The sequence below is a fragment of the Rhodococcus jostii RHA1 genome, assembly GCF_000014565.1.
Taxonomy (GTDB): Bacteria; Actinomycetota; Actinomycetes; order Mycobacteriales; family Mycobacteriaceae; genus Rhodococcus_F; species Rhodococcus_F jostii_A.
Window position 1 is genome coordinate 7,735,215 of sequence record NC_008268.1, and the last position, 56,944, is coordinate 7,792,158.

Here is a 56,944-nt window from a genome sequence, read left to right on the forward strand (position 1 = left end):
GCCCCCTCACCACCGCCACCGGCACCCGCGTCCCGGGCTTGCGGTTCGCCGACCAGCGCAGCCACGCCCTGCTCTCCGCGCTGCTGGTCTTCCGGCTGCACCCGAACGGCTTCACCAACAAGGACTTGCGCACCCTCACCGGCGAGCTGCGCGGACTCGACCCGGACACGGTGTCTACTGGGCAGATGACCTACGACCTGCGCCGGCTGAAAACCCGCAACCTCATCGTCCGGATCGAGGGCACCCACCGGTATCAGGTCACCAACCACGGACTCGACACCGCGAAGTTCCTCACCTGTGTCCACGATCGGGTCCTGCGCACCGGCCTGGCCGAACTCGCCACGCCGACAACCACTCCCGGTCGCCTGCGATCGGCTGCTACCACGTATCGCAACGCTGTCGATACCCTCACCGGCACAGCGCAACTCGCAGCCTGAAACACCAAGCCGTCGAACGTGACCCGAACACCACAAACTTGACCCCAAAATCCGGCTACGCCATCTTTAGCTACCTAGCTGGAGAAGTTGACGACCTCCGCGCCCCAGATCATCGACGTGTCTCGCGTGGCGCCGTCGTTGACGAGGAAGTACGGGTTGCTGACCCGAGCCCCTCGGCCGTGTTCAGCCGTGCGGCGAGCGCCTGAACCTCCGGGAACCCCGCGATGCGGAACTCGGGTGCGACCGCGGTGCGTAGGGCCTCCGGTTCCTACGAAACCGACGGTTCCGGCCGTGGGGACACGGGTGCGTGGTGCGAGGTCACGTGCGCGATGACATCGCCGAGGGTGCGGCTAGGGGAGAACCACTGCGGTTCGACGACGAGACCGGGGAATGCGCGGCTCACCCCGCCGAACAGGTCGGTGATCATGATCGAGTTGAATCCGAGGTCGCCGACGAGCGTATGTATCGCCTTCAGCGCCGCTGCCGGGAATCCGCTGACCCGGGCGACTTCCGCGCGCACCCTCGTCGCGACGTCGCCGACCGGTGTAGCGGGGACCCGGCCCGGCGTCCGGCGTCGCCGCCGGCACGGGGAGGGCTACTCCGGGAACGCCGTTGGCGGCAGCAGCGAGGACGGCGGCCTGTTCCCGGAAGAGCGCGATCGGTTGTTCCCTGGTGGTGTCTCCGGGTCGGGCGTCGGGCGTCGCGTGGGCGGGTGCGGGGTCGGCGCGGCCGCGGGTGCCTCGTCGGGTGTCCAGAAGCGAGCGGTGGTCGCGAACTCGTATCCGCTGAGCCGTCGGCGGACTCGGGCACCCGGCTCGTGGATGTCGCCCGGGGGCGACTACGTGATGAGGGCGCGTCCCGTTCCGCACACCGCGATCGCCCAGAGCACGCTGGTGAACGTGCCGATGATGAACTGTTCCGACGCGTGCGGTTCGCGCAGTTCTGGGTAGCGGGCCAGTCCCTTGACCGCCAGGACGACGGCGATGCCCTCCGGCCAGGCCGCGAGGATCGCCACCGCGACGGCGGCACGCTCGAGGAGTCCGATGATCCGTCCGCCGCGCAGCGGCCCGGCGTCCGGCCGCGGGTCGGAACCGGCGTCGGGCTGGCGGCGCGCGATCCGGAACGCGGCCAGCACGAGGGGCGCCCCGCCGGTGGCGGCGGCCGCGACACACAGGACGAGGGTCGCGGCGAGCGCGAAGCCCGTGACCGGGGTGGTGGCGGACGCGGCGAGCGCGGCGACGGCCAGGGCGAGCGCGACCACGATCGGCGCCGCCCACTGCGACATCCAGCGGGGGCTGCGCGGCGCCGCGAGCACCAGCGGGGCGACGGCGGCGACGCCGAGGGCGATGAGTGCGAGGGTCGTCACGTGTCCGCCTTGCGTAGGAGTCGTTCGGCCAGTCGTCGTCCGGCGCTCTCGACGTGCCAGCCGGCGGTGGAGAGTCGTTGGGAGACCGCCTGCTTGCTGATGCCCAGCGCGCGGGCCGCCTCGGTCTGGGTGGAGCCGTGCCGCATTTGTTCGACGGCCTCGCGGCCCTCCTCGGTGCGGCGCGCGACGAGGATCGCGACGAGGGTGAGGGCGGTGTCGGCGTCGGCGGCGCCGTCGGGGTCGGAGCCTTCGACGGCCACCCGGCCGGGGGCGTTCTTGGCGCGGTCGACGGCGACCCGTGCGGACTCGAACGCGGGGCCGCGCCCGGCCCGGGTCTCGGCGGGGAGGGGTTCCTCGACGGGGCCGGCGCCGATGCCGATGCTCCAGTGTTCGCGTCCGACGAGGTCGAGGGCGAGGTCGACGACGGTGGCCGGGTCCGCGACCACGGCCTGGACCTCGTCGCCGGCGGTCCGCTGGAACGGGCGGACGAGGTCGCGGTGCGCGAATTCGGTGAGGAGTTGGGCGACGCGGTCGACGTCGCGGCGGCTTCCGCGCTGGTCGACCGTCAACACGAACATGGGTCAAGGTTAGAAACTGGATACCACGATGTCAAGACTCAAAGCTTGACTTACTTGGTTCAAGGCTGCGCTATTGACTCGTCCTCGGCGGGGCGGTCCACGGCCACGTCCGGCATCGCGTCGCCGGAACCGTCCAGCGGCCGCCGGGAGTCCACCACCAGCCCGGCGATTCCGGCGACGATGCACACCGCGGACAGCACGAGAAGTCCCGGCTTCGTCTCCCCGGTGAGGGCGTCGCCGAGAACGACGATGCCGACGGTTCCCGGCAGCACACCGACCACCGTGGCCAGCACGTACGGGACCAACCGGATCGAGGACACCCCGGCGCAGTAGTTCACCACGGAGAACGGGACGAACGCGATCAGGCGCAGCGAACCGACGGCGAGCCAGCCGCGCCGGGCGATCCGCTCGTCCACCCGGCGGATCGTCGGGTTGGAGATGCGCTGCCACACCACGTCCCGGCCGACGGCGCGCACCAGGTAGAGGGCGAGTACGGCACTGACCGTCGACGCCAGCACCGCGATCGCGATGCCCAGCCACGCACCGAACAGCAGACCGGCACTCAGCGTGAACACCGTGCGGGGGAACGGGAACACCGTCATCACCGCGTGCACGGCGACGAAGACGAGCGGAAAGGCCGGCCCGACGGATCGCGCCCATTCCCGCACCTGCAGCACGGACGGGTGCGGGGCCAGCAGCGCCACGACGACCAGCGCGACTGCCAGTACTGCGACGCCGATCACCCTGCGGTCCCCGAGGCGTCTCTTCACAGGGCACCAGGCTACCCGGGTGACCGGTGCGGGGCGCCGCGAGCGGCGGTCAGGACGGGCGGCGGCGCCCCGTCACGGTCGCCTCGACGCAGACCTGCCCGCCGGACGTCCCGGCCACCCGGGCCACCGCCACCGAGCGGCCCGCCCTGACCACGTCCGCGGTGAACGTCGTGTCGCGGTCGAGGGGAACCGGGCGGAAGTAGTTGATCCGCGCGGAGGCCGTGTCCATGTCCGCGCCGCCCCGGCTCAGGGCCGCGCGCGCCGCGAGGTCCACCGCGCATGCCTGGACGCCGCCGTGCATGAACCCGAGCTTGTTCGCGACCAGCGGGTTGGCCGGCACCACGACCCGGGTGCCGGGTCCGTCCTCGATCCGCCCGCCGATCCAGTCGAGCGGCGCGGCCCCCGGTTCCGGGAAGTCGGGCAGGGCCGACCCGGCCGCCGCCGGCGCCGGCAGGTCCACGAAGTTGCCCCACAGGGTGCCGGTGGCGATGAGGGTGCCCGCCGAGTCGTGGACGCGGGCGGTCGACGTGCCGCCGTCGGCGGTGAGTGCGAGGAGCCGGCTCTCCGCCCGCAGCGTCGGGCCCTGCCACCGCCGGGGTGTGAGGACGTCCACCGACAATTCGGCCGTGACCAGGCCGTCGCGTGCTCCGCGCCGGTCCCACACGGTGAATCCGAGGAGATCGTCGAGCAGCACGGCGAGGACGCCGCCGTAGGGGGTGCGGGCGGTATTCGAGGCGAGCGCACCGATGTCCATGCTCATACGATTGAGTGGTTCGCCGCGGTCGTCGACGTCCCGGGTCGGCGCGCCGAGGCCGAACAACCGCTGCGTGGCGGTGCGATCGGTGACCACCGGTTCGTGCGCAATGCGCATGACCTGAGGTTATTCATCGTGTGGTGATCCTCACGATAGGGGGCGCCGAACTGCGGCTAGCATCACAGTCACACAATGTATTGATCGATCGCTCATCAGGGAGAGGAAGCCGACACCGTGTCATTAGCTTCAGAAGCCGAGGAAGCTGCGCGGGCGTACGCCGACTGGCAGCACTCCGTGGCCGGAGTCCTCGCGAAGTCGCGTCGGATCGACGCCGCGGAACTCGGTCCGGAACCCCAGAAGCTCCTCGAGACCGTCACCTACGACGGTGTCACCGTCGCGCCGCTGTACAGCCCGCGCGACGAGCGTCCGGAGCAGCCCCTGCCCGGCACCTTCCCCTACGTGCGCGGCGCGGACGCCACCCGGGACGTGAACGCGGGCTGGCTGGTCAGCGCCCGCTTCGGCGAGGGCGCGGAGGCGGCGGACGTCAACCGCGCCGTCCTCGACTCCCTGGAGAACGGTGTCAGCGCGCTGTGGCTCGCCGTCGGCGGCGCCGACCTTCCGGTCCGGTCGCTGGAGACGGCGCTCGACGGGGTCCTCCTCGACCTGGCACCGCTCACCCTCGACGCCGGAACGGACGCACCGCTCGCGGCGCGGGCACTGTTCGCGCTGCTCGACGCGCGTGCCGCCGCGGGTGACGGGGTCACCGACCGCACCGCGGTCCGCGTCGGCCTCGGGACCGCCCCGCTCACGAGCGCGTTCTCCGGTACCGCCGACGTGGCACTCGGCGACGCGGTGGCCCTCGCGGCCGAGGCCGCGTCGCGCGCGGAGAGTGTGCGGGCAATCACCGTGGACGGCACCGCATTTCACAACGCCGGCGCGTCCGACGCCGAGGAACTCGGCGCGGCGATCGCGGCGGGCCTCGAATACCTGCGGGCGCTCACCGAGAGCGGCCTGACCATCGGGCAGGCGCTCGGGCAGCTCGGCTTCCGGTTCTCGGCCACCGACGACCAGTTCCAGACCATCGCCAAGTTCCGGGCGGCGCGGCTGGTGTGGGCGCGGATCGCCCAGGTGTGCGGCGCGTCCGACTTCGGCGGCGCCCCCCAGCACGCGGTCACCTCGGCCGCGATGATGGCGCAACGCGATCCGTGGGTGAACATGCTCCGCACGACGCTCGCCGCGTTCGGAGCCGGTGTCGGCGGCGCGGACGCCGTCACGGTGCTGCCGTTCGACGCCGCACTGCCCGCCGGGGCGCTGGGAGTGTCGAAGACCTTCGCCGCCCGCATCGCCCGCAACACCCAGCTGCTGCTGCTCGAGGAGTCGCATCTCGGCCGGGTGCTCGATCCGGCCTCCGGATCGTGGTACGTCGAGGACCTCACCCAGCAGGTGGCGGCCAAGGCGTGGGAGTTCTTCCAGCAGATCGAGGCGGCCGGCGGCTACCTCGCCGCGCTCGACGCCGGCCTGATCTCCGAACGCATCGCCGCTACCCGCGCCCAACGTGATTCGGACATCGCGCACCGCAAGACCACCGTCACCGGCGTCAACGAGTTCCCGAACCTCGCGGAGGCACCGCTGCCCGCGGGCGCCGCCGAGACCGGCAGCGTCGCCCGGTACGCCGCCGCGTTCGAGGCGCTGCGGGACCGCTCCGACGCCTACCTGGCGGCGCACGGTGCGCGACCCGCCGTGTTCCTGGCCCCGCTCGGCCCCGTCGCCGAGCACAACGTGCGGACCACGTTCGCCGCGAACCTGCTGGCGTCGGGCGGCATCGAGGCCCGCAACCCCGGCCCGCTCGCAGTCGGAGACGGCAGCATCGCCGCCGCCGCGAAGGACTCCGGCGCCGGTATCGCGGTGATCTGCGGTACCGACAAGCGGTACGCCGCCGAGGCCACCGCCGCGGTGGAGGAACTGCGCGCGGCCGGTGTCGGCACCGTGCTGCTCGCCGGCCCGGAGAAGGTCGTCGCCGACGCCGACGGCTCCGCCCGGCCCGACGGATTCGTCACCGCCCGTATCGACGCAGTCTCGGTCCTGTCCGGCCTGCTCGACACCATCGAGAGCTCGAGCGACTCCTCGGGCGACACAGGGAGCAAGAAGTGACTACTCGCGAGGTCAAGCACGCGATCGGCAGCTTCGCCGACGTGCCACTGGAGGATCCGCAGTTTCCGCAGCCGTCCGCCCCGACGCCGGAGCAGACGGAGGAGCTGATCGCGGCCGCCGCGGCCGCGAACCACTACAGCCCGGAACAGGTGGTGTGGTCCACCCCCGAGGGCATCGACGTCAAACCGGTGTTCACCAAGGCCGACCGCGACGCCGCCGAGGCCGAGGGCTACCCGGTGGGCAGTTTCCCGGGCGCCGCACCGTTCGTGCGCGGCCCGTACCCCACCATGTACGTGAACCAGCCGTGGACGATCCGGCAGTACGCGGGCTTCTCCACCGCCGCCGAATCCAACGCCTTCTACCGCCGCAACCTCGCGGCCGGACAGAAGGGTCTGTCGGTGGCGTTCGACCTGGCGACGCACCGCGGCTACGACTCCGACCATCCGCGGGTGCAGGGCGACGTGGGCATGGCCGGGGTGGCGATCGACTCGATCCTGGACATGCGTCAGCTGTTCGACCACATCCCGCTCGACCGCGTCAGTGTGTCGATGACCATGAACGGTGCGGTGCTGCCGATCCTCGCGCTGTACGTCGTGGCCGCCGAGGAGCAGGGTGTCGCCCCGGAGCAGCTGGCCGGAACCATTCAGAACGACATTCTGAAGGAGTTCATGGTCCGCAACACCTACATCTATCCGCCGAAGCCGTCGATGCGGATCATCTCCGACATCTTCGCGTACACCAGCGCGAAGATGCCGAAGTTCAACTCGATCTCCATCTCCGGGTACCACATCCAGGAGGCCGGGGCCACCGCCGACCTGGAGCTGGCGTACACCCTCGCGGACGGTGTGGAGTACATCCGCGCCGGCCTCGACGCCGGCATGGAGATCGACAAGTTCGCGCCCCGGTTGTCGTTCTTCTGGGCGATCGGCATGAACTTTTTCATGGAGGTCGCGAAGCTGCGGGCGGGTCGCCTGCTGTGGAGTGAACTGGTCGCGAAGTTCGAGCCGAAGTCCGCGAAATCGTTGTCGCTGCGCACCCACTCGCAGACGTCGGGTTGGTCGTTGACCGCGCAGGACGTATACAACAACGTGGCCCGCACGTGCGTCGAGGCGATGGCGGCGACGCAGGGGCATACCCAGTCGCTGCATACCAACGCGCTCGACGAGGCGCTGGCCCTGCCGACGGACTTCTCCGCCCGCATCGCCCGCAACACCCAGCTGCTGCTGCAGCAGGAGTCGGGGACCGTCCGTCCCATCGACCCCTGGGGCGGATCGCATTACGTCGAGTGGCTCACCCACCAGCTGGCCAACCGGGCGCGCGCGCACATCGCCGAGGTCGAAGAGGCCGGCGGCATGGCGCAGGCGATCAGCGAGGGCATCCCGAAGCTGCGCATCGAGGAGGCCGCGGCCCGCACGCAGGCCCGCATCGACTCCGGCAGGCAGCCGCTGGTCGGCGTCAACAAATACGTGCCGGACGAGGCCGACGAGATCGAGGTCCTCAAGGTCGAGAACTCGCGGGTCCGCAAGGAGCAGCTCGAGAAGCTGGACCGGCTGCGCGCCGACCGCGATTCGGACGCCGTCGAGGCGGCGCTCGCCGAGCTGAGCCGCGCCGCGGCCACCACCGAGGCCGGGGCGAGCGAAGCGACGGGTCATGTCTCGATGGAGAACAACCTGCTGGCCCTGGCGATCGACGCGGCCCGCGCGAAGGCCACCGTCGGGGAGATCTCCGAGGCGCTCGAGAAGGTGTACGGGCGCCACCAGGCCGAGATCCGGACCATCAGCGGGGTGTACCGGGACGAGGCCGGAAAGGTCGAGAATATCAGCAAGGCAACGGAACTCGTCGAGAAGTTCGCGGAGGAGGAGGGCCGGCGTCCCCGTGTCCTCATCGCCAAGATGGGGCAGGACGGCCACGACCGCGGCCAGAAGGTGATCGCCACGGCCTTCGCGGACATCGGATTCGACGTGGACGTGGGACCGCTGTTCCAGACCCCGGAAGAGGTCGCCAACCAGGCGGCCGACAACGACGTCCACGTGGTCGGTGTGTCGTCGTTGGCCGCAGGTCACCTCACGCTGGTGCCTGCGCTCCGGGAAGCCCTCGCGGCGGTGGGACGTCCCGACATCATGATCGTCGTCGGCGGCGTCATCCCGCCCGGCGACTTCGCCGAACTGTACGAGGCGGGTGCCGCCGCGATCTTCCCGCCCGGGACGGTCATCGCGGACGCCGCCAGCGGTCTGCTCGAGAAGCTGGCCGCGCAGCTCGGCCACGACCTGACGGGCACCCCGGAATAGCATGGGGCGCCCTCCAGTCGACATCGATGCCCTCGCCCAGGCCGTGCACAACAATCAGCGCGCCGGCCTGGCGAAGGCCATCACCCTGGTCGAGTCCACCCGGACCGACCACCGTGAGGCGGCGCAGCGGCTGCTGCTCGAGCTGCTGCCGGAATCTGGGAAGGCGCACCGGGTGGGTATCACCGGTGTGCCCGGCGTCGGGAAGTCCACGTTCATCGACGCGCTCGGGATGCACCTGATCGGGCAGGGGCACCGGGTCGCGGTCCTGGCCGTCGACCCGTCGTCGACGCGCACCGGCGGGTCGATCCTCGGCGACAAGACGCGGATGGCGCGGCTGACCGTCGAGAAGGACGCCTACATCCGGCCGTCACCGACGTCGGGCACGCTCGGCGGGGTCGCAAAGGCGACCCGCGAGACGATCGTGCTGCTCGAGGCCGCCGGATTCGACGTGATCCTCGTCGAGACCGTGGGCGTCGGGCAGTCCGAGGTGACGGTCGCGAACATGGTGGACTGCTTCTGCTTCCTCACCCTGGCCCGCACCGGCGACCAGTTGCAGGGCATCAAGAAGGGCGTCCTCGAACTCGCCGACCTCGTCGCCGTCAACAAGGCGGACGGCAAGCACGAGCGGGAGGCGAAGGGCGCCGCCCGGGAACTCGCGGGTGCACTGCGGCTGATCTACCCGCACGACGCCGTCTGGACGCCGCCGGTGATCACGATGAGCGGCCTCGAGGGCGTCGGTCTCGAGGACTTCTGGGACACCGTCTGCCGGCACCGTGAGGTGCTCACCGCGGCCGGGCAGTTCGAGGAGAACCGGCGCCGCCAGCAGGTGGACTGGACGTGGACGATGGTCCACGATCAGCTGCTGCGCCGGCTCGCGTCCAACACCCGGGTCAAGGCGATCCGCGGCGAGGTCGAGCAGCGGGTGCGGGACGGTTCGCTGACGGCGGCGCTGGCCGCCGCCGAGATCCTCGACGCGTTCGACGGCACCGACGCGTCAGCCGACTGATTTCGCGAAGCGCCCGACCCGGTCGACGAGATCGTCGAAGAACGCGGCCGGGTCGGTGCGCACCGCGATGTCGACGTTGGGTTCCCGGTTCCAGTGCCCCACCCAGTCGGCGACCGTGGTGCCCCGGGTGAGCCGGCCGTGCAGTTCGACGTCGACGGTGGCCGGACGGGTCCTCGTGATCGCCGGGTTCAACGCCACCGCCGCCGCGAACGGATCGTGCATGTGCGCCAGGAAACCCTGGTCGTGGGTGCGGTGGAAGTCCATGTAGAAGCGGATGGCGTCGGACAGGTGCCGGATCACCGGGTTGGACGCGGTCGAGCGCACCTGCGGCCCGTCGTCGGGGGAGATGATCTCGGCCGGTGTGCTGCCCGCCGCCTCCGCCAGCCGCCGGACGTGGTCCGGTGTCATCTCGATCGTCTCGGTGACGTCCAGTCCGCACAGGATCGGGCGCCTGCCCGCCGGCAGCCCGGAGAACGCGTCGAACACCTCCTTGGCCGCCTCCGGGTCCACCGACACGTTCCACTCGCTGGTGGGGGTGGTGTTGCCGGGGTGGTTGAACGCCCCGCCCATCACGACCAGGCGCCGCAGCAACCGGGGCAGCTCCGGTTCCTCGCGGATCGCGAGGGCCAGATTCGTCAGCGGTCCCGTCACCAGCCCGGTCAGCTCGCCGGGGTGGGCGCGAACCAGATCGACCCACAGGGTGGTGGCGTCCCGCTCCGACAGCGACCGCCCGGACGGGGGGAGGACGGCGTACCCGATGCCCTGGGGTCCGTGCGTGTCCTCGGTGGTGCGCAGCGGGCAGTCCAGCGGCACCCGGGCGCCGAGCGCCACCTCGATGTCGGGTGCGCCGCACAGGGCGAGCCAGTTCAGGTTGTTCGCCGCGACCTGCTCGACGGGCACGTTGCCCGCGGTGCTGGCGATGCCGACGATCTCGGCCTCCGGACTGGCCAGCAGGTACAGCAGGGCGAGGGAGTCGTCGATGCCGGTGTCGACGTCCACGATCAGCCGGTGTGCGGGGGCGCTCATGCGACGCGCACCGCCGGACGGTGCCGGACCGGGAAGTTGACCGACCGGGCGATGAAACACTTCTCGTGTGCGCGGGTGTGCAGCTGTTCGGCGCGCGCGACCATCGACCCGTCGGCGACGGTCACGACCGGCGCCAGCACGACCTCGGTGAACTCGCCCGCCCCGTCCGGGTGTTCGACCATCGTGCCCGTCGGGTCGTCCCGGTAGTCGACGACGACCACACCGGCCGCGGCGGCCAGCCCCAGGTACCACAGCATGTGGCACTGCGACAGCGACGCGACGAGCAGTTCCTCCGGATTCCAGCGGGTGGCGTCGCCGCGGAACGACGGGTCCGCGCTGCCCGGCAGATCGGGTTTCCCGGCCGCCGCGATCACGTGGTCGCGGTCGTAGGCGTCCGGGCCCGCCGTTCCCGCGCCGCGGTTGCCGGTCCAGGTGACCGTCAGCGTGTAGTCGTGTGTGCTCACCCGACCATTCTTCACGGCCGCGCGATGAGTTTCGCCGGCGGGCACGGTCTGCCTCCGTAGGGCACGACACGGCGACCGGAGGAGACGGACATGGCACGGGACACGGCACCGGACTGGGTCGCTGGGGAGCGGCGCGACCTGGCGTCGATGCTGGCGGGACTGACGCCGGAGCAATGGGACGCGCCGTCGCTGTGCGCGGGGTGGCGCAGCCGGGAGGTGATCGCGCACATCACCATGCCGTACCGCCTGTCGACGCCGCGGATCCTGCTGAAGATGGTGAAGGCGCGCGGCAACTTCAACCGGATGTCGGACGCGCAGGCCCGCGAGGACGCACGGACCGTGACCGCCGACGCGCTGCTGCACACGCTGGAGGAGAACGTCGCGCACCCGTGGAAGCCGCCGGGCGGCGGCTTCGAGGGGGCACTGTCCCACGACGTGATCCACGGTCTGGACGTGTCGGTGGCGCTCGGCCTGGGCAGGCGGGTCCCTGACGACCGCCTCGACCGGGTGCTCGGCGGCGTCGGCCCGAAGCACGTCAAGTACTTCGGCACCGACCTGACGGGAGTGCAGCTGACCGCGGACGATCACCCCTGGACCTTCGGTGCGGGTGCGCCGCTGCGCGGTTCCGCCCAGGACCTGCTCCTCGTGCTGTGCGGTCGCCGGTTGCCGCCGGGACATCTGAGCGGGGATCCGAGCGCACGGTTCACAGCGACGGGCTGAGCCCGGGCCAGGAGGGGGCGTCGCCGCCCCAGGGCCGGGCCGGGAACGGGTAGTCGTCGAATTCGGCCAGGGCGGGACGGGCGGTCACCAGGTCGCCGTGCGCGGTGAGGCAGCGGGGCCCGGGCATGGCGGGCGGCGGCGGATCCTCGGATCGGCCGTCCGCGGTCAGCAGCCACGCGCCGGTGCGGGCGAGTGACACGTCGACGGAGCGGCCGCGTCCGTCGACGTGCCCCGCGGCGACGGCGTCGACGATGCCGGCGGCGAGCAGATAACCGGTGGCGTGATCGAGTGCCTGCGCGGGCAGCGCACCCGGGGTGTCGCCGCCCTCGATCGTCGCGATCCCCGACGCCGCCTGGACGATGCTGTCGAAGCCGCGGCGGCGCGCCCACGGTCCGGAGCCACCCCACGCGCACACCCGTCCCCGCACCAGATGGCCGGGGGCGTCGTCGAGCAGCCCGTCCAGTGCGCCCGGACGGTACCCGGTGACGACCACATCGGCCTCGGCGAGCAGGCTGCCCCACACCAGCCTGCCGTCCGCGGACCGCACATCGAGCAGCGCGGTCCGCTTGCCCTGCCCGGTGTCGAGGTGCTGCACGACGATCTCGGGGATCGACGGCGGATCGATCCGCAGCACGTCGGCGCCGAGCAGCGCCAGCGTGCGGGTGGCGACGGGGCCGGCGATCACCCGGGTCAGGTCGAGGACCTTCACCCCCGCCAACGGCCCCGAGCCGGGCACCCGGTGGGAGCGGTGCCGTGTCCGGGGACGGGAGCTCTCGGCGTGCACGACGGTGGAGACGAGGTCGCCGGACGCGGCGGCCGCCCCCTGCGCGCTCGCCGCCCACTCCGCCGCGGTCCGCACGCGCACAGCGATGGCCTGCGCCGCGGCGGCACGGTCCTCGACGTCGGCGGCGGTCAGGCGCCCGATCCGGGCGGCCACCGCGTCGCGGCCTGCGTCGTCCGAGAGGGCGAGTGCCGCCAGCAGTCTCGTGCGGTGATGCGGGTAGTTGGCGTGGGTCCGCACCCAGCCGTCCGACGCCGCGAAGAACCCCGACAGCTCCGCGAAACCGGACACCGGGGCCCCTGACACCCGCAGCAGCCGGTCGCTCGCGAACGAGGCGGCGATCCGCTCGGGATCGAGCCGCCACGACCGGGGGTCGCGGCCGTGCGCGCTGTCGTACCGGTCGACGGCGCCGGTGAGCGCGGCCACCGAACCGGCCGCCAACGTGAGCACGGGGAGGCGGGCCGCCAGGTAGTTGCCGGGGTCGCCGTAGTCGATCACGGTGGGGATCATCCGGGCACCTGCACTGTCATATCCGCGCCGTCGATGGTGGCGGCCGGCAGTTCGGTCTGCGTGACGATCTCGGAACGGTAGCGGTCATAACCCGGGAGAGTCATGGGCTCACGGTAGCGAGCAACCGGTTGCACCGGTCGCGCACTGCGGCACGAAGCGGTGCGGCGCGGTCGGCCAGCGCCGACTGCTCCCGGACGTACTCGGCGCGGCCGTGCGGGGTCTCGATCGGGATCGGGGTGTACCCGTAGGCGGTGAGGTCGTACGGGCTGGCCCGCATGTCGAGTTCCCGTGCGGCGAGCGCCAGCTCGAAGCAGTCGACGGTCAGGTCCGAGTCGATCATCGGCGCCAGCTTGTAGCAGAACTTGTACAGATCCATGGACGCGTGCAGGCACCCGGGCTGTTCCCGCCCGAGCTGGTCTTCGCGGGTCAACGGCTCACTGTTCCGCGGTTCGGCGGCCGGGGTGAAGAACCGAAACGCGTCGTAGTGGGTGCACCGCAGGTTCAGCGACTCCACCACGGAGTCGGTGCCGCCCGGCCCGAGCCGCAGCGGGACGCTGCCGTGCCGCACCTCCTCGGAGCGGTAGACCATCGCCCACTCGTGCAGGCCGAAGCAGGACAGGTGGGTGGGACGCCCGGCGGTCGCCTCCATCAGTCGTGCGGTGAAGGCGACCGTGTCCGAGCGGCGCTGCAGGAATTCGGGGTCGACGGTGACCCCGCGGTCGGTGCGGTGATACCCGCGGAGTTCGGCGTACTCCTGCCCGTCGGCGAGGACCGTTCCCCACCCGGGGTGCCAGCGCAGCAGCTGATTCGGCCGGTAGCTGTAATAGGTGAAGAGGAAGTCGATCACCGGGTGGGTCTCGCCGCGTTCCCGGCGCTGCAGGTGCGGTCCGATCAGCGCGGACACCCTCGCCCGGTGCCGGTCGCGGCGAGGGATCCACTCCGACGCGTCCAGAACGTCCATCCGATCAGCTCGTTCGCTGTCCCGGATTGACGCCGTTGACGCGGTGGGTGCCGTCGCGGACGGTGCCCACGTATTCCTCGACGAGGTCCTCGAGGGCGACGATGCCGACGATCTGCCCGGACGCGTCCGCCGCCGCCCCCAGGTGGGAGCTGGCACGCCGCAGACTGGCCAGGGCCTCCGCGAGGGGGGTGGTGGTCGACATGCGCGGCAGCGGACGGATGTCCGACCGCGGGATGACGGTGTCGGGTCCGGCCTCCTCGTCGAGGATGTCGTCGAGCACGTCCTTGAGGTGCAGGTACCCGACCAGTGAGCCGTCGTCGGCGCGCACCGGGTACCGGGAGTACCCGGTCTCGACGACGGCCTGCTCGATGGCGCCGAGCCGGGTGCCGCCGTCCGACAGGGGGATGGTCCGGGCCTTGTCGAGGGGGATCATCACCTCGCTGACCGTGCGGTCGGTGGTCTCCAGCGCCTGGGTGAGCCGGCGGTGTTCTTCCGCGTCGATCAGTCCCTCGGATCGGGATTCGCCGATCATCTCGGACAGCTCGACCGCCGACACGGTGACGTCGAGTTCGTCCTTCGGTTCCACCCGCAGCAACCGCAGCGTCAGGTTGGCGCACAGGTTGTAGAAGGAGATCAGCGGGCGGGCCAGCTTGATGAACAGCAGGTGCACCGGGACCAGCAGCATCGCCGTCCGCTCCGGGCCCGCGAGCGCGATGTTCTTCGGCACCATTTCACCGAGCAGGATGTGCAGCACCACGATCAGCGCCAGCGAGATGGTGAACGCCACCGGGTGCAGCAGCCCGGCGGGCAGGCCGACCGCGTGGAGCGGCACCTCGAGGAGATGCGCGATCGCCGGTTCGGCGACCTTGCCGAGCAGGATCGAGCAGATGGTGATGCCGAGCTGCGCGGCCGCCAGCATCAGCGACAGGTTCTCGCCCGCCGTGATCACGGTGCGGGCGCGTTTCTTGCCCTGCGACTCGAGGGCCTCGAGCCGGTCGCGGCGGGCCGAGATCAGCGCGAACTCGGCGCCGACGAAGAAAGCGTTGCCTCCCAGCAGCACGAAGGTCAGCAGCACACCGAAGAGGTTACTCATCGTCGTCCTCCTCGCTGTCGGTGTCGCCGGTCTCGTCGGGCTTGGGGGTGAGCAGCACCCGGTCGATGCGCCGGCCGTCCATGTGGGTCACGGTGGCGACCCATCGGCCGCCGGGGTCGTGTGCGCCCTCGGGCAGTGGCAGTTCCACCTCGTCGCCCTCGTCGGGTATCCGCCCGAGCTCGGTGAGGACGAGTCCGCCGAGGGTTTCGTACTCACCCTCGGGTGCGGTATAGCCGGTGGTGTCGGAGACCTCGTCGACGCGGAGGAGCCCGGAGCAGGACCAGCCGTCCCCGACCCGCTGGACGTCGATCTCGGATTCGTCGTGCTCGTCGCGGACGTCGCCGACGATCTCCTCGATCAGGTCCTCCATGGTGACCATCCCGGCGGTGCCGCCGTATTCGTCGACGACGAACGCGACCTGCATGCCGTCGGACCGGATCCGCTCCATCAGGGCGTCACCGTCCAGGCTGGAGGGCACCACCGGGACCTTCTGGGCGAGCGAGTTGAGGCGGGCGGTGCGCCGGCGGTGGGCGGGCACCGCGAACGCGTGCTTGATGTGGACGACGCCGACGGCGTCGTCCAGGTCGCTTTCGACGACGGGGAAGCGGGAGAACCCGGTGCGGGAGGCGGTGTCGATGAGGTCGGCGACCGTGTCCGTGGTGGACAGGGTCACGATCTTCACGCGGGGGGTCATCAGTTCCTCCGCGGTGCGTTCCCCGAACCGCAGCGAGCGGTTCACCAGCAGCGCCGTGCCCTTGTCGATGGCGCCGCGCTGCGCGGACGTCCGCACGAGCGACCCCAGCTCCTGCGGGGACCGCGCCGACCGCAGTTCCTCGGCCGGTTCGATGCCGAGGCGTCGCACCAGCCAGTTCGCGGTTCCGTTGAGCCCGTTGATGGCCCACTTGAAGATGAGCGAGAACGCCGCCTGCATGCCGGCCGTCGCGCGTGCGGTGGGCAGGGGGTGGGCGATGGCGAGGTTCTTCGGCACGAGTTCGCCGAACACCATCGAGAACGAGGTCGCGAGGACGAGGGCGATCACCAACGACGTTGCCGCGGCAGCGGATTCACTGAACCCGATCGCGGACAGCACCGGGGTGATGAACCGTGCGAGGACCGGCTCGGACAGGTAGCCGGTGATCAGCGTGGTGATGGTGATGCCGAGCTGCGCCCCGGACAGCTGGAAGGACAGGGTGCGGTGGGCGTGCTGCACCTGCCGGGCCCGGCGGTCACCGTCGCGGGCGTGCGAGTCGACGGTGCTGCGTTCGAGGGCGGTGAGGGAGAACTCGGCCGCCACGAACAACGCGGTACCTGCGGTCAGGGCGAGAAAGCCGAGGAGGGCGAGAATGCTGAGCGCGATGTCCATGTGTCATCGCCGCCGAGCTGAGGAACGGGGGTCGCCGGGTTTGTCTCCCGGCTCGCTAGAGGAGCCCTCCGAACCGGCGGAATCGGAGTCCGGTTCCACGGAGCAGGAGGCGACGGCACTCCCGGAGACGGCGGGTGGGGCGCTTGCTTCGTGTGTGGGTGCCGCGGGCACCGGAGTCCTCTCGTTCGGCCTCGACGGCCCGGACGGGTCCGGCGCCGAGAATGGTGTGGTTGAGCGACCCATGATACCGGTGGATGTCCGGTTCCGTGGAACAGGACACCCACCGGCGCATCAGGACGCGGTCGTCACCAGCCGGCCGGCAGCGGGCGGCCCTCGGCGAACCCGGCGGCGGACTGCACACCGAGAACGGCCCGCTCGTGCAGTTCCGCCAGCGTCCGTGCGCCCGCGTAGGTGCAGGTACTGCGCACACCCGAACAGATGTGGTCGATCAGGTCCTCGACGCCGGGGCGTTCCGGGTCCAGACGCATCCGCGAACTCGAAATACCCTCCTCGAACAGGCCTTTCCTGGCCCGGTCGAACGCGGTGTCCGTGGCGGTGCGCGCCGCGACCGCACGCTTGGAGGCCATGCCGAAGCTTTCCTTGTACGCGTTGCCGGACTGGTCCACCCGCAGGTCGCCGGGCGACTCGTAGGTGCCCGCGAACCACGATCCGATCATCACGTTCGACGCGCCGGCGGCGAGGGCGAGGGCGACGTCGCGGGGGTGACGGACGCCTCCGTCGGCCCACACGTGCGCGCCCATCGCGCGGGCCTGCGTGGCGCATTCCTCGACGGCGGAGAACTGCGGCCTGCCCACCCCGGTCATCATCCGGGTGGTGCACATCGCGCCCGGCCCGACCCCGACCTTCACGATGTCGGCGCCCGCGTCGATCAGGTCCCGGGTGCCTGCGGCGGACACGACGTTGCCGGCGACCAGGGGGACACCGAGGTCGGCCTTCTTCAGTGCGCCGAGGACGTCGATCATCTTCTGCTGGTGGCCGTGTGCGGTGTCGACGACCAGCAGGTCCGCGCCCGCGTCCACCAGGGCGCGGGCCTTCGCGGCGACGTCGCCGTTGACGCCGACGGCCGCGGCGACCCGCAGCTTCCCGTTGCCGTCGACGGCGGGCTGGTAGATGCCGTCCCGGATGGCGCCGGTGCGGGTGAGGACCCCGGCGAGGGTGCCGTCGGGGTGGACGATCACGGCGAGGGAGTCGTGTTTGCCCTCGAGGAGTTCGAACACCTCCCGCGGCGACGCGGAGTCGGGGGCGGTGACGAAGTCGGTGAGCGCCACCGAGCGCAGTCGCGCGAACCGGTCGACGTCCGTGCAGGAGCCCTCGGTGACGACGCCGACGGGGCGGTCGTTCTCGACGACGACCACGGCGCCGTGCGCCCGCTTCGGCAGCAGCGCCAGGGCGTCGGAGACGGCGGCGTCGGGGCCGAGCGTGACCGGGGTGTCGGCGACCAGGTGCCTGCTCTTGACGAACGACACGGTCTCCGCGACGGCGGGCGCCGGAAGGTCCTGGGGGAGGACCACCAGACCGCCGCGGCGGGCGACCGTTTCCGCCATCCGGCGTCCCGAGACCGCCGTCATGTTGGCGACGACGATCGGAATGGTGGTGCCCGACCCGTCCGAGGTGGCCAGGTCGACGTCGAATCGGGAGGTGACCTCAGTGCGATTCGGCACCAGGAACACGTCGTCGTACGTCAGGTCATAGGGAGGGCGATGCCCGTCGAGGAACTGCACATGTCAGGACGATACCGGGGAAGTTGCGGTGGTGTCGGATGTCCGCTGGGCCTGCGACCTGGACAGTCCGATCGTGGCCACCAGCATCACCGCGACCGCGCAGCCGACCACCACGAGTCCGGGGCCCGCCACCCGCAGCCGCTCGTCGAGGACGGTCATGCCGAGGAACACGGCGGCGAGTGGTTCGGCGATGGTCAGCGCGGGCAGCGACGCGGACAACGGTCCCACCTGGAAGCCGCGCTGCTGCAGGTACACCCCGACCAGGCCGGCGGCGACGAGCGCCCACGCCTGCCAGCTGCTCAGCACCGCCCACAGCCCGCGGGGCACCAGTTCGACGACGTACTTGGTGAACGCGACCGCCACCCCGTACAGGATGCCGCCCGCCCCGCCGAGCAGCAGCGCACGCCATCCGGGGTCGATCTTCGATATCCCCGCGGCGGCCGCGACCGCCACCACCGCCAGGAGGATGCCGAGCGGCAACACCCATTCGCGGAAGGGGGCGTCGATGTTGCCCTCGGTGGGGTCGCCGATCACCAGGAAGATCGCGAGCGCGACGGCCAGTGCGACGGCGAGGGCCCAGGTGGTGCGGCTGAGCCGGTACCCGGAGAACTTCGCCGACAACGGCAACGCGAACAGCAGTGCCGTCACCAGCAGCGGCTGCACCACGAGCACCGATCCGAGCGCCAACGCCACCGCCTGCATCGCGTACCCGCCGCCGTCTCCGACGAAGCCGGCCCACCAGCGGGGACTGCGCAGCAGGGTGGTCATCAGCGCGGCGTCCTCGGGGACGGCGGACGCCGCGCTCTGCTGGGCGACCGACGCGCACGCGAACAGCAACGCCGCGATCAGTGCGCACACGATCGACGCGAACGGCAGGGACATGCCTCTCAGTGTGCCCCGCGGTTGCGGTGTCCGTGCGGAGTTGACGCAGGTCCGGGTTTCCGGCCGCGTCGGGCACCCGCCCGCGGTGCCCCGCCGTCCCCGGGGCGGCCGCGGCGGCCCGGGCGACCCCCGGTGTCGTGCGCCTGCCTGCCCTTCTTCGGGGTGTCCTGCGCCGGTGCCCGGGTGTCGGGCGCGGGGACCGGCTTCCCGGTGGGGCGGCGGGCGCCGGTGATCTCGGCCAGCACCGTGTCGCCGGGCCGCACCCGCACGCCGTCCACCTCGATCCCGGCCTTGCGGGTCAGCTTCTCGACCTCGGCGCGTTCGTCCTCGGTGACGAGGGTGACCACCACGCCGGACTCGCCGGCGCGGGCGGTGCGGCCCGCGCGGTGCAGGTAGTCCTTGGGGTCGGCCGGGGGGTCGACGTGGACGACGAGCGAGATGTCGTCGACGTGGATGCCGCGCGCCGCCACGTCGGTGGCGACCAGGACCGGGGTGGTGCCTTCGGCGAACGATTCGAGGGTGCGGGTGCGGTTGTTCTGCGCCTTGCCGCCGTGCAGGGCGCCCGCGGAGATGCCCGCCTCGTGGAGTTGCTGCGCGAGCCGGTCCACACCGTACTTGGTGCGCACGAACATGAGGGTCCGACCCACCCGTGAACCGATATGTGCCACAACGGATTTCTTGTCGACCCGGTCGACGAACAGCAGGTGGTGGCGCATGGTGCTCACCGACGCCGTGACCGGCGCCGTCGAGTGGGTGACCGGGTCCCGCAGGTACCGGCGGACGAGGGTGTCGACCTCCCCGTCGAGGGTCGCCGAGAACAGCAGCCGCTGACCGTCCGCCGGGGTCTTGTCGAGGATCGTCGTGACCTGCGGCATGAACCCCAGGTCGGCCATGTGATCGGCCTCGTCGAGCGCCAGTACGGTCACGTCGTCCAGGGACACCGACCCCTGCGCCACGTGATCGGCGAGGCGTCCCGGCGTCGCGATCAGCAGGTCGACCCCCCGCGACAGGATCTCGACCTGACGTTTGATGGGAATCCCGCCGACGACGTTCGCCACCCGCAATCCCACGGACAGGGCCGGCTCGTCCAGCGCCCGCTCGATCTGCAACGCCAGTTCACGGGTGGGCACCAGCACGATGCCGCGGGGGAAGCCCCGCCTGCTCGCGGCGCCCTTGAGCCGCACCAGCATCGGCAGTCCGAAGGCGAGGGTCTTCCCGGACCCGGTCGGCGCGCGGCCGAGGACGTCGCGGCCCGCGAGGACGTCGGGAATGGTGGCCGCCTGGATCGGGAACGGCGCCCCGATACCGCTGCGGTCGAGGGCGTGGGTCATCACCGCGGGGAGACCGAGCGCGAGGAACGTCTCACCCACCGGTGCGGGGGAGGAGAACTCGTCGTCGGGCATATCGAGAAGGCTACCGCCTCCGAGTAGGGGCCTCCGACGCCTCGGCCGTGACGTACCCGCGGTACGTCACGGCCGGGGACGGGCAGTGTGCGACGCTCAGGCCTGCACTTCGCTGCGGTCACCGCTCCAGAGGGTGTGGAACTTGCCCTCCGCGTCGACCCGCTCGTAAGTGTGGGCGCCGAAGAAGTCACGCTGCCCCTGCGTGAGGGCCGCGGGCAGCCGCTCCGCGCGCAGCGCGTCGTAGTAGGACAGCGACGACGCGAAAGCCGGCACCGGAATGCCCAGCAGCGTGGCGGTGGAAACCACCCGGCGCCAGCTGTCGATGGCCGTCTCGATGGCGTCCCGGAAGTACGGGGCCAGGATCAGGCTCGGCAGCTTCGGGTTCTCGTCGTACGCATCCTTGATGCGGTTGAGGAACCGGGCCCGGATGATGCAGCCGCCACGCCAGATGGTCGCGAGGTCGGCGGGGTGCAGGTCCCAGTCGTATTCGGCGCTGCCGGCCGCGATCTGATCGAATCCCTGCGCGTAGGCCACGACCTTCGACGCGTACAGGGCCTGCCGGATGTCCTCGGTGAACTGGGCGGCATCGGTGGGCTTGTCGGCGAGGACGCCGGACGCCAGCCCGACCGCGGCCTTGCGCTGCTCGCGGGACCCGGACAGGGCGCGGGCGAACACGGCCTCGGCGATCCCGGTGACGGGGACACCGAGGTCGAGCGCGGACTTGACGGTCCAGCGGCCGGTGCCCTTCTGCTCGGCGGCGTCGACGATCACGTCGACGAGCGGCTTGCCGGTCTTGGCGTCCTTCTGCCGCAGCACCTCCGCGGTGATCTCGACGAGGTAGCTCTCGAGGTCGCCGCCGTTCCATTCGGTGAACACGTCGGCGATCTTGTCGGCGTCGTAGCCGAGGGCGGACCCGAGCAGGTTGTACGCCTCGCCGATGAGCTGCATGTCGGCGTACTCGATGCCGTTGTGCACCATCTTCACGAAGTGGCCGGACCCGTCGGGGCCGATGTGCGTGCAGCAGGGGGTGCCGTCGACCTGGGCGGCGATCGACTCGAGCAGCGGTCCGAGGGCCGCGTAGGACTCCTTCGGGCCGCCCGGCATGATCGACGGACCGTTGAGCGCGCCCTCCTCGCCGCCGGAGATGCCGGCGCCGACGAAGTGCAGGCCACGCTCCCGGAGTGAGGCCTCCCGGCGGATCGTGTCCGTGTACAGGGCGTTGCCGCCGTCGATGATGATGTCACCGGGCTCCATCGCCGCGGCGAGTTCCTCGATGACGGCGTCGGTGGGGTCGCCGGCCTTGACCATGATCAGCACGCGGCGCGGCTTCTGCAGCGCGCCCACGAACTCCTCGATCGTCTCGGTGCGGACGAAGTCGCCCTCGCTGCCGTGCTCCTCGATGAGGGCGTCGGTCTTGGCGATGCTGCGGTTGTGCAGCGCGACCGTGTGACCGTGCCGGGCGAAGTTGCGGGCGATGTTCGAGCCCATGACGGCCAGTCCCGTGACGCCGATCTGGGCGCGGGCACCCTCAGTGTTGTCGATAGTCATGGATACAGCATTCCCTCTCGCTCGGCGGTAGTGAAATCGGCGGCTACGAAAAGCTCGACCGCCTAAGCCAAACATACGAAGGCCGGCCGTCGCACATGCGACGGCCGGCCTTCTCTCACACTTCGATATTCGGTTGTCGGATCAGCGATCGATCAGCTGCGGCGCTCACGCCGCGGGCCGTCGAAGCCGTCGTACGAGCGACGCTCCGTGCGGCTACGGAACCCGCCACCGGTCGTCGCCGCGGGGCGACGCTCCGGCGTGGCCGCGGGGCGGCGATCGTCACGGCGGTCATCCCGGCGATCGTCGCGACGGAACCCGCCTGCCGCACCGCGGTTGTCGCCGAAGTCGCGGCGGGGTGCGCTGCGGTCGAAGCTGCGCTCGCCGGTTCCGCGGTGGCTGTCGCCGCGGTCGCCGAAGTCGCGGCGCGGTGCGGTGGTGCCGCCGCCGTACTCGCGTCGGGGTGCGCTGTCACCGAAGTCGCGGCGCGGGGCCCGATCGGTGAACGTCCGGTTGTCCCGGTCGCCGCGGTAGCCGCCGCCACGGTTGTCACCGTCGCGCTGCGGGCGGTCGCCGCGGTAGCCGCCGGACCGGTTGTCGGTCTGGTCGCGGCGCGGGCCACGACCCTCGAAGCTGCGACCACCCGACGGACGGTCGCCGAAGCTGCGCTCACCACGGTCGCCGCGGTCGTTGCGATTGCCGCGGTAGCCGCCGCCGTCGCGGCCGGCATATCCGCCCTCACGGCGGGGTCCGCGGTCACCGAACTTGCGGTCGCCGCCACGCTCGCCGCGGGAGTAGGTGTCGCGCACCGGTTCTCCGCTGGGCGCCTTGGCGCCGGTGATGCTGGCCAGCTTCTCCGAGCCGGGGGTGACGGGCACGGCGGTGGCGTCGACACCGGCCATCCCGGTCAGGCGGCGGAACGTGCGCTTCTGGTTGGGGAGCACGATCGCGACGACGGTGCCCTTCTCGCCTGCACGGGCGGTCCGGCCTGCACGGTGCAGGTAGTCCTTGTGGTCGGCGGGCGGATCGACGTGAACGACCAGGTCGATGCCGTCGACGTGGATGCCGCGGGCGGCGACGTCCGTCGCGACGAGCACGGGGGTGCGGCCGTTCTTGAACCGTTCGAGGACACGGGTGCGCTGGTTCTGCGCCTTGCCGCCGTGCAGCGCCTCGGCGGCGATTCCCACCGCGCGGAGGCGGTCGGTGATGCCCTCGCAGCCGAGCTTGGTGCGGGCGAACATGATCGTGCGGCCGTCGCGGGCACCGATCTCGGCGAGGACGTTGTCCTTCTGGCCGCGGTCGACGAGGAGCACGTAGTGCTCCATCGTGTCGACGCTGGCGCGACCGTCCTCGGTGGAGTGCTGCACGTGGTCGGGCAGGAACTGGCGGACCAGCGACTGCACCTCACGGTCCAGGGTGGCCGAGAACAGTAGACGCTGGCCGTCGGCCCGGGTCTCCCCGAGGATGGCCCGCACCTCGGGGAGGAAGCCCATGTCGGCCATCTGATCGGCCTCGTCGAGCGCGGTGATCTCGATGGAGTCGAGGATGCAGGTGCCCTGCCGCAGGTGGTCGTTCAGCCGGCCGGGGGTGGCGACGAGGATGTCGACGCCGCGGCGCAGCTGGTCGACCTGCTTGCTGAACGGGGTGCCGCCGACGGCGGGGCGGACGGTCAGTCCCATGGCCCCGGCGTACGAGTTGAGGGAGTCGACCACCTGGAACGCGAGTTCACGGGTGGGAACGAGCACCAGTGCGCGGGGACGCTTGGGTGCGGGCCGGTCCTCGTGCCGGGACAGGCGGGTGAGCATCGGCAGGCCGAATGCGAGGGTCTTGCCCGATCCGGTCTGTGCGCGGCCGAGGACGTTGGTGCCGGCCAGCGCGTCGGGGACGGCCAGCGCCTGGATCGGCGACGGGACGGTGATGGAGTTGCGGGCCAGGGCCTGCACCAGGGGTGCGGGCAGGCCGATCTCGGCGAACGTCACGGTGGCGTTCTGGTCAGGGGTTTCGGTCTCGGTCTGCTCTAGTGGGGCAGAAGTCGTCTGGACAGCGTTGGTCACGCAAATACCTCTCCGGGCATAGGGCGCGTCGCGGAGCGGGGGCTGTCATGCAGCACGCACAAAGGGACGAGCCAGGGCACATGTCACCTGGTCAATCCATTCGCGGAAGTGCGGGGAATTGGGCTGTGTGCCGTTTCAGTGTTGATGGGCCGCAGTGGCGACCGTCGACCAGTGTACGCGACGGGGCACCCGGTTATCGAACCCGGCGGGGTGTGAGCTGGGTGACTACACGGCGCTGAACAACCGGCTCAGCTCGGTGAGCCAGGGGACGGCGACGGCGATGGTCGGCACCACGAGGATGGCCACCGACGCGGCGTAGGCGGCGAGAGCCACGGGGGTACCCGCCTCCGTGGAGGCCAGGCGCTGTACCCGCAGCAGGGTGCTGGGACCACCCGCGGCCATGGCGCCCTTCGGGGCGATCGACCCCGAACAGGCGACGAGCGCGCGGGCCAGTGCGGTCGGCCCGGTGGCGCGGACGGCGGAATCGTCGGCCAGCATCTCGACCAGCAACTGCACCGACCCGAGCGCTGACTTGCTGCGCACGACGGTGGGGAAGGCGGCGTTGACGGCGGTGAACGCCTCGAGGACGAGGTCGTGCCGGGCCCGCAGATGGGACCGCTCGTGGGTGAGGATCGCGGTGATCTCCGCGTCGTCGAGGTTGGTGAATGTGCCCTGGCTCAGCACCACCCGTTGACGCAGACCGGGCAGGCAGTAGGCGATGGGCTCGGTGACGTCGAGGACCCGCAGGTCCGGGGTGCGGGCGAGCGGCGACGACGAGTCGCAGCGGTCGAGGAGGTCGACCAGCATGCGGTGCCGGGCGCGTCGGCGCCGGGTGCGGACCCCGACCTGCACGATCGCGAAGATCAGTTTGGCGCCGACGAGGAGGGTGAGCGCGAAGACCACCACGTACAGCAGCCACAGGGGCAGGCCCAGGGCGTCGATCTCGGCGACCGGCGCCGTGGTGGGGCGCCCGTCCGGTCCGGGGACCAGGAGCTGGCTGGCGATCGCGAGGCCCGAACTGAATGCGGACAGAACTGCGGCGAGGGCGATTGCCTGCCACAGCACGAGTGCTGCTCGGGGGGCGCGATGCGGCCATCGGGCACGACTCAACAGCGCAGGGACAGGCCCTGCGAGAAGAAGTGCGAGTACTCCGAATACCAGCGCGGTGGTGGCGTCCATGTCCTACTCATCATGCATGACGAACGTCAGCCGGCGCGAACGGTTCCCGACTGATTGTCTCCGGTGGACCGCTCTTTGGCCTCGAGCGCGGCGAGGGCCTCGCGGAGCGCGTCGGCCTCGTCGGCGCCGACCTGGCCGACGAAGTGCACGAGTGCGGCGGCGCGGCTCCCGGACTTGTCGGCCTGCTGCAGTGCGTCCACCATGAGGCTCGCGACGAGCTCCTCGCGCTGGTGCACCGGCAGGTACCGGTGGGCGCGGTCGTCGCGCTGCTGAATGACGAGGTGCTTCTTCGCCAGTCGCTGGAGCACTGTCATGACAGTCGTGTACGCGAGTTCACGGCGTGCCGCCAGTGCCTCGTGTACCTGCCGTACCGTCTGCGGTTCCGAAGTGGACCACAGGTGATCCATCACTGCGCGTTCGAGTTCGCCGAGTCCAGCCATAAACCGATTCTACGGATACGACGACGCAGATACGTACTACTGGTAGTAGTAAAACTGCGCCACGGCGTGTGGTATTGGCCATACTCCGAAGGGGTGGATTACGGTCGGGTTGGCAGCGGCCGACCCGCCGGGCAAGCGTTCGTTCTCGACATCGCGGAGAGTGGGGACCTGGCGGATGAAGACCGACGACAGCGCGGCGACCGGGCACGGTGCGGCGTCCAGGGTCAAGGGTCAGACCGGGCGGGCAGCGGAACGGGTCCGGGGCGGGGTGCGGGGCGCACCGATCAGCATGGCGCTGCTGGTCGTGATCTGGATCCTCGCGATCGCCACGTCCAGTGTGATCAGCGGCCCCTCCCACGACCTGTCCCAGCACGTCGCGATCGGGATCCGGGCGTTCCAGAACGGGTGGGTGTGGACCCTGTTCACGGCCGGGCTGTGGGGCGACGACATCCTGGCGTACCTGTCGACGACCGTCCTCGTCCTCGTGGCGGCCGCACCGCTGGAACGCCGCATGGGGTCGGCTCGGTTCGCGCTGGCCGCGGTCGCCACCCAGGTGCTCGGCGGGCTGCTCGCACTGTCGGTGGCCGCCGTCGCGAAGGTCGTCGACGCGAACTGGGGTTTTCGGCTGCACGTGGGCATGGCCGTCGGACCGAGCACGTGGATCGTCGGTGCCGCGATGGTGGCCAGTTCGAACATGGGCACCCTGTGGCGTCGGCGGATCCGCGTCGGCGTCCTCGTGTTCACCATCACCCTGGCACTGTTCAGTGGGTCGCTGCAGGACGTGGTCCGGCTCGCCGCGGCCGTGGTCGGGCTGGTGATCGGCCGCTGGATCGTCGGCCGCTCCGCCCGCGGCGAACGGATCGCGGGCACCCAGCGTGAGGGCCGGGTGCTGGTCGCGATCATCGTGGCGGCCAGTGCGATCGGCCCGATGATCGCGGCGCTGTCCGCGGAGGCGGTCGGACCGCTCGCCGTGCTCCGCGACCTGTTCCGCGGCATCCCCTACACGGCCGGCGAGGTGCGCGACCTGTGCGAGGTGTCGGCGTCGGACCCCGAATGCCGGCGCGGGCTGCTCGAACTGCGCCTGTCCGGGGTCGGGCCGACCCTGCTGAGTCTGATGCCGTCCCTGTTCCTCCTCACCCTCAGCGACGGCCTCCGACGGGGCCGTCGCTTCGCGTGGGTCGCGTCCGTGATCGCGCAGGTGATCCTGCTGGTGCTGTCGCTGCTGAACTTCGCGGTCCGGTTCGTCGACTCCCTCGACGAGGACTCCTTGTTCTACGGTCTCGCCGACCCGAACCTGTACCGGACGCTGGTGCCGTTCCTGACACCGCTGGCGATCCTGATCGTGCTGCTCGCCACCCGGAGGTTCTTCGACGTCTCCGCCCCGGCCGGCACCTATCGGCGGCTGGCCGTCGTCCTGGTGTCCGTCCTGGGCGGGCTCGCCGTCCTCTACGTCCTGGGCGGGCTGTGGGCGCGGAACGGTTTCGACCCCCGGCCCGGCACGACGACCCTGCTCGCCGACTTCCCGGAGCGGCTCATCCCGCCCGTGTACCTGCAATGGCTCGACCCCCGGCTGCTGCCGGTGAGCATTCCCGCGACCCTGCTGTACGAGTGGACCGGGGTGGTGTTCTGGGTGGCGGCGTGCGCGCTCGTCGCCGGGACGTTCCTCAGTCCCGCCATCGGATCGGACTCGGAGTCCGCCGAACGGGCCCGCGCCCTGCTGAAGTCGGGGAGCGGAAGCCCACTGTCCTGGATGACGACGTGGCGCGGCAACAACTACTGGTTCTCCGCCGACGGCACCGGCTATGTCGCGTACCGGGTCCTCGCCGGTGTCGCGCTCACCACCGGCGACCCGGTCGGCCCGCCGGACCGGTTGCGGGACAACGTCGAACACTTCGCCGAGTTCGCCGCCGCTAACGGGTGGATCCCGTGCTTCTATTCGGTGACCGGGGAGGTCCGCGCCGTCACGGACGCCCTCGGCTGGAGCGGCATCCAGGTCGCCGAGGAGACGGTGCTGGATCTGGGGCAGATCGCGTTCACCGGCAAGCGGTTCCAGGACGTCCGGACCGCCCTGAACAAGGCGAAGAAATCGGGGATCACGGCGGAATGGGTCAGCTTCCCCAGCGCCCCGCGATCGATCACCGACCAGATCACCGCGATCTCCGAGGAATGGGTGGCCGACAAGGGGATGCCCGAGATGGGATTCACACTCGGCGGACTCGACGAGGTCGACGACCCCGAGGTGCGCTGCCTGATCGCTGTCGACGAGGACCGCACCGTCCACGGCGTCACGTCCTGGTTGCCGGTGTACCAGGACGGGCGGGTGGTCGGCTGGACCCTCGACTTCATGCGGCGGCGCTCGGAAGGATTCCGGCCGGCGATGGAGTTTCTCATCGCGTCGGCGGCGCTGAAACTGGAGGAGGAGGGGGCGCAGTTCCTGAGCCTGTCCGGCGCCCCGCTCGCCAAGGTCGAGCAACCGGACGGCGACGCCGACGAGCGGGAACGGTCGGAGTCGTCGAGCCTGTCGGCGGTGATGGACAGTGTCCTGGATCTGCTCGGCCGGACCCTGGAACCGGTGTACGGGTTCCGTTCGCTGCTCGCGTTCAAGTCGAAGTTCCAGCCCCGGTACGTGGCCATGCACATGACGTTCGCCGACCCGGCCGCCCTGCCGAGCATCGGCAACGCCGTCGGCAGGGCGTACCTGCCGACGGTGTCGCTGGGTCAGAGTTACCGGTTGGTGCGGACGATGATCGGCGGCAGGCGCTGACGGCCGCTACTTTGTGTCCGGTCCGCCGACCGCGCCGTACACGTGGCGGGTGCCGATCGGCACCACCAGCGGGCGATCGGACACCGGGTCGGCGATGACCGCAGCCTCGAGGCCGAACACCTCGAGTAGGAGTTCGGTGGAGATGATGTCCTTCGGTGCGCCGGCCGCGACGATGGTGCCGTCCCGCATGACGATCAGCTGATCGCTGTAGCGGATCGCGAGGTTCAGGTCGTGGAGCACCATTACCACGGTGCGGCCCAACTCCTCGTGCATCCGGTCCACCAGGTCGAGAACCTCGATCGAGTGCGCCAGGTCCAGGTAGGTGGTGGGTTCGTCGAGCAGGAGGATGTCGGTTCCCTGCGCCAGGGCCATCGAGATCCAGGCCCGCTGACGCTGACCGCCCGAGAGTTGGTCGACGGGGCGGTCCGCGAGATCGGACACCCCGGTCAGCGCGAGCGCCTCGGCGACCTCACCCTCGTCGTCGGACGACCATTGCCGCAGCCACGACTGGTGCGGGTGCCTGCCGCGGGCCACCAGGTCGGCCACCGTGAGCCCCTCGGGGGCCAGCGGCGCCTGGGGAAGCATGCCCAGTGTGCGGGCGACGTCCTTGGTGCGCATCGAGCCGATGGCCTTGCCGTCGAGCAGCACCGAACCGTTGCGCGGTTTCAGCAGCCGCCCCAGCGCGCGCAGCAGCGTGGACTTGCCGCAGCCGTTCGGCCCGATCACGGTGGTGATCACCCCGGTCCTCACCTCGAGGTCGAGGTTGTCGACGATGACCCGGTCGCCGTACCCGAGGCTCAGGTTTTCGGCGATCAGTCGAGAGTCAGTCTGCACGGTCATGCCGAGACCTTCCGATTGTTGCGAACCAGCAGATACAGCAGGAATGGGCCACCGAGTGCGGAGGTGACGATACCCACCGGCAGCTCGACGGGCAGGATCGTGCGGGCGACGACGTCGCTGCCCACCACGAGCACGGCGCCGGTCAGGGCGGACGCGATGAGCGGTGGGCCTGCGGACCGCACCAGCCGTAGCGCCACCTGCGGTGCGGCGAGCGCGACGAAACCGACCGGACCCGCTGCCGCGGTCGCGATGCCGGCGAGGGCGACGGACATGAGCAGGAGCCGGGCCTGCGACCACTGCAGGCGCACACCCAGCGACACCGCGTTGTCGTCGCCGAGGCGGAGGGCGCCCATCGTGAACGACGAGATCACCGCGTAGCCGCCGACGAGGACGACGGCGATGGTGACGGGCCACACCTGACTCCAGGCGGCGCCGTTGAGGGACCCGTTGAGCCACACCTGGGCCCGCGAGGCATCGTTGATGTCCGCGGAGATCAGCAGCCAGCCGGTGACCGCGATCAGCATGGCGTTGATGCCGATGCCGATCAGGATCAGCCGGTAACCCTCCACCCCGCCGCGCCACGCGAGGAGGTAGATGACCAGCGCGGTGAGCAGTCCGCCGAACAGGGCGGCCAGCGGGATGCCCAGGGTGGCGAGGAGGCCGACGAAGCTGCCGCCGCCGCCGAGGACGATCAGCGCGACCGCGGCGGCGCTGGCGCCGGACGTGATGCCGAGGATGTCCGGGCTGGCCAGGGCGTTGCGGGCGATCGACTGGGTGATGGCGCCGGCCAGGCCGAGGGCCATGCCTATGAACACCCCGGTCAGCGACCGCGGCAGGCGGAGGTCCATGACGATGAAGTTCTGGGCCTTCGTGCCGCCACCGAACAGCACCCGCGTGACCTCGGGGATCGACAGCGGGTAGTCGCCGCGACCGATGTTGAGGCACAGCACCAGGAACAGCGCCACCAGCAGGGCCACGTTCACGGCGATGCCGAGGGGGCGCAGGACCAGGGAGATCGGTCCGAGCCGGAACGCGGGGCGGGCCGGGACGCGGGACGCCGGGGCGGCCCCGAGGTCGGGGCGCACTTCGTCACGAGTGCTCACAGGCTTGCCAACTTTCTGCGCCGAACCAACGCGATGAAGAACGGTGCACCGAACACGGCCAGCACGATTCCCACCTGCAGCTCGCCCGGCCGGACGACGACGCGTCCGATGACGTCGGCGGTCACGAGCATGACGCCGCCGAGGAGCCCGGCGTAGGGGACCAGCCACCGGTAGTCGGGTCCGGTGATCGCCCGCGCGACGTGCGGGACCACGAGACCGATGAACGCGATCGGACCGCACGCCGCGGTGGCCGCACCGGTGAGGAGGGTGATGGCGACGATGCCGAGTGCGCGGCTGGCCGCGATGTTCGTGCCCAGCGATCGTGCCACGTCCTCGCCGAGGCTGAGGACGTTCAGGCCCGGTGTGCTGACGAGGGCGAGGATCAGACCGATGGCGAGGAACGGCAGCACCTGCCACAGCACGTCGAAGCCGCGGCCGGCCACCGACCCGACCACCCAGAAGCGGTAGGAGTCGAGGCTGGACTGGTCGACGATGATGATCGCGTTGGTCATCGCCTGCAGGAAGAACGCGACGGCGGCGCCGGCCAGGGCCAGGCTCAGCGGGCTCGCCGCCCCGCTTCCGATCGACGACAGCCCGAACACGACCACGCTGGCGGCGAACGACCCGGCGAACGCGAACCACAGGTATTCGCTGGGCGCGCTGAACCCGAACAGGTACATCGACAGCACCACGAGGAACGCGGCGCCCGCGTTGAGACCGAGGAGGCCGGCGTCGGCGAGCGGGTTGCGGGTGTGCCCCTGGATGAGGGCGCCCGCGACGCCGAGCGCCATCCCGACGACGAGTCCGAGCGCGGTACGCGGGCCGCGGAGTGTGCGCACGATGATGTCGGTCTGCGAACCGTCCGCATCGAACAGGGCGTGGAAGATCTCCGCGAACGACAGCGGCCGCGCCCCGACGGCGACGCTGGCGAGCAGCACCAACCCGAGCAGGACCACGAGGACGCCCAGCCCGACGAGCCGACGACGCCGGATCGCCGCGATCGACACGTCCTTCTCGCGGACGGTGAAGCCCTCGTCGGACGCGGTGCTCTCCCGCACGACCTCGGTTCCGGAGCGCCGGAACACCCGCTGCAGCGACCGTTTCGGGCCGACCGCGTCGTGGGTGTGGGTGTCGCGGGTGACCAGGCCGACCCAGCCCTTGCCCGAACTCCGGCCGGTGTTGCCTTCGCGGAAACCGCGGTTCCACACGGCCAGTCCGAGGGCGATCGCGACAGCGGCGCCGCCGAAGACGACCCGGTCCGCCTGCCCGCCGCCGTTGTCGTCGCGGAGGGAGTCGACGATGTACCAGCCGAGGACGAGGGGGATGGCCACTATCCCGATGTCGAGCAGTCCCGCGAGTGCCCGGAGGTACAGCGGGGCGGGACCGCGCGGGACGTCGCGCTTCCCGTAGGGCTCGTCGGTCGGCAGGTGCGGGATGTCGCTGCCGAACTGTCTCGTCGTCGTCACTGGCGGGGGAGGCTCCTGACGTGTGTGCCTGTGCACCGGATCTGCACCGAATTCAACTACTTAGGTTACGGAACCCTATCTCTGATGCCACATCCGGCGGGACGCCCCGGGCGTTGCGGTCGGCGGGGGTGCCTCACATCACATGATGTCAACTCTTGATATTTGGTTAGGCTCACCTATGTTTGGTGGTGTTCCATCCCGACCGATTGGAGTGCACGGTGACTTCGACCCTGTCCGCCCCCGCGACCGCACTGGACGTGTCCTGCACACGACTTCGCGCGCTGAACGCCGAATATCCGCGTATGTACGCGGTCGCGACGATGGCAGACGAGGGTAAACGCCGGTGGTGGTCGCTGGCGGACGACCTCGACGGCGACCGGGTGCCCCGGATGTGGGCCCGTTCGCTCGAGGATGTTCCCGACCCGGACGTCGCCGCGATGCAGGTGGCCACCGCGCTCATCCACGCCGTGATCGGGCGTGTCACGGCGCTCGTCGTCCTGGAGGGCCGCGCGTGGGACCCGGGGCTCGAGAACCTGTGGATCCACATGGACAGCGACGAGGGGGTCGACTGGGCGGGTGTCGCCGACGACACCATGCGCGTGCTGCCGGACGACCCCTACGCCGGCGCACCCCGGACGGTCACCGTGCCGTGCGAGCGGGCGCTGCTGCTCTGGACGGTGCACCGCAGTCTCACGTCACTGCATGCGGTGTTCGACGCCGTCGCCCGGCTGACGCCGATCGACGCGTCCCGCTTCTGGGGGCTCGTGGGGGAGGCCGTGCTCGGGGCCGCGACATACGTGCCGATCCTCGCCGGTGGCGGCGAGGCCGCCGCGCAGCGTCGTGGTCAGGGGATCCTGGACGCCTTCGTGGCGGCCGGGGTGCCGGTCCGCTCGAAGAGCCGGATCACGCGCCCGCACTGCGGCCGGCTCGGGCAGGCGAGGAAGCGCTTGCTTAATTAGGGAAGCCTTGCCTATACTCGTTCCAGTCGTCGAGCAGAAATGCCGGCGCCGAGAACCGAACTACCGGACCGCGCCGGAGTCCTGAGGGCTGCAGTGACTCCCAGGTCCATCCCACGGCGGGCCTCACGCTGACACAGTGTGAGGCCCGCCGATCCGTTTGCCCCACCTGCTTTTCCCGCCCCCCGCCCCGTCGTGTAGGCAGGACATCGGGTGCGCCGCGAGAGCGCACAGCGATCCGATGGAGAGTGTGATGGTGGATTCCGGGGAACAGCAGGCATCGAACGGCGACGGGCGGATCGACACCGCCGCGTTGGCCGATCAACTGGGCAAGGGCTTCGACGCCCTCATCGGACTCGAATACACCGAACTCTCACCCGACCGTGTGCGAGCGCAATGGACGGTCACCCCGGACCTGCAGCAGCCGGCCGGAATCCAGCACGGCGGCGTCTACTGCTCCGTCATCGAATCGGTGGCCAGCGCAGCGGGCACGGTGTGGCTCGGCGGACGCGGACACGTCGTCGGTGTCAACAACAACACCGACTTCCTCCGCGCGACCCGGGAGGGCACGCTGACCGCCGAAGCCAGCCCCGTCCACCGCGGACGCACCCAGCAGCTGTGGGAGGTCCGGATCACCGACGAACAGGACCGACTCGTCTCCAAAGGGCAGGTCCGGCTCGCCAACATCACCGACACCGGCCGCCTCGGCAACTGACGACCACCCGCGGTCGGCGGAGGGGACGGACCCGACAGGTCCGTCCCCTCCGCTCTGTTCACGTCACGGGCGCGTCTGCGTCACCCCGCGGCTTTGCGCTGCGCGCCGCCGGACGACTTCTCGGCGGCCTCTTTCTCCCGCTCGTGCCGCTCCAGCTGCTCCATCGCGTTGCGGGCGAACACCCACTGCTCCGTGGACGCCATCTGCGCGCGCCCGCGGCCGAGGAACGTCACCGTCCACGACAGCAGAGTCGACAGCCGGCTGCGGAACCCGACCAGGTACATCAGGTGGATCGCCAGCCAGGCCACCCAGCCGATGAACCCGCTGATCTCGAGCTTCCCGACCTTCGCCACCGCACTGAACCGCGAGATGGTGGCCATGCTGCCCTTGTCGAAGTACTTGAACGGCGGCCGGTCCTCCGGCTTGTGACCACTCAGTCCCGCCTGGATCTGCTTGGCCGCGTACTTGCCGCCCTGCATCGCGACCTGCGCCAGACCCGGCAACTTGTCGAGCGCCATCATGTCGCCGATCACAAACACCTCGGGGTGGCCGGGCACCGACAGGTCCGGCTTCACCAGGACGCGACCGGCCCGGTCGATCTCGGCGTCCGACTGCTCCGCGATCTGCTTGCCCAGCGGGCTCGCCTGCACACCGGCCGACCACACCTTGCACTGCGACTCGATCCGGCGCTGCGTGCCGTCCTTGTCCTTGACGACGAGGCCGTCCACATCGACGTCGACGACCATCGCCCCCAGCTGGATCTCGATGCCGAGCTTCTCCAGCTGCTGGCGGGCCTTGCGGCTCAGCTTGCCGCCGTAGACGGGCAGCACGTCGTCCGCGCCGTCCAGCAGGATCACGCGCGCCTCACGGGGATCGATGTTGCGGAACGCCCCCGACAGGGTGCGCCGCGACAGTTCCGCGATCTGGCCGGCGAGCTCGACACCGGTCGGACCGGCGCCGACGACGACGAACGTCAGCAGCCGGGCGCGTTCGGCGGGATCGCTCGACAATTCGGCCTGCTCGAAGGCGCCCAGGATGCGGCCGCGCAGTTCGAGGGCGTCGTCGATCGTCTTCATGCCCGGCGCGAACTCGGAGAAATGATCGTTGCCGAAGTAGGACTGGCCTGCGCCCGCCGCGACGATCAGGCTGTCGTACGGGGTGACGGTGGTCCGGTCCAGGAACCGGGACGTGATCGTCTTCGCCTCGAGATCGATCTTGTCGACATCGCCGAGCAGGACCTTGGTGTTCTTCTGCTTGCGCAGAACCAGCCGGGTGGCGGGAGCGATGTCGCCGACGGAGAGAATGCCGGTCGCCACCTGGTACAGCAACGGCTGGAACAGATGGTGGGTGGTGCGCGCGATCATGGTGATGTCGACATCGGCATTCTTCAGCGCCTGTGTGCCGAACAACCCACCGAAGCCGGATCCAATGACCACGACGCGATGGCGGCGTGACTCTACCGACTTGATACTCATTCCGTGCTCCTCGATAAATAGGCGACTCCTGTCACGGTAGTCGCCTTGTTCCCGAGCGTCTCAGTAAGCGTTGCTTCCCCCGGCCCGCACAGCGGAATCGATCCAGAAACCGGCGGCCGAGTGCCGACGCGAAGGCGGGCAGCCCTCCGTGAGGAACCGCCCGCCTTCCGGTGCGTACGCGGCTATTCCGCCCGGCCGATCCGCTTCCGCCCCGTGGGAGTCCCCGGCGATTCCGGCGGAATGAAATCCGATTTGATCGAGAACACGAACAGTGCCGACACCCCGACCACGACGACAAGAATGGTGAGGACTACGACCACGTAGCCGAAACCGACACCAATTGCTGTCAAGTCCATCAGACCTACCTCCTCAGTCGCTGCTCACGCTACTGCGGAGGGTAGCCGCTGTCACCGCGTCGGCGGGGAAGAACGATTCGATGGCCAGCTCCGCGACCGTCACGTCGAGGGGAGTGCCGAACATCGTGGTCGTGCTGAGGAACGCCAGCACCGTCTCGTGGTGCCGGATCCGCAACGGCACGACGAGCGACCCCGGCAGTTCGGCGCTGCCGACTGTGCCACCGGGGTAGCCCTCCAACTCCCGCAGCAGGTCACGCAGTCCGTCGTCGCCGGTGACCGCGATCTGATGCCGCAGCCGGTGCAGGAGATGCCCCCGCCACTGCGCCAGGTCCAGGATGCGCGGTGCCATGCCGTCCGGGTGCAGGCTCAATCGCAGGACGTTCACGGGCGGCTCGAGCAATTCCGCGGCGCACCCCTCGGTCAGCACCGCGACCGCGTCGTTGGCGTCCACCATGTTCCAGTGCCGGTCGACGACCACCGCCGGGTACGGAGAATGCGCGGTGAGGATCTTCCCGATGGCATCGGCGATCGACGCCATCGGCACATCCGACAGTCGATGCTCCGGGAAGGCGGGCGCGAAACCGCCCGCGAGGAGCAGCGAATTGCGCTCACCGGATTAAACAGAGGAAGCCTGGCCCTTCAGGGCCGGGAGGAAGCTGATTCTGTCTGCGCGAGCGCCGTAGCGGGGTCGCTTTCTTTCGTGGGTTCTGGTCGTTTTTGGTTAGTGATGTACTCGGCGATGATGGCGAGTGGGCGTCCACCTGCGGAGGCGGCGAAGTGGGACGGTGACCAGAAGTGATTGCGCCACAGGTATTTCCGGATGTGGTCGGGGAACTCTTGGCGCAGGTATCGAGCGGAGACGCCCTCGAGGCTATTGACCAGGGTGGAGAGTTGCACGGTGGGTGGGAAGTGGATCAATAGGTGGACGTGGTCGGTTTCTCCGTTGAACTCGGTCAACGTTGCGCCGAACTTGTCACACACCTCTGCCATGATCTGCCGGTGACATAGACCAATGGGCCTCAGCAGGGAAAGGCGCAGGGTGTGAAGCGGATCGTTGTCGTGAAGCTGGCTCCCACCCCGGGGCAGTATGTGGCGCTGAAATCGACGCTGGAGTTGTGCAACGCGGGGGCGAACATGGTTTCGCAGTTCGCGCACACCGCCACTGATCGACGCCCGTTCGCGCTGCAAAAGCAGGTCTATGCCCAGCTCAAAGCGCGCGGGTTGTCGGCGCAACCGGCGATCCGGGTCCTCAAGAAAGTCGCGGATGCGTACGCGACCCGGAAGGCGAACCTGCTTAACGGGAATTACGGCACGCCAGGATCGAAACGGTATGCGAAGGTGGCAGGTAAGGCGATCGTGTTCCGCGAGGACGCGGGCCAACCGTTCGACGATCGGTGTTTGTCGTGGCAGATCGATCGATCGACGGTGTCGATCTGGACGACCGAGGGCCGGATGCGCAACGTCGGATTCGTGTGCGCGCCGTGGCAGCTGAAAATGCTCGCCGACCGCAAAGGCGAGTCGGATCTGATTTTCCGCGACGGATCTTTCTACCTGCACGCCAACGTCGACACCGACGCACCGGATCAGCTGGTCCCCGCGGACGACCCCAACGGGTGGCTGGGCGTGGACTTGGGGATCGTGAACCTGGCGGTGACCACCGCAGATGACCCGGCCGAACTCGACGTCCGGTGGTCCGGTGGTGCGGTCACCGCCCGCCGGAAAAAGAACGAAACCATGCGGTCCGCGCTGCAGAAGGTGGGGACCAAGTCCGCGAAACGGAAACTGAAGAAGCGGCGTAGGAAGGAGACTCGGTACGCCACCGACATCAATCACCAACTCTCGAAAACGATTGTTGCCCAAGCACAACGCACCGGTCAAGGAATCGCGGTAGAAGACCTGTCGGGGATCCGGGACCGGGTACGGCTCGCACGCAGACAACGGCAACAACTGCACTCCTGGGCATACGCGCAACTGCGTGACCAGATCACCTACAAGGCGCAAGCCGCAGGACTGCCGGTACAGGTGGTCAACCCGCGCAACACCAGTAAAACATGCCACCAGTGCGGGCACTGCGACACCGCGAACAGGCACAGTCAAGCACTCTTCCGGTGCCGCGGCTGCGGATGGACCGGCCACGCCGACCATAACGCCGCCGCCAACATTGCCGCACTCGGACACACCAACTACCGGGCCGCCCAATCAACCGTGCCTAAAGCAGCCACCCCTCTAACAGCCAGTTAGAACGTGAGCAGCAAACCCGCGTCCTTCGGGACCGGGTAGTTGATGCAGGGGAATGTCGAGATGCTCGCTGAGCCGCAGCAGCATCGCCCGGGTGGGATTCGACCGCCCGGTCTCCAGGAAGCTGACGTGGCGGCCGAGATGTCCGCCCGGTTCGCCAGTTCCAGCTGACTGAGCCGGCGGCGTTCCCGCCGCGTCCGCAGATGGGTGCCGACATGCGACGTTCGCCGATCGTCGAGGGTGGTCATGCGGCCAGTCTAGGGCGGCCGGATCGTCGTGATCATTACCTCGGACGTCATGGTCAGCGGTCAGGTGAGGTGATCGAACTCCCCGGTCACCCACGCGCAGTGACGGGTGGCCGAGTATTCGAGCGCCTCCCGGCCGGCGTTGTCGATCACGTTGTCGAAGTTGCCGATGATGCGGTCGAATTCGAGGTGCGACAACTGGTCCGCGATGCGCCGCACCACCGCCGCGGACAGCGGCAGTCGGTTGGGGTACGACCGGAGGAACGACACCGTGCGGCGGTCCGGGTTGGGGAACACGCCGTCCCCGGTGAGGAGGACCCCGCGGCCGTCGGCGCCGTCCCGCCAGTGCGCGACGGCGCTGCCCGGGAAGTGCCCACCGATCTGGTGCAGGGTCAGACCCGGCGTCACTTCGTGGGTGCCGGACCAGAACACGATCGGGCCGTCGGACCGTGCCAGCCATCCGCGGTCCGCGTCGGCCACCAGGATGGGCACGTCGCCGAGCGCCTTGGACCACTGCGTCTGGACGCCGAACATGTGCGGGTGGCTGCCCGCGACGGCGAGGACCGGGCCGTGCGCGGCGACGGCGGCGACGGCGGCGTCGTCGACGAACCCGATCGGATCCCACAGCAGCGACCCGGCGGGGGTGCGGATCACGAGGGACTGCTGGCCGATCGCGGTCTTCGGGTCCACGTACAGGCCGTGCAGCCCCGGCTCGACCTCGTGCTCGACCGCGCGGTACCCCGCACCGGCCAGCTTCTCCACGGTGGTCCACTCCTGACCGCCCAGCGGAATGTACTGGCGTTCGTCCGCGCAGATCGCGCACTCGTCGGGGAGCGGGGTGTTCGGGTCCTGTTCGACGCCGCACGTGGCGCAGAGATGAAATAACACCCCTCGATCATGCATCCTCACGGCACCCCGAGGAGCCGCAATCCGGCAGACGTGGCGGCCGCGGACAAGACGACGGCGACGAAAGGTGCCTTCCGCCAGGCGAGTAGGCCCGCGACGACGATGCCGGTGGGACGCGCCACCCCGGCGAGGTCGTGACCTTCGGTGAGCGCCGTCGTGCCGACCAGTGCGGTGAGCAGAACCACGGCGGCCGTCGCCATGGTCCGCTCCACCCAGGGCCGGGTGGCGATCCGCGGCCGCAGCGCCGGGCCCGTGAATCGGAAGGCGAAGGTGCCTGCCGCGAGAACCCCGACCGACCCGATCAGCACGAGGTGCCCGGTCACCGCAGCACCTTCCGCCGCACACCCGCGAGCAACCCGACCAGCGCCGCCAGCACCGGAAGCCCGGCGGGCAGGAAGGGAGTAGTGGCCAGGGCGATCACACCGCCGGCCAGTACCGGCACCCGCACGTCCCGATCGCGCAACGCCGGCAGCACCAGCGCCAGCAGCACCGCCGGGAACATGGTGTCCAGTCCCAGCACGGCGGGGTCGCCGATCGCCGTGCCCGCCACCGCGCCGAGCACGGCCCCGAGCGGCCAGCACACCGCGATCCCCACACCGCACGCCCAGTACGCGGCGCGCCTGCGGCCGGGGTCCGTCTCACCGAGGGCGAACACCACCGACTCGTCGTTCATCAGATGAGCGCCGAGGACGCGGCGCAGCCCGCGCCCCAGCACGTCCCCGACCGCCAGACCGAACGGCACATGCCGCGCGTTCACCAGCAGCCCGGCGATGGTCGCCGCGACCGGGCTGCCGCCTGCCGCGACGATGCCGATGAACAGGAACTCCGCAGAACCGGCGAGGACCAGCACCGACAGCGCGACGGGCAACCAGGCGTCCAGGCCCGAACCCACCGCGATGGCGCCGTACGACATGCCGACCAGTCCATCGGCCAGGCACACCAGCGCGATGTTCCGGAGGACCCGCACATCGAGTGTTCGCTTCATCGAACGCATGACTTCTATACTGAACACATGGTGCGGTGTTCGTCAAGACGAACGCAGCGCCCAAAATAATGAACACGAAGTCGGAAGTCGGGAAGGGGAACCATGGCAGGGCAGTCCCCGCTGGGCTACATCGGGCCCTCGCTGCGTCGCGAACGGGAACGGTCGGGCATGTCCCTGACCGAGGTCGCCCGCCGCGCCGGGGTCGCGAAATCCACTCTGTCCCAACTCGAATCGGGGGGCGGCAACCCGAGCGTCGAAACCCTGTGGGCCCTCTGCGTCGCCCTGGACGTGCAGATGTCTCAACTCCTGGACCCGCCGCGGCCCCGCGTCCAGGTCATCCGGGCCGACGAGGGGCCGGAACTGACGTCCGACCGGTCCGACTACCGTGCGACTCTCGTCGCGTCCAGCCCGCCGTCGGCGCGCCGGGATCTGTACCGCCTCGCCGTCGAACCCGGCCCGGCCCGGGAATCCGAACCGCACATGCCCGGTGTGGTCGAACACGTCATCCTCAGCGCCGGGCGCGCACTGGTCGGCGTGGCGGGCGATCCGGTCGAACTCGGACCCGGTGACTACATCGCCTACCCCGGCGATGTCGCACATGTGTTCGAAGCGCTGGAGGCGGGCACCCGCGCCGTCCTGGTGTCCGAGCACAACTGAGGTCATTCGGCGAAATTTCTCCGTGCAGGGTGTCGATTCGGAAGGGTGACGTTCGTATAGGAGGTGAGGGCCGGCCATATCCGAAGGCGCCGGCTGTCCGATCCGAGGAGGAACCCGAGATGACCCAGTACCTGTTGAGCGTGTACCAACCCGACGGACCCGCTCCCGAACCCGACGTCCTCGCGAAGATCGGCGACGATCTCGACGCCCTCAACCAGGAGATGGTGTCCGCGGGCGCGTGGGTGTTCAGCGGGGGACTGTGCGCCCCCACCACCGCGACCGTGCTGCGGGCCCGGGGCGGTGACGTGCTCGTCACCGACGGCCCGTACACCGAGGGCAAGGAGCATCTCGGCGGATTCACCATCGTCGAGGCGCCCGACCTGGACGCCGCCCTCGAATGGGGTCGCAAGCTCACCCGGGCGACGACCCTCCCGATCGAGGTCCGGCCGTTCGCTCACCACGACGGAGCCGGCGACTGACGTGGTCGGGTCCGCCGACATCGAACACGTGTTCGTTGAAGAACACGGTCGCGCGGTGTCCGTCCTGGTCGGGGTGTTCGGCGACATCGACATCGCCGAGGACGCCGTCCAGGATGCGTTCACCGAGGCGGTGCGGCGCTGGCCGTCGTCCGGGCTGCCGCCGAGCCCGGCCGGATGGATCATCACCACCGCCCGGCGCCGCACGATCGATCGGCTCCGGCGCGAGGCCTCCCGGCACGACCGCCACGCGCAGGCCGCCCTGCTGCTCGCCCGCGACGAACCGGTGGAGGAGGGCGTCGTGCACGACGACCGGCTACGCCTGATCTTCACGTGCTGCCACCCGGCGCTGGCCCCCGCCGCCCAGGTCGCGCTGACCCTCCGCCTCCTCGGCGGGCTCGGCACCGCGGAGATCGCGCGCGCATTCCTGGTCGCCGAGCCCACCATCGCGCAGCGCCTGGTCAGGGCCAAGGGGAAGATCCGGGACGCCCGGATCCCGTACCGGGTGCCGAACGAGGCCGATCTGCCGGACCGCCTCCGCGCCGTCCTGGCCGTCGTCTATCTGATCTTCAACGAGGGATACACGGCCAGTTCGGGGGACTGGCTGACGCGAGCGGACCTGTGCGCCGAGGCCATCCGCCTCGGCCGGGTCCTGGCCGCGCTGATGCCCGACGAACCGGAGGTCACCGGGCTGCTCGCGTTGATGGTGCTGATCGAGTCGAGGCGAGACGCCCGCACCGACGGCGACGGCCGGCTCGTGCTCCTGCCCGATCAGGACCGCAGTCGGTGGGATCGTGACCTCGTCGCCGAGGGGCAGTCGCTGGTGCGGAAATGCCTGCGACGGAACACGCCCGGGCAGTATCAGATTCAGGCCGCGATCAACGCCGTCCACAGCGACGCGGCGACGGCCGCCGACACCGACTGGTGGCAGATCCTGCAGCTGTACGACCAGTTGATGCCGCTGGCGGCGAGTCCGGTGGTGGCGTTGAACCGGGCGGTCGCCGTGGCCGAGGTCAGGGGACCGGAGCAGGGGCTGGCCCTCGTCGACCAACTCGACCTCGACAACTACCACCTATACCACGCGGTGCGGGCCGATCTGCTCCGCCGCCTCGGACGTCCCGACGAGGCGGCGCGCGCCTACGATGCGGCGCGCGACCGCACCGAGAACGTGGCCGAGCGGGAATTCCTTCGGGAACAGCGCGATTCGCTCCGGTGATACGGGCTGCCGGTCAGAGACCCACCCCCGGTGGCAGGCACACCGAGCCGAAACACGTCTCCGTGCGCACAGTGACGGGGAGAGGGTCCGCCGTCGCCGGCTTCGCGTACGCGGTCTCCGGGAGCGGCGCCGAACCCCACACCTCGTCACCGGGGCCCGCGTTCTCACTGCAGATCCAGTGGATCAGGTAGTCGCCGTCGGGCACCGCGTCGAACACGAAGTCCCGCGGTCCCGGCCCGATCACCACATTCGATGCGTGGAACACCGCCACGGATTCGGGGTTCACGATGTCGTCCGCCGCATGCAGTCCGCCGAGTCCGCACACGATGTCCGCGCCGGTGTCGTTCGTGATCGTCGTCGTGACGGTGCTCCCGGCCACGGCGGCGGTGAGGGTCACATCGGGTGGGTCCGCGGCGGCGGGAGCGGCCAGGAACAGGGCGAGGGGGCCTGCGGCGATCAGCGTGACCGCGGCCCGGGGCACGAGTGTCATCAGCGGAACCTTCGTTCTCGGCGGTCTCACTCCGGACGTCGCGGTATTGATACCCGGCGTGTGGGCGTATAAACGGCGGCGGGCGACACGTCATGTTCCCCCGGTGGATCATTCGACGGCACCCGCCGGGGATCGGAGCATTCAGTGTCGGCGGCGTTTGGCGCGGGCGGCGAACTCGTCCAGCACCCGGACCACGTCCTCGGCCTGCCAGATCCGGTTCCGTCGCCCGTCGGTGATCTGGGCGAGGATCCCGGCGTCGACCAGGCGGTCGATCGCGATCTGCGCGTTGGCGCCGGTCACCCCGAGCGTCGATGTGACGAGCTTGTTGTCGACGACCGGTTGGCGAAGGAGCAAGTCCACCAGCCGGTGTACCGCCGCGCCGCGCCGCGCCGTCACTCGGGTGCGCCAGTCGGCTCGAACCGCTTCCAGGTCCTGGACGAGGGTGCGACCGTTGGCGACCGCACCGAACGATGCCTCCGCGATCGACCGGACGATCGGCTCGACGTTCCCGGACCGGTACTCGCCGAGTGCGTCGAAATACTCTGCGGTGTCGTGTAGGAGGCCCGCGGACACCGGAACGGGAACACTGCGGGTGAGCTGTCCGCCGCGCAGCATCGCCTGGATCAGGGCGCGTCCGACACGCCCGTTGCCGTCCGGGAACGGGTGGATGGTTTCGAACTGCGCGTGCGCGATCGCTATCTGCGCGATCACGGGCACATCGACGCGGTTGGCGAAGACGATCAAGTCGTCGATCAGTTCGGGAACCCGGTCATGGTGCGGGGGGACGAATTGCGCGGTGTGGGGTCCGAGGCTTCCGCCGCCGATCCAGACCTGCTGCTGCCGCCATCGACCGGCGATGTTCGGATCGCCGTTTTCGAGCAGCGCGCGATGCATCTGCAGGATCGCCTCGGCGTCGATGGAGTCGGACAACTCCAACGCGGCGTGCATGGCGCGGACGTTTCCGACGATCAGGCGGGCGTTGCGGGAGGCGTGCTCGCCGAGTTCGGCCAGCGCAATTTGCCGCGCCCCGCTGCTGAGGTTCTCGATCTCCGAGCTCGACGCACTCTCGGTGCGGAGCAGAATGGAGGCGAACGGGGCGGTGATGTGGCCGACTTCGACGTCGAAACGGGTGAGCTCGGTCGCAGCTTCCTCCGTCAGCGATTGCAGCTCGCCGCTCAGTGAGATGGACTGATCGGCAATGAACGCCGGTACTGCCGCACGGTAGGGGCCGGCAGTGAGGCGTCGCTCGCGCCGAGAGCCGTAGTCGCCGGCGGTGCTGGCCCAGGGATGCTGCTCGTAGGCGACAGGGGGCCACAACAGTCCGCCGTTAACCGATGCCACCCAGCCAGCATATCATTGGTTAATAAGTTATCCAATGGTATGGACCGCCGGTAGTCACGGTGTACAACGCGATCGGGCGCCAGATCTACGACTTCGGTTCCGGCGCCCAATCGCGTTCCCCGTGAATCTCGGTGTTCCCGCGGTCGTCACGTGCTGTCCGGCGTCGCCGGGACGCGGTGATTCGGCGACCGACGATTCCGTGTTGGGGTGCGAACAGATAGACCAGCGCGAATGCCGCGCCCTGGGACAGCACCACCATGCCGCCGCTGGCCGTGTCGAGGTGATAGCTCAGGTACAGGCCGATGACGGCGCAGGCCGCCGAGATCGCCGGGGCGATGACCAGCATCCGGTGGAAGCTGTCGGTCAGCAGGTACGCGGTGGCCCCGGGAATGATCAGCATCGCGACGACCAGGATGACGCCGACGGCCTGCAGGGCCACGACCGCCGTCAGGGCCAGCAGCCCCAGGAGCGCGGCCCCGAGCAGGCGCGGGTTCAGGCCGATCGCGTGGGCGTGGGTGGGGTCGAAGGCGTACAGGGTGAAGTCGCGGCGCTTGACGATCAGTGCGACGAAGACGACGGCCCCGAGTATGGCGATCTGGACGAGGTCGGACCGGCTCACGCCCAGCAGGTTGCCGAAGATGATGTGATTGAGGTCGGTTTGGCTCGGGGTGACCGAGACCAGCACCAGCCCGAGCGCGAACAGGGTGGAGAACACGATGCCGATCGCCGCGTCCTCCTTGACGCGGCTGGTGTCGCGGACCACCCCGATCAGTGCCACGGCCAGGAACCCGAAGATCACCGCGCCGATCGCGAACGGGGCACCGACGATGTACGCCAGGACGACGCCGGGCAGAACGGCGTGCGAGACCGCGTCACCCATCAGTGACCAGCCGATCAGAACCAGCCAGCACGACAGCACCGCGCACACCACGGCGGCGATCAGGGTGGTGATCAGCGCGCGGACCATGAAGTCGTAGCGCAACGGGTCGACGAAGAAGTCGATGACGTCCATTGATTCTCAGGTCCTTGTCATGACGTCGAGGCCGAAGGCGGCCGCCAGGTTCTCCGGTTGCAGCACGACCGTCGGGTCGCCGTGCATGAGGACGGTGCGCATCAGCAGGATCGCCTCGTCGGCCAGGGTGGGCAGCGCGTGCAGGTCGTGAGTGGAGACCAGGATCGCCGCACCCGCGGCGGCGAGTTCACGCAGCAGTGCGGTGATGGTGGCCTCGGAGCGTTTGTCGACCCCGGCGAACGGTTCGTCGAGGAGAAGGATGGTGGCGCCCTGTGCGATTCCGCGGGCGACGAAGGTGCGTTTCTTCTGGCCGCCGGACAGTTGCCCGATCTGCCGGTCCGCCAGTTCGGTCAGTTCGACGCGTTCGAGGGCGTGGTCGACGGCCTCGCGGTCAGCGCTGCCGGGACGCCGGGTCAGCCCCATGTGCCCGTAGCGGCCGGTCATCACCACGTCACGCACCGAGAGCGGGAACGTCCAGTCCACGTCCTCGCTCTGCGGAACGTAACCCAGCACACCGGTCTTGCGTGCCGCGACCGGCGCCGTGCCGTTGATGCGGACCGTGCCGGAGTCGGGTTTGACCGTGCCCATGATCGTCTTGAACAGAGTGGACTTTCCGGAACCGTTCATGCCGACGAGGCCACAGACGCGTCCGGGCTGCAGGGCAAGTGAGACCTGGTCGAGCGCAAGGACATCGCCGTAGTGGACGGTGACGTCCTGTACCTCGACGGTCGGCTGGGTGGTCATGATTGCTGCCCGTTCAGTGCGGAGGTGAGGGTGTCGGCGTCGTGCCGGATCAGATCGAGGTACGTCGGCACGGGCCCGTCCGCCTCGGACAGGGAGTCGACGTAGAGGGTGCCGCCGAACGCGGCGCCCGTGGCTTCGACGACGCGTTGCATCGGCGCATCCGACACCGTGGATTCGCAGAACACCGCCGGAACCCGGTTGTCCTTGACGAACTCGATCGTCGACGCGATCTGCTGGGGCGTGGCCTGCTGTTCGGCATTGACCGGCCAGATGTACTTCTCGGTCAGCCCGGCATCCCGGGCCAGATACGAGAACGCTCCCTCGCACGTGACCAGCGCCCGTTCGTTGACCGGCAGCGCTCCCAGCTCGGCGACCAACTCGTCCTGCACCTTCTGCAACTGCGCCTTGTACGCGTCGCCGTTGATGCGATAGTCGGCCGCATGGGCCGAATCGAGTTCGCTGAACACGGCGACCATGTTGTCGACGTAGATCTGCACGTTCAGCGGTGACATCCAGGCGTGCGGATTCGGTTTGCCCGCGTAGGCATCCTCGCCGATGGCGATCGGCTCGACGCCGTCGCTCACGACCACGTGCTCGACGTCCAAGCCGTCGACGAACTGGGCGAACCACGCCTCCAGGTTCATCCCGTTGTCGAGGATCAGGTCGGCCTCGGCTGCCTTCTTGATATCGCCCGGGGTGGGCTCGTATCCGTGGATTTCCGCGCCGGCCTTGGTGATCGACTCGACGGTCACGTGCTCGCCTCCGACGTTGGCGGCGATATCGGCGAGAACGGTGAACGTGGTCAACACCACCGGTTTGTCGTTTTCCGGCCCGTCACCCGTGCCGCACCCCGACAACATCAGCGCCGTGGCAAGCGCTGTCAGCACCGCGGCCGGCCGTCGTCGCACACCCACCCTGAAGCCCGTTGTTTTCACGGTCGAATCATAATGTTCGGCTTGCCGAAACCACAAGTGGTGGCATCCGCGTGACCACCCCTCGGGACGGTGCCCCCGAATGCGCCCACACCCGCCGCAGTCACGATCTCGGTCGACGGAAGTCGCCGTTGGTGCCCGTCTGGGAGCGCCGTGCCGCGACCGTGTCGGCGGTGGACCCGATCGTGGGCGCGAGCCGCCACAATCCAGCGGCGGCGAGAACGTGCCACAGCGCGTGGCCCTGCAGGACACTGCCCGTGCCGAGTAGCGCGCCGGACGCGAGAAGCAGTGCCGCGACGATGGTCGTGCGCCGCAGCTGCGGACGGACGCGGGCGCGTTCCAGACCGAGTCCCACCGCGACCGCGGCGAGTATGGCCTGCGCGGCCGTGGAGGCCGTCGGGCCGGCCGCGACCGCGGGGATCATCACGACCGGGACGACGAGCCACCACACCGGCGACAGCCGCCGGCCTAACCGGTCGGAGGCGGCGTCGACGGCGATGAAGGCTAGCAATGTCGCGATCGGGACGTCGTGGGCGTAGGCCTGCCATGGCGGGTTGGGTCCGTGCGCAACCAGCGACCCGGCGCCGACCGCGATGACGAGGAGGCCGTACGTCACGATCGGCGCACTGTGCGGACGACGCGCGACGACCGCGAGACCGGCGATCACGAAGGCGAGGCTGGTGACGGCGGCCGCCGGCTGCCCGATGAAACCCGCGTCTCGATACAGCTCGCAGGCGTTCGCCAGCATCATGTCTTAGAGGTTTCCAAAGAGGTCCGCCGGCCGCAATCGGGGTAGCGACGGCGGGCTGGCGGCCAGGCGGTGGTCGCGTGTGGACCGGAGTCGGTGTCGTGTCAGCTCGCCCGCGCGACGTCGGCTTCCGTGTCCTCGATGCGGCATTCGAGGTGGCGCAGTTGCGCGGTCGCGTTGCGGGCGGTGATCTGCTGGTGGGTGTTGGTCAGTTGGCCGCGCCAGGTACCGAGGAAGGTCCAGGCCCACGACAGCAGGGTCGCGAGGCGGCTGCGGAAGCCGACGACATAGACGACGTGCACGGCCAGCCACATTATCCACGCGAGGAAACCGGTCAGCTCGAGGCCGCCGATCTTGGCGACCGCCCTGAATCGGCAAATGGTTGCCATCGCGCCTTTGTCGCGGTACCGGAAGGGGTTCCGTTCCGGTACCGGGCGTCCTTTGGCTGCGGCGCAGACCTCGGCGGCGATCTGCTTCGCGGCGTAGCGGCCCCCTTGGATCGCGACCTGGGCGACGCCGGGGAGACGATCGCGCGACATCATGTCGCCGACAACGAACACATTCGGATTGCCCGGCAGGGTGAGGTCTTCGTCGACGGCGACCCGGCCTGCGCGGTCGATGTCGGCACCGGACTGTTCGGCGAGCCGGCGACCGAGGGGACTCGCTGCCACTCCCGCGGACCAGACCTTGCAGACGGACTCGATGCGGTGCTCGGTGCCGTCGGCATCACGAACGGTCAGTCCGTCGGCGTCAACGTCGGTCACCGACGCACCCAGCCGCACCTCGACGCCCAGCTTTTCGAGGGTTTCCGCCGCCTCGGAACCGAGGTTGTCCCCGAACGGCGGCAGTACCGCCGAGGCGGCGTCGAGCAGGACTATCCGCGCATCCCGGGGATCGAAATTGGAGTACGCCCCGACGAGTGTGCGGTGTGCGAGCTCGGCGATCTGGCCGGCCATCTCGACGCCGGTGGGGCCGGCACCGACCACGACGAAGGTGAGTAGGCGTGCCCGCTCCCGCGGGTCGGTGGTGACCTCTGCCTGCTCGAACGCGCCGAGGATCCGGCCGCGGAGTTCGAGGGCGTCGTCGATCGTCTTCATGCCGGGTGCGTGCTCGGCGAAGTGGTCGTTGCCGAAATAGGACTGCTGCGCCCCGGCGGAGACGATGAGGCTGTCGTATCCGGTGACGGTGATCTGCCCGAGGTGTTCGGACGTCACCGTACGTTCGGTCAGGTCGATGGTGGTGACGTCGCCGAGTCGGACGGCGGCGTTGGCTTGGTCCTTGAGGATCATCCGCGTCGAGGGGGCGATCTCGCCTTCGGAGAGGATACCGGTGGCCACCTGGTACAGGAGGGGTTGGAACAGGTGGTGGGTGGTGCGGTCGATCACCGTGACGTCCACCTCCGCGCGGCGGAGGGCCTTCGTCGCGAACAGCCCACCGAAGCCAGATCCGATGACGACGACGCGGTGGCGCGCGGGCGGGGACTGGGGGTTGCTCATGGTGAGCCTTTCCGATCACGCCCAGGGGCGACGATCTCGGTGTCGGGGGAGATGGATGTCGGGGTTCAGACCAGCAATTCGACTGACAGGCATCAATAGTGAACAAGCGGCGCAGGGAAGCCAAGGTGAGAGAACAAAATTCTCTAGACTGAGCCGGTGAAGAAGAATGTTTCAGGCGAGCCGTATGTCGAAGGCTCGGGATCGAATGATGTTCGAACGGGGGCGCCGATCGATGAGATCGACCGGATCCTCCTCGATCAACTCTCGCGCGACGCGCGTACCCCGAACAACGCCCTCGCCGCCCTCGCGGGCATCGCCCCCTCGACGTGCCTGGGCCGCGTGCGTTCCCTGATCGATCGCGGAGTGATTCGCGGCTTCCATGCCGACATCGATCCCGCCACCCTTGGCAGGGACCTGCAGGCAATGATCGCAGTTCGAGTACAGGCCAACGCAAGACAGCATCTCGGGCAGCTCGCCGAGCAACTCGCCACCCTCGACGAGGTGCTGAACGTGTACTTCATCGCCGGCGCCGACGACTACCTCATCCACGTCGCCACCGCGAGCAGCGAAGAGCTGAGGCGCTTCGTCCTCGACCACCTCAGCGCGCATCCCGCGGTCGCCTCGACGGAGACCATCCTGATCTTCGAGCACGTGCGCCCGCGGCACCGAGCGCCCCGGACCGAGCAGTCTTCGGGCCGTTGAGGGGGAGCGGAACTGCTTGGCGATGGATGTGATCGGGTGCGTCGGTCGGATGTTGTCTTTGCCGGTGGTTGGCGTGTCGTTGTCGTGGCGCTGTTCGCGCGTCCTGTTGTGGGGGGCGGGCGGGGTGTTGTCGGCGTCGGAGGAGGTCGGTGGCCGGCACGAGTTTTCGGACTCGATGTCGGGTATCAGTTGCTAAGATTTGGTGCGCCAATGGTATTCGCGCGATCGGCAATGGGGAGATGGCAGATCGCCGCACCGCCATCGTGCACCCGGCGAAGTCAATCAGGGATGGGTGGGATGGTCGGCTTCGCCGATGCGTATGCCATGTCAACGCCTGCGCTGTCTGCTCGCTGATCGGTGAGCATGTCCACGCCGCTCCTTTGTTGTGTAAGCGGGTGCACGGGCTTGCCGCTGATTGGTCTCCTCCTCGGAAGGAAGATCTCGGTACGGGGGCCTGTGTGACGCGGATAGTGCGTCGGTGGTCGCGGGGACGAGCATGTGGTGCTGGGAGAGTTCGTCGGGGTTGTTGATCTTCGTGGAGAACCAGGGCGGCAGTGTGGCCAGGACCTCGGTGAGGGTGAGGTGGTTGGTTCGGGCGAGCCGAGGTAGGTAGGAGCTCAGCGTTTGCCCTGTGATCGGTGCGACCGGCCGTGGCAGCACGACCGTGTGCTCGTCTGGACTGCCCGAGCGGGCGCGGGGGAGCCGGCTGTGCGGCGGGTGGCCGGAGCTGTTGCATCTCGCGGTTGGAGGTCGCTTTGCTGGCTTGGAATCGGAGTTCTTTCAACTCTTTGAACAGGGCGTGGGGTCGTAGCTGTGGGTCGTAGCTGTGGGTCGTCGGTGAGGTGCTGGCGGCTGTAGTCGGCCAGGGCGCCGGTGAGCAGGCGGGTGCGTGCGGTTCGGACTCCGGGTCTCGTGTGTCCGGTCAGGGAGGAGCGGTTCGTCGTCGGGCTGTAGCCGAGCTGCCCCGGCGATGGCGTTCACCGACCATCCGGCCTTGCCCAGGGCCGGTATCAGCTCGGCTCGATCGCGGGGCAGCATGTGGGACCTCGCCGCTTATCCGACGGGAGGGGCCGAGGATTCGGAGGTGATGTCGGCGTCGACGGCGTCCAGGGACTTCGTGGTGATTTTCTCGGTGCCGTCGAGGACGGTGTTGATGGCCGCGCTGCGGATCAGCCAGAGCAGGCTGCCGATCATTTGCGTGGGTGCGCCTGTGCAGGTAGCGGTCGAGCTCGGGCAGTGATCCAGGCCGGTGCCGGTGTAGTCGCAGACTGTCTTCCAAGGCGGCGATGAGCGCGGTCCATTGTTGGTCCTGGCTGAACGGACCGGTGCGGACCATGTTCGAATCGGCCGGCGATCTGCTCGCCGCGGGTGCCGGACAGCAGCCCGGTGCGTTCCAGGCTGGTCCCGGCATATGTACAGGTGGCTGGGGTCCTCTCGCTGAAGTATTTCAAGGTGTCGGATGCGTCGGCGCCCGCGCGGGTGCGGGTGCGGGTGTTGAGGTTATGGAGTTCGTCGACTGCGACGAGGGTGACGCGGGCGTCGCGGCTCACGCCGCAGACCGCGTCGGCGATGTCGGTGATGTTGGCGCGCCGCGAGATCGGCAGGTCGAAGAACCGCGCGAACTCCATCGCGATCATCTTCGGGGTGGCGGCGGGCGCGATGGTGATGTAGACGAGGGGAATGTCGTCCGCCGCGTGCGGGTGACGTCGCCGGTGGATCACCTCGACGGTCTTGCCGAGCTGGGTCAGTGCGGTGGTCTTACCGGTTCCGGCGGGCCCGGACACCATCAAGCCGCATCGCCCGGAGTGGGCGTTGCGGTTGAGCTGGACCAGGCGGCGACCGGAGGCGATGACCTGGCGGATCGTGGGTGTCTGGACCACCAGCAACCGGGAATGGTGATCGATGCGATCGTCGTCGTAGTAGTCGCGTTTGTCCTCGGCCAGGCCCGTCCACACCGCTGTGGGCAGCAGGTTCGGCGCGGTGTGCATCTCGGCGACGAAGCCGCGCCACCCGTCCAGCGCGGTCAGCTGCAGGTGTCCGTAGTCGGCATCACCGGATTCGTCATCGGATCCGTGACGGGCTGTGCGGGTCACCATCGCTTGTCCGCCTCGGCGCAGGGGTCGAAGATCGGCAGCGCTATCACCTTGGCGCCCGGACGAGTTGTTGCGGACCGGGTCCGGTTCCTCGTCGATGCTGTCCCGCGCAGCGGGCCGCGGTGGGATCGGGGCAGCCGGTGAGCTGGCCTTGGTGCGCGCGGCGACCCGGGGTGAGTTTCGCCGAGGCCTTTCCCTCACTGTCGGAAGGTCCTTGGTGGGCCCGTTTGAGCAGGTCGGCGACAGCGTCGGCGACTTCTTCTTCGGTCGCGCCCGGTAGGGCGCGGTGGGTGTGGCCCCAGGCCAGTTCCCCGAACGGTGCTGCGACGCGGTGCAGGTGCCTCCAGAACAGGGTGATCCAGCCGCCCTTCCAGTGGTTGCGGACCCAGACGCGTGAGAGGTCGTAGGGGTCGTAATGGATCTCCCAGAGATCCCGATGGTCGGTCACGCCGGATCGCTGGTGCCGCAGCGGGTTCAGGGCTTTGTCGTGGTAGGTGCGATGGCTGATCTTCACGCCGTAGGCGTTGACCGCCCGCCAGGTCGCGGGCAGCAGTTCGACGTAGTCGTCCGCCGACAGTGCGACCGGGACATAGCCTGCGGTTTCGATGAGCGCGGCGTATTTCTCGTTCGGGCTGAACATCCGTCCCGGATGGACGGGGTCGCCGAGCCCGTCGTGGGGCCGGTTCTGCCAGGCTGCCACGAGCCACTCGTCCAGCAGCTCCTGCAACTCCGTCACCGACCACACCGCTTGCTGCTCGACGTGGCGGCCCCGGCGTTCGGCGTTGAATCCGGTGTAGCCCGCGACGAACTGGGCGAACAGCGTGCCGACCGAGCCGAGCATCCGCTCGATATGCCCCTTTTCCCAGCCGGATGCGTCGTGGACGGGCTGGAAGTTGATGCCCAGGAAGTTGCAGGAGGCCCGGAAGTTGCGGGAGATGAACACCTTTCCCTGGTCGACCACGATCGTCTCGGGAATGACGACCGGCCGGGCCGCGGCGTGCTGCATACGGGCATCGATGTCCAGCAGCCGCTCGAACGGCAGCGCCGACCGCGACATCGCCAGCGCCTGCGACCAGCCCGGCCGCATCGGTTCAGGCGTGACGGTGCGGGCCAGCAACACGCTCACGTCCACCGACTTGGTCGTCGGAGGCAACACCGCCGCGGTCACGGTCCTGGTCGCGACATCGATCATGCCGGTCAAATCGATCCGGCCCGTAACGCCGTCGTCCAGGCGGACCAGCACGTCCAGCGGGGTGCAGTCGATCTGCATCACCTCACCCGGCGCCCACGCGTCCGCCTCGCCGAACGGCCCGTCCGGGCGGTCGGCCAGCGACCGGCGGGTGCGGGCAGATCCCGTGGTGTGCTTGCCCACCGCCAGCTTCTCCAGCAACCGGTAAAGACTGCGCAGCGACGGCAACCGAACGGCCCCCCGGACCGTGGGCGGCCTCCAGGATCTGGCCGGTCCGCCAGAACAGGTAGGTGGCCGTGCGGGAGGACTCCTGCGTCGCCTCGGCGATCGCTTGTTGCAGCGCCTCCACCACCAGCGGATCGGCCCGCCCGTGCGCGGTGACGGGCTTGTCGATCCGATGATCGCGCTCGCGGTCACCGGACGACCGGCCCCGGTCAGCTCCGCGGCCTTGGCCTGCTCGCGGCGGGTCAGCGACACCCGCTCCGGGTCGTACTCCCGTTTCGGCCTGGTCCCCGCCGGGGCCTGCGGCGGCACCCCGCGCAACACCTCGACGATGTGCTGTTCCCACCACAACGCCTCCGCCGCCACAGCTTCCGGCACACCGTCCAACAGCGTGGACGGGGGAACCGGAGCCTGCGCCGGCGCACTCACCGCCTCGAAGTCTCCGGCCGCCAATAAGTCGGTCAGGCCAACCTCGGCGACTTGACCGCCGGTGTCCGCCAGCTGTATTCGTGTTCCCGACACCGCGATCACCGTGTGCAACGTTCCCGCCAGCCGCACGCGATCACCGATCGACAACCGCGCAGGCCGCCGAGGCGCAGATCCCCCGCTCACCGAGCACCACCGACCGAACCCACAGTCGCCACCAGAGTGGTCGGGCCCAGCCTGGCGGCCGCCAGATCGGCCACCAGCTCCTGCTGCCACATCAGGTGAAACAGTCCTGGCAGCACCGCGATCCGGTCTCCGGCACGCTCGGCGGTCGCCAGCAGCGGCGCCGGTGACGCGAACACCTCCCGCAGCCGCTGCCCGATCTCGGCCCGGCCGGCGCACCGCGGATGCCGGTAGCGTGCCAGCCACCGCACGTTCCCCGCCAGCATCGGATCCAGCACCCCACTCGCCGATATCGCCAGCCGACCACCTGCTCACACGCCTGCGCCGTGACCGTGAACGCTTCGGCGTCCCTCGGCTCGATCGCGTCATCGGCGCGGACATCGATCACCACACCCGACCCGTCGACCACGCGAGCGAAATAGTCCGGGGCATGGCGGCGCTGGCGTCTGCCATCGCTCCAGTGCAGCCAGAACGGCTGCGACGCGATACCGACGACGTCCCGATCGAAATCGAGCGCGCGGACACGATCGCGCTCCAGCCAGGACTCGTAACCCACATGGTGGCCGGTTGTCACCGACCACCACCACCCGGGGAAATGACCGAGCCCACGCGACCAGCGGAACGTCCGCACCGGCGCGGCCTGCTCCAGCGTCAAGTGACCGCACTGCCCCAGCCGCACGAATCGATCCCCGCCCACTGCATCGCGCAGCCCCAGCGTGAACCCGAAATCGTCGGTCCGGAACACGATCCAGCGCCAGCACAGCGTCGCCCACCTGATCAGCGCTCGCTCAGCCGTTCCTCCGCAGCCCGGGCGATCGTGTCGCCGAGTGCCTTCCCTGGGGCGCTCGCGGAGTCGGGAATCATGATGTCGACCGCGCGCCCGTCGGGGTGATCCGGGGTGACGTCGCCGGTGGGGCGCCATCCGCCGAGGGTGGTGATCTCGGGGAAGGCCGCCGCGATTGTGCGCATGATGCGGATCGAGTCGATCTGCATGTGCGCTTGGCTGCCTTTGTCGGCGGGCAGCGGCGGTAGCTCTTCGTCGGTGGAACGAACTCGGCTTCGGAGGTCGTGCGGTGTTTGCGGCGTCGCTGCGGACCGGCGGGTTCGTCGCTGCGGGCCGGCGGGTTCGTCGACGACGGGTGGTTCGGTGGGAGGGGGGTGCCGCGGGTGTCCTGGGCGGTTCGACGGGCGGCGGGCTGGCCCCGGGCCCCGGGCCCCGGGCCCCGGGGATCGGGGATCGGGGGCCGGGCTGGGTGTTGTGGTGCCGGTTCGGCCGGCGGGGTCGTGGGGGCGTTGCGCATCGCCGCGGCGCGGGAGGGAGGCGGGGCTTCCGGCGGCAGGACCGGCGGCTGCGGCTCGTCGAAGTTCGGGTCGAGCACCGGCGGCGATGTCCTTGTTCGGGCTGATCGGATTTCACCGTCGATCTTCGGTAGTGGACAGGTCGAGCACCGGCGGGCCGGGGCCGGGGCGCTCTGTCCGGGTCTGAGGCGGTCGTGGTGCCACCACGTCGTTCCATGCCGCGATGAACACGGAAAGTGCGGGGGTCGGTCGGCGTTGATGTATCGGTGATCGTGGTGGTGAGAGAGACGGTGAGCGTGAGCATCACGGCCAGTGGTGTGAAGCCCGGAGGGACGTCGATGATCATGCGGGCGACGACGAAGGCCGTGACCGCGATCGTTGCATTCACCCCGACGGCGGAGTACCGGATGCGAGTCGGGGGAGGGTTCTGCCCGCGGGGGCCGAGGTAGTGCGCGTCTACGCGGGTAGAGCGGGTCGGTCGGCGTTTACGTGCTCACTCCCTTCGAGGATGTGTTCGCAAGGGACGAGCACGCGTGAGACGTCGACGCCGAAGAGGCTGAGGGAAAAGGTTCCGAGCCCGTTCATTGTGTTCTGGCTACCGGCGAGCACGAAGAAGGTGATCGCGGCGACAGATCGGTCCGCCGACGGTCGGCACCTTCGAGAAGTTGCTTGTGGCGGGCTCCGAGTGTGATCGCGCAGGCAACCAGCGGGGAAGATCACCGGCGAAGACGTTGTCGCCGATCCAGTCCTCGAGGTTGTTGGTGTTCACCTCGGTTTCCGGAGCAAGAAAGTGATCACCGATGTGGGGGTGTGTGGGTGAAGCGAGTGCGGCGTCGACGACGGTGGACGCAACACAGATGGGGTTCTTCTCGGGTCGGATCTGGCGAGAGCACTTGAAATGTGGTGCGGGCGACGTGAAGAAAGATCGCGTGCCGACGTCAACGGGGTATGTGGATAGCTTCCTTGGGCGAAGGCGCAGCGGTGGTCGTCGGCGCAGCGGGGGTGCGTGCTTTTCGGCCATCTGGTGACCCACGCATGGGCTGGGCGCGGGCATCGGTTGCGTGGGCGGTGAGGGTGTCGCGCGTGGACCTCTGACGGGTGGTGGGTGGTTCGGTGTGCGCTTGACCCCCTCTCGGTCAGAGATCGGGGCCCGCCGAGCACCGCAACGGGCCGCCCGGTGGGGTGGTGCCCGGAGAACCCGGCGGAGCAACGGTGGCGGCAGGGCCGTGGAAGCGCGAAATTCAGCGCTGCAATGTGGTGCCGGACCGCCCGTGTTCAGGCGCACACGAGTGCGCGTCTTATTGCCCTCGAAATGGGGATCGAACAGGTGGTGCTGCGGCACCGATCGGAGGGTGCTCTGTCGTGGCATGAGAACGGGCGTCCGAATCGAGCGTCCGGAAAAGCGGGGGAACCCCACCCCCTTCGGGGGTCACTCCCCCCGGCCCTTCGGGCCTAGGGGGGAGTGTACTACTAGAAATTGCGCCGCGCCAACCTATTTCGGGACGCCCCATGTCACACGCCTGCGGCGGTGCTGTGTCGACCGCGCAGCGGGGCGCCGGTTCGGCGCGCCCTTCGTGGACTCGCCGCGCCGGCATCGGGACCGCGTCGACCGCCGCACCGACCCTGCCGGTATCGCTCGCGGAGAGGCGTCTCACACGCGTGCTCGGACGTGCTCGCCGCAGCGGTCGAATCACCGTCGAAACGCCCGGAACTCGACCGCTCATTCGACCGCTGATTCGAGCGCTCTGCGACGGGGGTCCGTGACCGCTGATTCGAGCGCTCTGCGACGGGGGTCCGCGACTGCTGTTCGGAGCGCTGCGGCGGGCGGGTCCGCGGCCGCACCCGCACCGTTCCGGCACCGTGCGGCGAACACCGCCGACACAGCGAACGAGTCCCCTGGATGCCTGCTTCGCCACGGCGTGCGATGCGGCACACACCGGGTCTCGGTGAGCGGCGCGCGGACCGCTGGGGTCCGGGGGTCGCCGGGATGCTCTACGTGGGGCACCGACAGGCTCGGGACGATTCGTCGAACGCGCCGCTCGGAAGTTATCCACATACCCCGTTGAACCCGGCGCGCGTTTGTTGCCACAGTGCTCCCGCATCACTCCCGCAGTGGTGTCGGGCCGAGCGAAAGGAGCCCGCGGTGAACGCACGTC

General features: G+C 69.6%; 53 protein-coding genes and 4 pseudogenes (2 of these 57 only partly in view). 14 read left to right on the plus strand and 43 right to left on the minus strand.

Annotation, left to right across the window (positions count from 1 at the left end; genetic code table 11):
- Window positions 1–437, plus strand: partial view of a hypothetical protein gene (locus tag RHA1_RS35265; RefSeq protein ID WP_011598903.1) — the 3' end only. 1,180 nt of this gene lie to the left of the window's left edge; only the last 437 of its 1,617 coding nucleotides appear in the window; the start codon falls outside the window, past its left edge; the stop codon is at window positions 435–437.
- A 268-nt stretch (window positions 438–705) separates the two neighbouring features.
- On the opposite strand, the gene RHA1_RS52295 is transcribed toward RHA1_RS35265, so the two are convergent.
- The 5 genes from RHA1_RS52295 to RHA1_RS35290 all read right to left on the minus strand — a co-directional run bounded on the left by RHA1_RS52295 (window position 706) and on the right by RHA1_RS35290 (window position 4,022).
- On the minus strand, window positions 706–957 hold the full coding sequence (locus tag RHA1_RS52295) for an acyl carrier protein (RefSeq protein WP_011598904.1): 252 nt from the start codon (window positions 955–957) through the stop codon (window positions 706–708).
- A gap of 318 nt (window positions 958–1,275) precedes the next feature.
- Window positions 1,276–1,803, minus strand: a complete 528-nt coding sequence (locus tag RHA1_RS35275; protein WP_009480493.1) for a hypothetical protein — start codon at window positions 1,801–1,803, stop codon at window positions 1,276–1,278.
- A complete protein-coding gene (locus tag RHA1_RS35280) occupies window positions 1,800–2,381 on the minus strand; it encodes a hypothetical protein (protein ID WP_011598905.1) in 582 nt (193 codons plus the stop codon). Before RHA1_RS35280 ends, RHA1_RS35275 begins: the two co-directional genes overlap by 4 nt.
- Before the next feature lie 59 nt (window positions 2,382–2,440).
- Window positions 2,441–3,151, minus strand: a complete 711-nt coding sequence (locus RHA1_RS35285) for a TVP38/TMEM64 family protein (RefSeq protein ID WP_272942771.1) — start codon at window positions 3,149–3,151, stop codon at window positions 2,441–2,443.
- A gap of 49 nt (window positions 3,152–3,200) precedes the next feature.
- Entirely contained in the window at window positions 3,201–4,022 is an 822-nt protein-coding gene (locus RHA1_RS35290) for a PaaI family thioesterase (protein WP_011598907.1), read from the minus strand.
- 117 nt (window positions 4,023–4,139) lie between these two features.
- Here RHA1_RS35290 and mutA point away from each other — a divergent pair, with 117 nt between their 5' ends.
- The 3 genes from mutA to meaB are packed head-to-tail and all read left to right on the plus strand — an operon-like array spanning window position 4,140 to window position 9,350.
- Window positions 4,140–6,056 (plus strand): methylmalonyl-CoA mutase small subunit, encoded by a 1,917-nt coding sequence (gene mutA, locus RHA1_RS35295; protein ID WP_011598908.1) that lies wholly within the window; start codon window positions 4,140–4,142, stop codon window positions 6,054–6,056.
- Window positions 6,053–8,344 (plus strand): methylmalonyl-CoA mutase, encoded by a 2,292-nt coding sequence (gene scpA, locus RHA1_RS35300; protein ID WP_011598909.1) that lies wholly within the window; start codon window positions 6,053–6,055, stop codon window positions 8,342–8,344. Before mutA ends, scpA begins: the two co-directional genes overlap by 4 nt.
- 1 nt (window position 8,345) lies before the next feature.
- A complete protein-coding gene (gene meaB, locus RHA1_RS35305; protein ID WP_011598910.1) occupies window positions 8,346–9,350 on the plus strand; it encodes a methylmalonyl Co-A mutase-associated GTPase MeaB in 1,005 nt (334 codons plus the stop codon).
- Here the strand turns inward: meaB and RHA1_RS35310 are convergent.
- The gene (locus tag RHA1_RS35310) at window positions 9,339–10,376 is read right to left on the minus strand and encodes a nucleoside hydrolase (RefSeq protein WP_009480500.1); all 1,038 of its coding nucleotides are present in this window, start codon (window positions 10,374–10,376) and stop codon (window positions 9,339–9,341) included. The genes meaB and RHA1_RS35310 overlap by 12 nt on opposite strands.
- Window positions 10,373–10,840 (minus strand): OsmC family protein, encoded by a 468-nt coding sequence (locus RHA1_RS35315; RefSeq protein WP_029537779.1) that lies wholly within the window; start codon window positions 10,838–10,840, stop codon window positions 10,373–10,375. The genes RHA1_RS35310 and RHA1_RS35315 overlap by 4 nt, the downstream gene beginning before the upstream one ends.
- 90 nt (window positions 10,841–10,930) lie before the next feature.
- Between RHA1_RS35315 and RHA1_RS35320 the strand changes: the two genes are divergently transcribed.
- Window positions 10,931–11,560 (plus strand): maleylpyruvate isomerase family mycothiol-dependent enzyme, encoded by a 630-nt coding sequence (locus RHA1_RS35320; RefSeq protein WP_011598912.1) that lies wholly within the window; start codon window positions 10,931–10,933, stop codon window positions 11,558–11,560.
- Here the strand turns inward: RHA1_RS35320 and RHA1_RS35325 are convergent.
- The 11 genes from RHA1_RS35325 to RHA1_RS35380 all read right to left on the minus strand — a co-directional run bounded on the left by RHA1_RS35325 (window position 11,544) and on the right by RHA1_RS35380 (window position 25,513).
- Window positions 11,544–12,851, minus strand: a complete 1,308-nt coding sequence (locus RHA1_RS35325) for a CoA transferase (protein WP_011598913.1) — start codon at window positions 12,849–12,851, stop codon at window positions 11,544–11,546. The two genes, RHA1_RS35320 and RHA1_RS35325, sit on opposite strands and share 17 nt — an antisense overlap.
- A gap of 100 nt (window positions 12,852–12,951) precedes the next feature.
- Window positions 12,952–13,812 (minus strand): hypothetical protein, encoded by an 861-nt coding sequence (locus RHA1_RS35330; protein WP_011598914.1) that lies wholly within the window; start codon window positions 13,810–13,812, stop codon window positions 12,952–12,954.
- A gap of 4 nt (window positions 13,813–13,816) precedes the next feature.
- Window positions 13,817–14,905: a hemolysin family protein gene (locus RHA1_RS35335; protein WP_011598915.1), complete on the minus strand. Its 1,089-nt coding sequence runs from the start codon at window positions 14,903–14,905 to the stop codon at window positions 13,817–13,819.
- Window positions 14,898–16,268, minus strand: coding sequence for a hemolysin family protein (locus RHA1_RS35340; RefSeq protein WP_011598916.1), 1,371 nt, complete (start codon window positions 16,266–16,268; stop codon window positions 14,898–14,900). Before RHA1_RS35340 ends, RHA1_RS35335 begins: the two co-directional genes overlap by 8 nt.
- 305 nt (window positions 16,269–16,573) lie before the next feature.
- Window positions 16,574–18,010, minus strand: coding sequence for a GuaB1 family IMP dehydrogenase-related protein (locus RHA1_RS35350; protein ID WP_009480507.1), 1,437 nt, complete (start codon window positions 18,008–18,010; stop codon window positions 16,574–16,576).
- Between the two features lie 3 nt (window positions 18,011–18,013).
- Window positions 18,014–18,892: a DMT family transporter gene (locus RHA1_RS35355; RefSeq protein ID WP_011598917.1), complete on the minus strand. Its 879-nt coding sequence runs from the start codon at window positions 18,890–18,892 to the stop codon at window positions 18,014–18,016.
- A 5-nt stretch (window positions 18,893–18,897) separates the two neighbouring features.
- A complete protein-coding gene (locus tag RHA1_RS35360) occupies window positions 18,898–20,295 on the minus strand; it encodes a DEAD/DEAH box helicase (RefSeq protein ID WP_011598918.1) in 1,398 nt (465 codons plus the stop codon).
- 96 nt (window positions 20,296–20,391) lie between these two features.
- On the minus strand, window positions 20,392–21,843 hold the full coding sequence (gene gnd, locus RHA1_RS35365; RefSeq protein WP_009480510.1) for an NADP-dependent phosphogluconate dehydrogenase: 1,452 nt from the start codon (window positions 21,841–21,843) through the stop codon (window positions 20,392–20,394).
- 152 nt (window positions 21,844–21,995) lie between these two features.
- The gene (locus tag RHA1_RS35370) at window positions 21,996–23,894 is read right to left on the minus strand and encodes a DEAD/DEAH box helicase (RefSeq protein WP_011598919.1); all 1,899 of its coding nucleotides are present in this window, start codon (window positions 23,892–23,894) and stop codon (window positions 21,996–21,998) included.
- Between the two features lie 225 nt (window positions 23,895–24,119).
- Window positions 24,120–25,073 (minus strand): M56 family metallopeptidase, encoded by a 954-nt coding sequence (locus tag RHA1_RS35375; RefSeq protein WP_009480512.1) that lies wholly within the window; start codon window positions 25,071–25,073, stop codon window positions 24,120–24,122.
- A gap of 26 nt (window positions 25,074–25,099) precedes the next feature.
- Window positions 25,100–25,513: a BlaI/MecI/CopY family transcriptional regulator gene (locus RHA1_RS35380; RefSeq protein WP_005246077.1), complete on the minus strand. Its 414-nt coding sequence runs from the start codon at window positions 25,511–25,513 to the stop codon at window positions 25,100–25,102.
- Window positions 25,514–25,688: 175 nt separating this feature from the next.
- Between RHA1_RS35380 and RHA1_RS35385 the strand changes: the two genes are divergently transcribed.
- Window positions 25,689–28,277: a phosphatidylglycerol lysyltransferase domain-containing protein gene (locus tag RHA1_RS35385; RefSeq protein WP_011598920.1), complete on the plus strand. Its 2,589-nt coding sequence runs from the start codon at window positions 25,689–25,691 to the stop codon at window positions 28,275–28,277.
- 6 nt (window positions 28,278–28,283) lie between these two features.
- On the opposite strand, the gene RHA1_RS35390 is transcribed toward RHA1_RS35385, so the two are convergent.
- Genes RHA1_RS35390 through RHA1_RS35400 form a run of 3 tightly spaced genes read right to left on the minus strand, consistent with a single transcriptional unit; the run spans window position 28,284 to window position 31,686 of the window.
- Window positions 28,284–29,117: an ABC transporter ATP-binding protein gene (locus RHA1_RS35390; protein WP_011598921.1), complete on the minus strand. Its 834-nt coding sequence runs from the start codon at window positions 29,115–29,117 to the stop codon at window positions 28,284–28,286.
- Window positions 29,114–30,220, minus strand: a complete 1,107-nt coding sequence (locus RHA1_RS35395; protein WP_029537786.1) for a FecCD family ABC transporter permease — start codon at window positions 30,218–30,220, stop codon at window positions 29,114–29,116. Before RHA1_RS35395 ends, RHA1_RS35390 begins: the two co-directional genes overlap by 4 nt.
- Window positions 30,217–31,686: a FecCD family ABC transporter permease gene (locus RHA1_RS35400; RefSeq protein WP_081437510.1), complete on the minus strand. Its 1,470-nt coding sequence runs from the start codon at window positions 31,684–31,686 to the stop codon at window positions 30,217–30,219. Before RHA1_RS35400 ends, RHA1_RS35395 begins: the two co-directional genes overlap by 4 nt.
- A 185-nt stretch (window positions 31,687–31,871) precedes the next feature.
- On the opposite strand from RHA1_RS35400, the gene RHA1_RS35405 reads away from it, so the two are divergent.
- On the plus strand, window positions 31,872–32,645 hold the full coding sequence (locus RHA1_RS35405) for a hypothetical protein (RefSeq protein ID WP_011598924.1): 774 nt from the start codon (window positions 31,872–31,874) through the stop codon (window positions 32,643–32,645).
- A 250-nt stretch (window positions 32,646–32,895) separates the two neighbouring features.
- Window positions 32,896–33,357, plus strand: coding sequence for a PaaI family thioesterase (locus tag RHA1_RS35410; protein ID WP_005255099.1), 462 nt, complete (start codon window positions 32,896–32,898; stop codon window positions 33,355–33,357).
- A gap of 80 nt (window positions 33,358–33,437) precedes the next feature.
- Here RHA1_RS35410 and RHA1_RS35415 read toward each other — a convergent pair whose 3' ends face one another.
- The 4 genes and pseudogenes from RHA1_RS35415 to tnpA form a co-directional block, all read right to left on the minus strand.
- Complete coding sequence (locus tag RHA1_RS35415; protein ID WP_011598925.1) at window positions 33,438–34,832, minus strand: NAD(P)/FAD-dependent oxidoreductase; 1,395 nt, start codon at window positions 34,830–34,832, stop codon at window positions 33,438–33,440.
- A gap of 182 nt (window positions 34,833–35,014) precedes the next feature.
- Window positions 35,015–35,188, minus strand: a complete 174-nt coding sequence (locus RHA1_RS35420; RefSeq protein ID WP_009480519.1) for a hypothetical protein — start codon at window positions 35,186–35,188, stop codon at window positions 35,015–35,017.
- A gap of 13 nt (window positions 35,189–35,201) precedes the next feature.
- Window positions 35,202–35,798: pseudogene (locus tag RHA1_RS35425) on the minus strand (MmyB family transcriptional regulator); the annotation flags it as partial.
- Between the two features lie 29 nt (window positions 35,799–35,827).
- A pseudogene (gene tnpA, locus RHA1_RS35430) lies at window positions 35,828–36,184 on the minus strand (IS200/IS605 family transposase); the annotation flags it as partial.
- 45 nt (window positions 36,185–36,229) lie between these two features.
- Here tnpA and RHA1_RS35435 point away from each other — a divergent pair.
- Entirely contained in the window at window positions 36,230–37,429 is a 1,200-nt protein-coding gene (locus tag RHA1_RS35435) for an RNA-guided endonuclease InsQ/TnpB family protein (RefSeq protein ID WP_011598929.1), read from the plus strand.
- Window positions 37,430–37,468: 39 nt separating this feature from the next.
- On the opposite strand, the pseudogene RHA1_RS35440 reads toward RHA1_RS35435, so the two are convergent.
- The 4 genes and pseudogenes from RHA1_RS35440 to RHA1_RS35455 all read right to left on the minus strand — a co-directional run.
- A pseudogene (locus tag RHA1_RS35440) lies at window positions 37,469–37,674 on the minus strand (helix-turn-helix domain-containing protein); the annotation flags it as partial.
- 60 nt (window positions 37,675–37,734) lie between these two features.
- Entirely contained in the window at window positions 37,735–38,559 is an 825-nt protein-coding gene (locus RHA1_RS35445; RefSeq protein ID WP_016880360.1) for an MBL fold metallo-hydrolase, read from the minus strand.
- A gap of 17 nt (window positions 38,560–38,576) precedes the next feature.
- Complete coding sequence (locus tag RHA1_RS35450; protein ID WP_011598931.1) at window positions 38,577–38,900, minus strand: branched-chain amino acid transport AzlD family protein; 324 nt, start codon at window positions 38,898–38,900, stop codon at window positions 38,577–38,579.
- A complete protein-coding gene (locus RHA1_RS35455) occupies window positions 38,897–39,571 on the minus strand; it encodes an AzlC family ABC transporter permease (RefSeq protein WP_011598932.1) in 675 nt (224 codons plus the stop codon). The genes RHA1_RS35450 and RHA1_RS35455 overlap by 4 nt, the downstream gene beginning before the upstream one ends.
- 93 nt (window positions 39,572–39,664) lie before the next feature.
- Between RHA1_RS35455 and RHA1_RS35460 the strand changes: the two genes are divergently transcribed.
- The 3 genes from RHA1_RS35460 to RHA1_RS35470 all read left to right on the plus strand — a co-directional run bounded on the left by RHA1_RS35460 (window position 39,665) and on the right by RHA1_RS35470 (window position 41,911).
- The gene (locus tag RHA1_RS35460; RefSeq protein ID WP_011598933.1) at window positions 39,665–40,219 is read left to right on the plus strand and encodes a helix-turn-helix domain-containing protein; all 555 of its coding nucleotides are present in this window, start codon (window positions 39,665–39,667) and stop codon (window positions 40,217–40,219) included.
- A gap of 119 nt (window positions 40,220–40,338) precedes the next feature.
- Complete coding sequence (locus RHA1_RS35465) at window positions 40,339–40,698, plus strand: YciI family protein (RefSeq protein WP_005255108.1); 360 nt, start codon at window positions 40,339–40,341, stop codon at window positions 40,696–40,698.
- A gap of 1 nt (window position 40,699) precedes the next feature.
- Window positions 40,700–41,911 carry an RNA polymerase sigma factor gene (locus tag RHA1_RS35470; RefSeq protein ID WP_011598934.1) on the plus strand — a complete coding sequence of 404 codons (1,212 nt, stop codon included), beginning with the start codon at window positions 40,700–40,702 and terminating at the stop codon, window positions 41,909–41,911.
- 13 nt (window positions 41,912–41,924) lie between these two features.
- Here the strand turns inward: RHA1_RS35470 and RHA1_RS35475 are convergent, their stop codons facing one another.
- The 7 genes from RHA1_RS35475 to RHA1_RS35505 form a co-directional block, all read right to left on the minus strand.
- On the minus strand, window positions 41,925–42,401 hold the full coding sequence (locus RHA1_RS35475) for a hypothetical protein (RefSeq protein WP_011598935.1): 477 nt from the start codon (window positions 42,399–42,401) through the stop codon (window positions 41,925–41,927).
- 141 nt (window positions 42,402–42,542) lie between these two features.
- Window positions 42,543–43,742, minus strand: a complete 1,200-nt coding sequence (locus tag RHA1_RS35480; RefSeq protein WP_011598936.1) for a Fic family protein — start codon at window positions 43,740–43,742, stop codon at window positions 42,543–42,545.
- Between the two features lie 85 nt (window positions 43,743–43,827).
- Complete coding sequence (locus RHA1_RS35485; RefSeq protein ID WP_011598937.1) at window positions 43,828–44,754, minus strand: metal ABC transporter permease; 927 nt, start codon at window positions 44,752–44,754, stop codon at window positions 43,828–43,830.
- Window positions 44,755–44,760: 6 nt separating this feature from the next.
- The gene (locus RHA1_RS35490; protein WP_011598938.1) at window positions 44,761–45,498 is read right to left on the minus strand and encodes a metal ABC transporter ATP-binding protein; all 738 of its coding nucleotides are present in this window, start codon (window positions 45,496–45,498) and stop codon (window positions 44,761–44,763) included.
- Window positions 45,495–46,358 carry a metal ABC transporter substrate-binding protein gene (locus RHA1_RS35495; protein WP_192815037.1) on the minus strand — a complete coding sequence of 288 codons (864 nt, stop codon included), beginning with the start codon at window positions 46,356–46,358 and terminating at the stop codon, window positions 45,495–45,497. The genes RHA1_RS35490 and RHA1_RS35495 overlap by 4 nt, the downstream gene beginning before the upstream one ends.
- Window positions 46,359–46,533: 175 nt before the next feature.
- Window positions 46,534–47,181 (minus strand): hypothetical protein, encoded by a 648-nt coding sequence (locus tag RHA1_RS35500; protein ID WP_011598940.1) that lies wholly within the window; start codon window positions 47,179–47,181, stop codon window positions 46,534–46,536.
- A gap of 101 nt (window positions 47,182–47,282) precedes the next feature.
- Window positions 47,283–48,674 (minus strand): NAD(P)/FAD-dependent oxidoreductase, encoded by a 1,392-nt coding sequence (locus tag RHA1_RS35505; RefSeq protein ID WP_011598941.1) that lies wholly within the window; start codon window positions 48,672–48,674, stop codon window positions 47,283–47,285.
- Between the two features lie 156 nt (window positions 48,675–48,830).
- Between RHA1_RS35505 and RHA1_RS35510 the strand changes: the two genes are divergently transcribed.
- Window positions 48,831–49,376, plus strand: a complete 546-nt coding sequence (locus RHA1_RS35510) for an Lrp/AsnC family transcriptional regulator (protein WP_011598942.1) — start codon at window positions 48,831–48,833, stop codon at window positions 49,374–49,376.
- 1,053 nt (window positions 49,377–50,429) lie between these two features.
- Here RHA1_RS35510 and RHA1_RS50750 read toward each other — a convergent pair.
- The 7 genes and pseudogenes from RHA1_RS50750 to RHA1_RS52310 form a co-directional block, all read right to left on the minus strand.
- Window positions 50,430–50,570, minus strand: a complete 141-nt coding sequence (locus tag RHA1_RS50750) for a hypothetical protein (RefSeq protein WP_167540914.1) — start codon at window positions 50,568–50,570, stop codon at window positions 50,430–50,432.
- Window positions 50,567–51,472, minus strand: coding sequence for an AAA family ATPase (locus RHA1_RS35515; protein ID WP_011598943.1), 906 nt, complete (start codon window positions 51,470–51,472; stop codon window positions 50,567–50,569). Before RHA1_RS35515 ends, RHA1_RS50750 begins: the two co-directional genes overlap by 4 nt.
- A gap of 43 nt (window positions 51,473–51,515) precedes the next feature.
- Window positions 51,516–53,492: a Mu transposase C-terminal domain-containing protein gene (locus tag RHA1_RS35520; protein ID WP_202800454.1), complete on the minus strand. Its 1,977-nt coding sequence runs from the start codon at window positions 53,490–53,492 to the stop codon at window positions 51,516–51,518.
- The gene (locus tag RHA1_RS52300; protein WP_237727035.1) at window positions 53,489–53,755 is read right to left on the minus strand and encodes a hypothetical protein; all 267 of its coding nucleotides are present in this window, start codon (window positions 53,753–53,755) and stop codon (window positions 53,489–53,491) included. Before RHA1_RS52300 ends, RHA1_RS35520 begins: the two co-directional genes overlap by 4 nt.
- Window positions 53,756–53,826: 71 nt before the next feature.
- Window positions 53,827–54,234: pseudogene (locus tag RHA1_RS52305) on the minus strand (TnsA-like heteromeric transposase endonuclease subunit); the annotation flags it as partial.
- Window positions 54,235–54,266: 32 nt separating this feature from the next.
- Complete coding sequence (locus RHA1_RS35525) at window positions 54,267–54,482, minus strand: VldE C-terminal domain-containing protein (protein WP_009472511.1); 216 nt, start codon at window positions 54,480–54,482, stop codon at window positions 54,267–54,269.
- 901 nt (window positions 54,483–55,383) lie between these two features.
- Entirely contained in the window at window positions 55,384–55,557 is a 174-nt protein-coding gene (locus RHA1_RS52310) for a hypothetical protein (RefSeq protein ID WP_237726815.1), read from the minus strand.
- 1,374 nt (window positions 55,558–56,931) lie between these two features.
- Here RHA1_RS52310 and RHA1_RS52315 point away from each other — a divergent pair.
- On the plus strand, window positions 56,932–56,944 hold the start of the coding sequence (locus RHA1_RS52315; RefSeq protein WP_167540966.1) for a hypothetical protein. 530 nt of this gene lie beyond the right edge of the window; the window shows 13 of its 543 coding nt (coding positions 1–13); the start codon lies at window positions 56,932–56,934; the stop codon falls past the right edge of the window.

Coding starts and splice junctions, on each gene's coding strand:
- RHA1_RS35385 (WP_011598920.1), top strand. CDS start 25,689: ATGAAGACCGACGACAGCGCGGCGACCGGGCACGGTGCGGCGTCCAGG.
- RHA1_RS35505 (WP_011598941.1), bottom strand. CDS start 48,674: ATGAGCAACCCCCAGTCCCCGCCCGCGCGCCACCGCGTCGTCGTCATC.
- RHA1_RS35380 (WP_005246077.1), bottom strand. CDS start 25,513: ATGGCTGGACTCGGCGAACTCGAACGCGCAGTGATGGATCACCTGTGG.
- RHA1_RS35335 (WP_011598915.1), bottom strand. CDS start 14,905: ATGAGTAACCTCTTCGGTGTGCTGCTGACCTTCGTGCTGCTGGGAGGC.
- RHA1_RS35475 (WP_011598935.1), bottom strand. CDS start 42,401: ATGACACTCGTGCCCCGGGCCGCGGTCACGCTGATCGCCGCAGGCCCC.
- gnd (WP_009480510.1), bottom strand. CDS start 21,843: ATGACTATCGACAACACTGAGGGTGCCCGCGCCCAGATCGGCGTCACG.
- RHA1_RS35515 (WP_011598943.1), bottom strand. CDS start 51,472: ATGGTGACCCGCACAGCCCGTCACGGATCCGATGACGAATCCGGTGAT.
- RHA1_RS35420 (WP_009480519.1), bottom strand. CDS start 35,188: ATGGACTTGACAGCAATTGGTGTCGGTTTCGGCTACGTGGTCGTAGTC.
- RHA1_RS35290 (WP_011598907.1), bottom strand. CDS start 4,022: ATGCGCATTGCGCACGAACCGGTGGTCACCGATCGCACCGCCACGCAG.
- RHA1_RS35415 (WP_011598925.1), bottom strand. CDS start 34,832: ATGAGTATCAAGTCGGTAGAGTCACGCCGCCATCGCGTCGTGGTCATT.
- RHA1_RS35455 (WP_011598932.1), bottom strand. CDS start 39,571: ATGCGTTCGATGAAGCGAACACTCGATGTGCGGGTCCTCCGGAACATC.
- RHA1_RS35320 (WP_011598912.1), top strand. CDS start 10,931: ATGGCACGGGACACGGCACCGGACTGGGTCGCTGGGGAGCGGCGCGAC.
- RHA1_RS35375 (WP_009480512.1), bottom strand. CDS start 25,073: ATGGACGCCACCACCGCGCTGGTATTCGGAGTACTCGCACTTCTTCTC.
- RHA1_RS35490 (WP_011598938.1), bottom strand. CDS start 45,498: ATGACCACCCAGCCGACCGTCGAGGTACAGGACGTCACCGTCCACTAC.
- RHA1_RS35325 (WP_011598913.1), bottom strand. CDS start 12,851: ATGATCCCCACCGTGATCGACTACGGCGACCCCGGCAACTACCTGGCG.
- RHA1_RS52300 (WP_237727035.1), bottom strand. CDS start 53,755: ATGCTGGCGGGGAACGTGCGGTGGCTGGCACGCTACCGGCATCCGCGG.
- RHA1_RS35525 (WP_009472511.1), bottom strand. CDS start 54,482: ATGCAGATCGACTCGATCCGCATCATGCGCACAATCGCGGCGGCCTTC.
- RHA1_RS35310 (WP_009480500.1), bottom strand. CDS start 10,376: ATGAGCGCCCCCGCACACCGGCTGATCGTGGACGTCGACACCGGCATC.
- RHA1_RS50750 (WP_167540914.1), bottom strand. CDS start 50,570: ATGATCGGCAGCCTGCTCTGGCTGATCCGCAGCGCGGCCATCAACACC.
- RHA1_RS35465 (WP_005255108.1), top strand. CDS start 40,339: ATGACCCAGTACCTGTTGAGCGTGTACCAACCCGACGGACCCGCTCCC.
- RHA1_RS35410 (WP_005255099.1), top strand. CDS start 32,896: ATGGTGGATTCCGGGGAACAGCAGGCATCGAACGGCGACGGGCGGATC.
- RHA1_RS35360 (WP_011598918.1), bottom strand. CDS start 20,295: ATGCCCGACGACGAGTTCTCCTCCCCCGCACCGGTGGGTGAGACGTTC.
- RHA1_RS35495 (WP_192815037.1), bottom strand. CDS start 46,358: ATGTTGTCGGGGTGCGGCACGGGTGACGGGCCGGAAAACGACAAACCG.
- RHA1_RS35390 (WP_011598921.1), bottom strand. CDS start 29,117: ATGACCGTGCAGACTGACTCTCGACTGATCGCCGAAAACCTGAGCCTC.
- RHA1_RS35280 (WP_011598905.1), bottom strand. CDS start 2,381: ATGTTCGTGTTGACGGTCGACCAGCGCGGAAGCCGCCGCGACGTCGAC.
- meaB (WP_011598910.1), top strand. CDS start 8,346: ATGGGGCGCCCTCCAGTCGACATCGATGCCCTCGCCCAGGCCGTGCAC.
- RHA1_RS35500 (WP_011598940.1), bottom strand. CDS start 47,181: ATGATGCTGGCGAACGCCTGCGAGCTGTATCGAGACGCGGGTTTCATC.
- RHA1_RS35340 (WP_011598916.1), bottom strand. CDS start 16,268: ATGGACATCGCGCTCAGCATTCTCGCCCTCCTCGGCTTTCTCGCCCTG.
- RHA1_RS35485 (WP_011598937.1), bottom strand. CDS start 44,754: ATGGACGTCATCGACTTCTTCGTCGACCCGTTGCGCTACGACTTCATG.
- RHA1_RS35330 (WP_011598914.1), bottom strand. CDS start 13,812: ATGGACGTTCTGGACGCGTCGGAGTGGATCCCTCGCCGCGACCGGCAC.
- RHA1_RS35355 (WP_011598917.1), bottom strand. CDS start 18,892: ATGTCCCTGCCGTTCGCGTCGATCGTGTGCGCACTGATCGCGGCGTTG.
- RHA1_RS35460 (WP_011598933.1), top strand. CDS start 39,665: ATGGCAGGGCAGTCCCCGCTGGGCTACATCGGGCCCTCGCTGCGTCGC.